Origin of the sequence: Comamonas testosteroni ATCC 11996 (genome assembly GCF_000241525.1) — a bacterium.
GTDB lineage: Bacteria > Pseudomonadota > Gammaproteobacteria > Burkholderiales > Burkholderiaceae_C > Comamonas > Comamonas testosteroni.
Genome location: NZ_AHIL01000032.1, coordinates 57,672 through 114,541 on the forward strand (window position 1 = coordinate 57,672; position 56,870 = coordinate 114,541).

48 protein-coding genes, 2 tRNA genes, 3 pseudogenes and 1 other annotated feature (2 of these 54 cut by a window edge) are annotated in these 56,870 nt (G+C 57.5%); of the genes and pseudogenes, 27 read left to right on the top strand and 26 right to left on the bottom strand.

Going from position 1 to position 56,870, the window contains the following annotated elements:
• The 7 genes from queD to CTATCC11996_RS25540 all read right to left on the bottom strand — a co-directional run.
• Window positions 1-69: the 5' portion of a 6-carboxytetrahydropterin synthase QueD gene (gene queD, locus CTATCC11996_RS13625; protein WP_003077066.1), read on the bottom strand. It extends 396 nt beyond the left edge of the window; only the first 69 of its 465 coding nucleotides appear in the window; the start codon lies at window positions 67-69; its stop codon lies off the left edge, out of view.
• Between the two features lie 18 nt (window positions 70-87).
• Window positions 88-723 (bottom strand): 7-carboxy-7-deazaguanine synthase, encoded by a 636-nt coding sequence (gene queE, locus CTATCC11996_RS13630; protein ID WP_003077068.1) that lies wholly within the window; start codon window positions 721-723, stop codon window positions 88-90.
• Entirely contained in the window at window positions 720-1,424 is a 705-nt protein-coding gene (gene queC / locus CTATCC11996_RS13635; RefSeq protein ID WP_034349204.1) for a 7-cyano-7-deazaguanine synthase QueC, read from the bottom strand. Before queC ends, queE begins: the two co-directional genes overlap by 4 nt.
• A 109-nt stretch (window positions 1,425-1,533) precedes the next feature.
• Window positions 1,534-2,610: a DGQHR domain-containing protein DpdB gene (gene dbpB / locus CTATCC11996_RS25055; RefSeq protein ID WP_003077072.1), complete on the bottom strand. Its 1,077-nt coding sequence runs from the start codon at window positions 2,608-2,610 to the stop codon at window positions 1,534-1,536.
• A complete protein-coding gene (gene dpdA, locus CTATCC11996_RS13640; RefSeq protein ID WP_003077074.1) occupies window positions 2,607-3,905 on the bottom strand; it encodes a tRNA-guanine transglycosylase DpdA in 1,299 nt (432 codons plus the stop codon). The genes dbpB (CTATCC11996_RS25055) and dpdA overlap by 4 nt, the downstream gene beginning before the upstream one ends.
• Window positions 3,902-5,032: a DGQHR domain-containing protein DpdB gene (gene dbpB, locus CTATCC11996_RS13645; protein ID WP_003077076.1), complete on the bottom strand. Its 1,131-nt coding sequence runs from the start codon at window positions 5,030-5,032 to the stop codon at window positions 3,902-3,904. The genes dpdA and dbpB (CTATCC11996_RS13645) overlap by 4 nt, the downstream gene beginning before the upstream one ends.
• Window positions 5,029-5,973: a hypothetical protein gene (locus CTATCC11996_RS25540; RefSeq protein ID WP_138983858.1), complete on the bottom strand. Its 945-nt coding sequence runs from the start codon at window positions 5,971-5,973 to the stop codon at window positions 5,029-5,031. The genes dbpB (CTATCC11996_RS13645) and CTATCC11996_RS25540 overlap by 4 nt, the downstream gene beginning before the upstream one ends.
• Before the next feature lie 230 nt (window positions 5,974-6,203).
• Here CTATCC11996_RS25540 and CTATCC11996_RS25060 point away from each other — a divergent pair.
• Window positions 6,204-6,699, top strand: a pseudogene (locus CTATCC11996_RS25060) (IS3 family transposase); the annotation flags it as partial.
• Window positions 6,433-6,545 (top strand) — a sequence feature (AL1L pseudoknot). Its footprint overlaps the pseudogene before it by 113 nt.
• Window positions 6,700-7,436: 737 nt before the next feature.
• Here CTATCC11996_RS25060 and CTATCC11996_RS26280 read toward each other — a convergent pair.
• From CTATCC11996_RS26280 to CTATCC11996_RS26290, 3 genes are read right to left on the bottom strand one after another with little or no spacing between them, the layout of a single operon-like run.
• Complete coding sequence (locus CTATCC11996_RS26280; protein ID WP_236597867.1) at window positions 7,437-7,877, bottom strand: tyrosine-type recombinase/integrase; 441 nt, start codon at window positions 7,875-7,877, stop codon at window positions 7,437-7,439.
• 51 nt (window positions 7,878-7,928) lie between these two features.
• On the bottom strand, window positions 7,929-8,210 hold the full coding sequence (locus CTATCC11996_RS26285) for a hypothetical protein (protein WP_233506455.1): 282 nt from the start codon (window positions 8,208-8,210) through the stop codon (window positions 7,929-7,931).
• Window positions 8,173-8,487: an Arm DNA-binding domain-containing protein gene (locus CTATCC11996_RS26290; protein ID WP_233506456.1), complete on the bottom strand. Its 315-nt coding sequence runs from the start codon at window positions 8,485-8,487 to the stop codon at window positions 8,173-8,175. The genes CTATCC11996_RS26285 and CTATCC11996_RS26290 overlap by 38 nt, the downstream gene beginning before the upstream one ends.
• Between CTATCC11996_RS26290 and CTATCC11996_RS25825 the strand changes: the two genes are divergently transcribed.
• A complete protein-coding gene (locus tag CTATCC11996_RS25825) occupies window positions 8,422-8,601 on the top strand; it encodes a hypothetical protein (protein ID WP_162097106.1) in 180 nt (59 codons plus the stop codon). The genes CTATCC11996_RS26290 and CTATCC11996_RS25825 overlap by 66 nt on opposite strands.
• Before the next feature lie 116 nt (window positions 8,602-8,717).
• Here the strand turns inward: CTATCC11996_RS25825 and CTATCC11996_RS13660 are convergent, their stop codons facing one another.
• Window positions 8,718-9,599: a peptidylprolyl isomerase gene (locus tag CTATCC11996_RS13660; RefSeq protein ID WP_080569871.1), complete on the bottom strand. Its 882-nt coding sequence runs from the start codon at window positions 9,597-9,599 to the stop codon at window positions 8,718-8,720.
• Window positions 9,600-10,291: 692 nt separating this feature from the next.
• Between CTATCC11996_RS13660 and CTATCC11996_RS13665 the strand changes: the two genes are divergently transcribed.
• A complete protein-coding gene (locus CTATCC11996_RS13665) occupies window positions 10,292-19,867 on the top strand; it encodes an autotransporter-associated beta strand repeat-containing protein (RefSeq protein WP_080569877.1) in 9,576 nt (3,191 codons plus the stop codon).
• A 553-nt stretch (window positions 19,868-20,420) separates the two neighbouring features.
• Here the strand turns inward: CTATCC11996_RS13665 and CTATCC11996_RS13670 are convergent.
• Complete coding sequence (locus CTATCC11996_RS13670; RefSeq protein WP_003077090.1) at window positions 20,421-21,104, bottom strand: Crp/Fnr family transcriptional regulator; 684 nt, start codon at window positions 21,102-21,104, stop codon at window positions 20,421-20,423.
• Between the two features lie 164 nt (window positions 21,105-21,268).
• Here CTATCC11996_RS13670 and CTATCC11996_RS13675 point away from each other — a divergent pair, with 164 nt between their 5' ends.
• Genes CTATCC11996_RS13675 through CTATCC11996_RS13690 form a run of 4 tightly spaced genes read left to right on the top strand, consistent with a single transcriptional unit; the run spans window position 21,269 to window position 24,699 of the window.
• On the top strand, window positions 21,269-22,198 hold the full coding sequence (locus CTATCC11996_RS13675; protein ID WP_238532412.1) for an ABC transporter substrate-binding protein: 930 nt from the start codon (window positions 21,269-21,271) through the stop codon (window positions 22,196-22,198).
• A 12-nt stretch (window positions 22,199-22,210) separates the two neighbouring features.
• The gene (locus tag CTATCC11996_RS13680) at window positions 22,211-23,011 is read left to right on the top strand and encodes an ABC transporter ATP-binding protein (protein WP_003077094.1); all 801 of its coding nucleotides are present in this window, start codon (window positions 22,211-22,213) and stop codon (window positions 23,009-23,011) included.
• Window positions 23,001-23,756, top strand: coding sequence for an ABC transporter permease (locus CTATCC11996_RS13685; RefSeq protein ID WP_003077096.1), 756 nt, complete (start codon window positions 23,001-23,003; stop codon window positions 23,754-23,756). Before CTATCC11996_RS13680 ends, CTATCC11996_RS13685 begins: the two co-directional genes overlap by 11 nt.
• A gap of 43 nt (window positions 23,757-23,799) precedes the next feature.
• Window positions 23,800-24,699 carry a TauD/TfdA dioxygenase family protein gene (locus CTATCC11996_RS13690; protein WP_003077098.1) on the top strand — a complete coding sequence of 300 codons (900 nt, stop codon included), beginning with the start codon at window positions 23,800-23,802 and terminating at the stop codon, window positions 24,697-24,699.
• A gap of 65 nt (window positions 24,700-24,764) precedes the next feature.
• Here the strand turns inward: CTATCC11996_RS13690 and CTATCC11996_RS25945 are convergent, their stop codons facing one another.
• Complete coding sequence (locus CTATCC11996_RS25945; RefSeq protein WP_003077100.1) at window positions 24,765-25,112, bottom strand: hypothetical protein; 348 nt, start codon at window positions 25,110-25,112, stop codon at window positions 24,765-24,767.
• 105 nt (window positions 25,113-25,217) lie between these two features.
• Between CTATCC11996_RS25945 and CTATCC11996_RS25070 the strand changes: the two genes are divergently transcribed.
• Window positions 25,218-25,742 (top strand): SMI1/KNR4 family protein, encoded by a 525-nt coding sequence (locus CTATCC11996_RS25070; protein WP_080569872.1) that lies wholly within the window; start codon window positions 25,218-25,220, stop codon window positions 25,740-25,742.
• A gap of 184 nt (window positions 25,743-25,926) precedes the next feature.
• Here CTATCC11996_RS25070 and CTATCC11996_RS13700 read toward each other — a convergent pair whose 3' ends face one another.
• Window positions 25,927-26,322, bottom strand: coding sequence for a hypothetical protein (locus CTATCC11996_RS13700; RefSeq protein ID WP_172590534.1), 396 nt, complete (start codon window positions 26,320-26,322; stop codon window positions 25,927-25,929).
• A 64-nt stretch (window positions 26,323-26,386) separates the two neighbouring features.
• Here CTATCC11996_RS13700 and CTATCC11996_RS13705 point away from each other — a divergent pair, with 64 nt between their 5' ends.
• From CTATCC11996_RS13705 to CTATCC11996_RS13720, 5 genes and pseudogenes are all read left to right on the top strand, one after another.
• Entirely contained in the window at window positions 26,387-27,343 is a 957-nt protein-coding gene (locus CTATCC11996_RS13705) for an integrase core domain-containing protein (protein ID WP_003077102.1), read from the top strand.
• A 160-nt stretch (window positions 27,344-27,503) separates the two neighbouring features.
• Entirely contained in the window at window positions 27,504-27,959 is a 456-nt protein-coding gene (locus CTATCC11996_RS26295; protein WP_034349171.1) for a DUF5990 family protein, read from the top strand.
• 595 nt (window positions 27,960-28,554) lie between these two features.
• Window positions 28,555-28,647, top strand: a pseudogene (locus CTATCC11996_RS26540) (hypothetical protein); the annotation flags it as partial.
• 254 nt (window positions 28,648-28,901) lie between these two features.
• Window positions 28,902-29,348 carry an NHL repeat-containing protein gene (locus CTATCC11996_RS26300; protein ID WP_003077107.1) on the top strand — a complete coding sequence of 149 codons (447 nt, stop codon included), beginning with the start codon at window positions 28,902-28,904 and terminating at the stop codon, window positions 29,346-29,348.
• A gap of 299 nt (window positions 29,349-29,647) precedes the next feature.
• Window positions 29,648-30,079, top strand: a complete 432-nt coding sequence (locus CTATCC11996_RS13720) for a hypothetical protein (RefSeq protein ID WP_236597864.1) — start codon at window positions 29,648-29,650, stop codon at window positions 30,077-30,079.
• An 837-nt stretch (window positions 30,080-30,916) separates the two neighbouring features.
• Here CTATCC11996_RS13720 and CTATCC11996_RS13725 read toward each other — a convergent pair.
• From CTATCC11996_RS13725 to CTATCC11996_RS13735, 3 genes are all read right to left on the bottom strand, one after another.
• On the bottom strand, window positions 30,917-31,213 hold the full coding sequence (locus CTATCC11996_RS13725) for a hypothetical protein (protein WP_003077110.1): 297 nt from the start codon (window positions 31,211-31,213) through the stop codon (window positions 30,917-30,919).
• Window positions 31,210-32,097 carry an SPFH domain-containing protein gene (locus CTATCC11996_RS13730; RefSeq protein ID WP_236597863.1) on the bottom strand — a complete coding sequence of 296 codons (888 nt, stop codon included), beginning with the start codon at window positions 32,095-32,097 and terminating at the stop codon, window positions 31,210-31,212. Before CTATCC11996_RS13730 ends, CTATCC11996_RS13725 begins: the two co-directional genes overlap by 4 nt.
• Before the next feature lie 234 nt (window positions 32,098-32,331).
• The gene (locus CTATCC11996_RS13735) at window positions 32,332-32,511 is read right to left on the bottom strand and encodes a hypothetical protein (protein ID WP_003077114.1); all 180 of its coding nucleotides are present in this window, start codon (window positions 32,509-32,511) and stop codon (window positions 32,332-32,334) included.
• Window positions 32,512-32,653: 142 nt separating this feature from the next.
• Between CTATCC11996_RS13735 and CTATCC11996_RS13740 the strand changes: the two genes are divergently transcribed.
• The 3 genes from CTATCC11996_RS13740 to CTATCC11996_RS13750 all read left to right on the top strand — a co-directional run bounded on the left by CTATCC11996_RS13740 (window position 32,654) and on the right by CTATCC11996_RS13750 (window position 34,163).
• Window positions 32,654-33,277 carry an FMN-binding negative transcriptional regulator gene (locus tag CTATCC11996_RS13740; RefSeq protein ID WP_003077117.1) on the top strand — a complete coding sequence of 208 codons (624 nt, stop codon included), beginning with the start codon at window positions 32,654-32,656 and terminating at the stop codon, window positions 33,275-33,277.
• A 332-nt stretch (window positions 33,278-33,609) separates the two neighbouring features.
• Window positions 33,610-33,885, top strand: a complete 276-nt coding sequence (locus CTATCC11996_RS13745; protein ID WP_003077118.1) for a DUF1064 domain-containing protein — start codon at window positions 33,610-33,612, stop codon at window positions 33,883-33,885.
• Window positions 33,882-34,163 carry a hypothetical protein gene (locus CTATCC11996_RS13750; protein WP_003077119.1) on the top strand — a complete coding sequence of 94 codons (282 nt, stop codon included), beginning with the start codon at window positions 33,882-33,884 and terminating at the stop codon, window positions 34,161-34,163. The genes CTATCC11996_RS13745 and CTATCC11996_RS13750 overlap by 4 nt, the downstream gene beginning before the upstream one ends.
• 1,064 nt (window positions 34,164-35,227) lie before the next feature.
• Here CTATCC11996_RS13750 and CTATCC11996_RS25550 read toward each other — a convergent pair.
• The 4 genes and pseudogenes from CTATCC11996_RS25550 to CTATCC11996_RS13770 form a co-directional block, all read right to left on the bottom strand.
• Complete coding sequence (locus CTATCC11996_RS25550; protein ID WP_138983859.1) at window positions 35,228-35,623, bottom strand: hypothetical protein; 396 nt, start codon at window positions 35,621-35,623, stop codon at window positions 35,228-35,230.
• 929 nt (window positions 35,624-36,552) lie between these two features.
• A tRNA-Pro gene (locus CTATCC11996_RS13755) sits at window positions 36,553-36,629 on the bottom strand.
• A 154-nt stretch (window positions 36,630-36,783) separates the two neighbouring features.
• Window positions 36,784-37,709: pseudogene (locus CTATCC11996_RS13765) on the bottom strand (IS5 family transposase).
• A 145-nt stretch (window positions 37,710-37,854) separates the two neighbouring features.
• A complete protein-coding gene (locus CTATCC11996_RS13770) occupies window positions 37,855-38,052 on the bottom strand; it encodes a hypothetical protein (protein WP_003077122.1) in 198 nt (65 codons plus the stop codon).
• Window positions 38,053-38,214: 162 nt separating this feature from the next.
• On the opposite strand from CTATCC11996_RS13770, the gene CTATCC11996_RS13775 reads away from it, so the two are divergent.
• From CTATCC11996_RS13775 to CTATCC11996_RS13785, 3 genes are all read left to right on the top strand, one after another.
• Entirely contained in the window at window positions 38,215-38,484 is a 270-nt protein-coding gene (locus CTATCC11996_RS13775) for a hypothetical protein (protein WP_003077123.1), read from the top strand.
• Between the two features lie 282 nt (window positions 38,485-38,766).
• Window positions 38,767-39,945, top strand: a complete 1,179-nt coding sequence (locus CTATCC11996_RS13780; protein WP_003077124.1) for a hypothetical protein — start codon at window positions 38,767-38,769, stop codon at window positions 39,943-39,945.
• Between the two features lie 173 nt (window positions 39,946-40,118).
• A complete protein-coding gene (locus CTATCC11996_RS13785) occupies window positions 40,119-40,673 on the top strand; it encodes a hypothetical protein (RefSeq protein ID WP_003077125.1) in 555 nt (184 codons plus the stop codon).
• 846 nt (window positions 40,674-41,519) lie between these two features.
• On the opposite strand, the gene CTATCC11996_RS13795 is transcribed toward CTATCC11996_RS13785, so the two are convergent.
• The gene (locus CTATCC11996_RS13795; protein ID WP_042437960.1) at window positions 41,520-42,350 is read right to left on the bottom strand and encodes an aminotransferase class IV family protein; all 831 of its coding nucleotides are present in this window, start codon (window positions 42,348-42,350) and stop codon (window positions 41,520-41,522) included.
• Between the two features lie 83 nt (window positions 42,351-42,433).
• Here CTATCC11996_RS13795 and CTATCC11996_RS13800 point away from each other — a divergent pair, with 83 nt between their 5' ends.
• The 4 genes from CTATCC11996_RS13800 to CTATCC11996_RS13815 all read left to right on the top strand — a co-directional run bounded on the left by CTATCC11996_RS13800 (window position 42,434) and on the right by CTATCC11996_RS13815 (window position 44,705).
• Window positions 42,434-42,787, top strand: coding sequence for a MerR family transcriptional regulator (locus CTATCC11996_RS13800; protein ID WP_003077128.1), 354 nt, complete (start codon window positions 42,434-42,436; stop codon window positions 42,785-42,787).
• A 214-nt stretch (window positions 42,788-43,001) separates the two neighbouring features.
• Window positions 43,002-43,298 carry a hypothetical protein gene (locus CTATCC11996_RS13805; RefSeq protein WP_042437934.1) on the top strand — a complete coding sequence of 99 codons (297 nt, stop codon included), beginning with the start codon at window positions 43,002-43,004 and terminating at the stop codon, window positions 43,296-43,298.
• Between the two features lie 350 nt (window positions 43,299-43,648).
• On the top strand, window positions 43,649-44,269 hold the full coding sequence (locus CTATCC11996_RS13810) for a pentapeptide repeat-containing protein (protein WP_003077133.1): 621 nt from the start codon (window positions 43,649-43,651) through the stop codon (window positions 44,267-44,269).
• A 359-nt stretch (window positions 44,270-44,628) separates the two neighbouring features.
• Window positions 44,629-44,705: transfer RNA gene (locus CTATCC11996_RS13815), tRNA-Arg, on the top strand.
• 108 nt (window positions 44,706-44,813) lie between these two features.
• Here the strand turns inward: CTATCC11996_RS13815 and CTATCC11996_RS13820 are convergent.
• Both CTATCC11996_RS13820 and CTATCC11996_RS13825 read right to left on the bottom strand, forming a co-directional pair.
• A complete protein-coding gene (locus CTATCC11996_RS13820; protein WP_034349174.1) occupies window positions 44,814-46,550 on the bottom strand; it encodes a M14 family zinc carboxypeptidase in 1,737 nt (578 codons plus the stop codon).
• 212 nt (window positions 46,551-46,762) lie between these two features.
• A complete protein-coding gene (locus CTATCC11996_RS13825; protein ID WP_003077137.1) occupies window positions 46,763-48,592 on the bottom strand; it encodes a DEAD/DEAH box helicase in 1,830 nt (609 codons plus the stop codon).
• Between the two features lie 264 nt (window positions 48,593-48,856).
• Here CTATCC11996_RS13825 and ettA point away from each other — a divergent pair, with 264 nt between their 5' ends.
• Entirely contained in the window at window positions 48,857-50,518 is a 1,662-nt protein-coding gene (gene ettA, locus CTATCC11996_RS13830) for an energy-dependent translational throttle protein EttA (RefSeq protein ID WP_003063408.1), read from the top strand.
• Between the two features lie 48 nt (window positions 50,519-50,566).
• Window positions 50,567-52,873 (top strand): DUF1631 family protein, encoded by a 2,307-nt coding sequence (locus CTATCC11996_RS13835; protein WP_003077139.1) that lies wholly within the window; start codon window positions 50,567-50,569, stop codon window positions 52,871-52,873.
• On the opposite strand, the gene CTATCC11996_RS13840 is transcribed toward CTATCC11996_RS13835, so the two are convergent.
• Window positions 52,870-53,907, bottom strand: coding sequence for a P1 family peptidase (locus CTATCC11996_RS13840; RefSeq protein WP_003077143.1), 1,038 nt, complete (start codon window positions 53,905-53,907; stop codon window positions 52,870-52,872). The two genes, CTATCC11996_RS13835 and CTATCC11996_RS13840, sit on opposite strands and share 4 nt — an antisense overlap.
• 162 nt (window positions 53,908-54,069) lie before the next feature.
• Between CTATCC11996_RS13840 and CTATCC11996_RS13845 the strand changes: the two genes are divergently transcribed.
• Window positions 54,070-54,906, top strand: a complete 837-nt coding sequence (locus CTATCC11996_RS13845) for a MetQ/NlpA family ABC transporter substrate-binding protein (protein ID WP_003077145.1) — start codon at window positions 54,070-54,072, stop codon at window positions 54,904-54,906.
• Window positions 54,907-55,101: 195 nt separating this feature from the next.
• Window positions 55,102-55,944 carry a MetQ/NlpA family ABC transporter substrate-binding protein gene (locus tag CTATCC11996_RS13850; RefSeq protein ID WP_034349209.1) on the top strand — a complete coding sequence of 281 codons (843 nt, stop codon included), beginning with the start codon at window positions 55,102-55,104 and terminating at the stop codon, window positions 55,942-55,944.
• Window positions 55,945-55,947: 3 nt separating this feature from the next.
• Here CTATCC11996_RS13850 and CTATCC11996_RS13855 read toward each other — a convergent pair whose 3' ends face one another.
• Window positions 55,948-56,870: the 3' portion of a leucine-rich repeat-containing protein kinase family protein gene (locus tag CTATCC11996_RS13855; protein WP_003077149.1), read on the bottom strand. It continues 280 nt past the right edge of the window; the window shows 923 of its 1,203 coding nt (coding positions 281-1,203); its start codon lies off the right edge, out of view; it ends in the stop codon at window positions 55,948-55,950.

The following is a 56,870-nucleotide window of genomic DNA, read 5'->3' on the forward strand; positions in this document are numbered from 1 at the left end:
GCACTGGCTGCTGTGGTCGGGAATTCGATGCCCGGCATCGAATTCCATTTTTCGGGTGATGGTCAACATGGTTGATACCTGTATTTATTAGGGAATTTGCAGCAGTTTGTGGGTCTGTAGTGACAGATTCCAGCGGGGATGGGCCTTGCAGTATTCGATGGCCAACTTCAGGTTGGTAGCCTGCAATGGCCCGTCCATGGCCTGCAAGAAATGGTGCTCGAAGTCCAGCGCGGCGTATGCGTTCAGGCACTGCCCAGGCTGAGGAATGACGACTTTTATCTCATTGCCTTGACGCACCATTAACTCTGAACCCATCTTCGGGCTGACGCAGACCCAGTCCACGCCAGCGGGAACCGGCAGCGTGCCATTGGTTTCGATCGCCACTGTGAAACCGGCGGCATGCAGGGCATCGATCAATGAGACATCAAGTTGCAGTAAAGGCTCGCCGCCGGTGCACACCACGTATTTCTGCTGTGGATAATCCGCTGGCCACAGCGCATTGATGCGCGCGGCCAAGGTTACGGCGTCGGCAAACTTGCCACCCCCATCGCCATCGGTGCCGACAAAATCGGTATCACAGAACTGACACACGGCGCTGGCACGGCCTGTTTCCGTCCCATTCCAGAGGTTGCAACCGGAGAATCTGCAAAACACCGCCGGACGACCGGCATGGTGGCCTTCGCCTTGCAGGGTGTAAAAAATTTCCTTGACGCTATAGGTCATCCTTGCTGGCCCCTGCGGTAGGTCTCATAACCAGTCTGGCGCAATTCGCATGCTGGGCATTTGCCGCAACCGTAGCCCCAAGCGTGACGCTGACTGCGATCACCCAGGTAGCAGGTATGCGACTCCTCCAATATCAGCGAGACCAAATTGTTGCCCCCTAGTTGTTCGGCCAGACGCCAGGTGGCTGCCTTGTCGAGCCACATCAACGGCGTCTCGACCACCATGCGTTGATCCAGTCCAAGGCTGAGGGTGACCTGCAGGGATTTAAGCGTGTCATCACGGCAGTCAGGGTAACCTGAGTAGTCGGTCTCGCACATCCCTCCCACCAGCACCGTTAAGCCACGCCGGTAGGCGAGGGTGGATGCAAAGGTTAAAAATAGTAGGTTGCGGCCTGCTACGAACGTATTGGGTAACCCGCTTTTTTCAAACTCGATGGACTTTGCTTGAGTGAGGGAGGTGTCGCTGATTTGGCCCAGGAGGCTCATATCAAGCATGTGATCCTCACCCAGTTTTTTATCCCAACTGGGGTAGCTTTTGCGTAGTGCTCGAAGAAATGTGCTACGGCATTCTAGTTCGACAGCATGGCGCTGGCCATAGTTGAAGCCAATCGTTTCTACACGTTGATATCGATCGAGAGACCAAGCCAGGCAAGTTGCCGAATCTTGGCCACCAGAAAATAGAACAAGGGCAGAGGTATGCATAGGCTCAGCGGTTAGTGAATCGCATGACTTTTTGATTTCCTTATGGTGAGAGAAAGCACTAGTCGTCGAATTCGGCTGCGGATTTTCTTGGGTTGCGCTGCAGCGGTAATTAGGCGACTCGACGAACATGTCGTAGTTCGCGCTTCAATCGCCGAACGAGGTGATTGGCCAAAATATCGATATCTGTTGGGGTGTTCTGAATTCCATTCCATGGGCGTATATCGTCATCACTCAGATACCACTGCCCGCTGGTCCACGCTGTGTGGCCATTATCTCGAAGTAGTTTTAGACCTGGTATAAAGTCTTCACTGGATGTTGCATTAGCGTGGGTATATAAATGTTCCATCACAAATCCTAAGGCGACCAATCCTGCACCGTGACGGATACGTGAAGTTCTTGGGCTCATTCCAACCCATTCTGAGCTAAAAACCGTTTTTACTGCTTCAAAAAATTCATTAATTAGTTTTACGGAGCGCTCTTCATAGTCTTCATAGCGAATGAAATCACGAATGGCTCCTTGTGCTGTGGAGTTCATGACGAGTCTTTGCATTGCGGCATCACTCAGTACACCTCCTGGATTGGTGTGCTGCCGAATGTCGTGAAAGAGTGCGCCTCCGCGTAGGTGGTTCAATCGCTCGACAACTCGGGCCGAGAATTTTCGGTTCGTAAATCGTTCAGGTAAACCTTCGACCTGTGGAAGCAATTCATAAATAAGAGTTTTTGGTAATGGTCGCGTATTGTTGATCAAAACAAATTGCTGGCGTAATTCGTTGTAGTCTTTGCAAACGAGCGCAGAGACAAAAACCTGAAATTCAGGTTTATCCAGGCCAGTCAGAGCGGATAGTCGCTGCTGTCCGTCAACAACAAAACCGGGTTTATCAGCATCAACTTTTATTGATACCTCAATTAAGCCATCACCCAATTCTCGAATTTTTACCCCTCCGATGAAGGCTATGATGACTGCGTTCGGTAGCAAAGCATCTTCGCGACCAAGGTAGTCGCGAATCTCTTTAATGTGAGATGCCACCTGATGCCGTTGGAAACCTTTTAAGGTCCCACTTTCATCACGGCCTACGCGCTCGATCTCGGAGAATTTCAGAACATCGTGGGGATGTGCCGCAAAGCAAAAAATATCGTGATCAGGAGCTTGCTGAGCTCGTAGTGCTTTGTATTTAAACGTAGTCATTTCGCGTTCGACAAAGTTCGTTGAAGGTGCTGGTGGTAGACACCAAGATTGTGGAATCCGCGGCGCTTATTGCGATTGCTTGCTCTAAAGATGATCACTTCAACGCCTACATTGCTACAGACATCACAACTGCATCGCTTCCAGGGCTGTGCATGAAGTGTTCTAGCAATCTGCTCCCGACTTTTAGCTAACTCTCTATCTCTTTTCTCGGCGTCCAGTTTGTCGTCACCAAGAGTAAGAAAGCGTTGATAGTCCATGACCACGTCCAGAGCATCCTCCGCACTTGCTTGATTCTTGTCATAGGCACGCAGAGTGTTCAGTGCCAGTCGCTCTCGCCTTTGGAGATCTTCTGCACTAAAGATGCCTCGCTTAATGCCTTGCAAAAGCCTTGAGTTTTCAATCGCCTGAGGAATTCGAATAGCAGCGTAGTAATCGAGGCCTCCGTTGGGGGATTCGATGTAGTAGTTGCGCTTGGAATCCTTGAACGCTCTAATTAGCGGAGATGTAGAGTCGAAACTCGTGATGTTATGTCGAACGAACTCATGAATGTGATCGGCTTTTGCGAAACCCAGCAAGTGTATGTTGGTGCTGGGATTAATGGTTTTTCTTAATGTCTGAAGTACTTGATGGATAACGTCTACTTTTAGAGGGACGAGTCCTCCAATCGCTAGGTAGCGATAGCCCATTTTTTCCAGAGTTTTTGCGGATTGAGCCATGCTGTCGGGAGACCAGCCTTGCACAGCTCCCATCGGTTCGAACTCGTTCCCTTCTAGCTGGACAAGTTTGAGAAACTCCTCGGCATTTTTCAGCGTGATGTTGTATCGTTGAATGGTCTTCTCATCCACCGATGTTGAAGGTGGATTGCTGGTATCGCAATCGAAGATGATATGGTCGGGGGAAACGCCATGAGTAAACCCGGCATCCAGGTAAAACTCGACTACTTCCGAGGGCGAGTAAGCAGGCTGCTCATGCTCAACATAGGCAAAGGCACCGCAATCACCCATGAGCATAGATTCCATGTACTCTGGGCGGTCGTAGCGGAGAAATTTGCGCGCTCCGACACGTAACAGTCGTTGCTCTTCAGATGTTGAGTACCGAACCTTTGAAGAGGCTACACCGTTTGCTTGGCGAATAGCGCTCATCGATAGAAGCAAGCCATCATAGGGAGCCGGAGTCATGATTTCATGGGCATACCGATCATCCCAGTAGCGCTCGCGACTCGGTGCACTGCGATCATTTAAAAAATCATATTCAGGATCGACGTAGTCCTGTGTGTCGGAGTAAAGGAATTTCATGTTTTAGTGTGGCCTGCATATGCGCGAACCAGCACGTCCTGTAACTTTTTAATATCTTTCGGGGTACTCTGAATTTCGTTCCATGCGGAGCCTAGAGATTCCCAGTGCCCTTTTGTCCAGCGGCAAATTGGTGCAACTTTTCTGAGTTCGGCTTGAACAACCTTGACATCTTCAGTTGGGCCTGACATGCGTGCATAAATGCGGTCCATCAATACGCCCATTGCTTCAATACCTGCCGAATGCATTAGTCGACTGTTTCGGGGATCTTTACCCCAGGCATCCGGGAAAACGCAGCGTACCGCTGTCCAGTAGGTCTGGAGAATCCGGTACATGCTCTGCGTGTCAGCGGGTTCTTGAGGGCTTCCTTTGTATGGAGCCAACGCTCCCAAAGGGTTGTTGATGCTGTTTTTAATCATGGTGATAACAGCAGAATCTGTTACCACAGCACCACTAGTCGAACTCTTTTCGGAGACTCGTTTTATCAGTCGATAGAAGGGTGATTCTTTGTCGCGATTGAGAAGATTACAAATCTCTGCAGGGAGTTTTCGCAGGCTAAGGTCTCTAGGTAGCAAGACACTGCGAGTTTCTGGCAATAACTCGTTGATCAATCTTGAGGATAGTGGCTTGGCTTTATTTACAAGAATGAACTGCTCGCGCTGGATCTCGAGGCTGTCAGAAACGAATCCAATCACTGGTACTGGAATCGTCTTATTACCAATCTGACTAAGAGCCAATGACCGTTGCTGGCCATCGACGATCCACGCGACGCGTTCCCCTTCCTTGAATAGCGGAATGGTTAGGGTGCCGGATTGTGCTAGGCCAAGATCCCCTGTCGGTTTGGTTCCCCTAGATGCGGAGAACTTCACCACTGGCGAAAGTGCAAGGATGATTGCATTAGGGAACAGTACATCACCTTGCAATAAGTAATCAGCAATTCCCTTGACATGACTGCGAATTTCAGGGCGTTGAAATCCCTTGAGATTGTCAGTCTGGTCGCGCTCCACTCGAGAAATGTCCGCGACACGCATGATGTCTGGTCCACTGATGAAGAACGCATAGACATCCAATTTGTCGCCCTGCTGGGTGTGCAGAGCACGAACAACGATTTCTGAGGTATTGTCTGTCATAGCCTGTTGGACTTCATTTCATCACGCATGCTTCGCCACAAGCCTTTGAAGCGCGATTGTTCGCATTTGACTAAGAGGTCGTCTCGTAGCACGCGCAGGAGGCGACTGCTGCTGCCTTCATTCGCTAGCCAATGTAGACGCAGGAGTGCTTGTATCTCATCGTCAGAGCGCTTTTGCCGTTCTGGCAGCGTTCTCACGACTTGTTTGGACATGGCTGCATTAACGACTACACGTGCCTCATCGAGCCCTAGCGTGTGAGCTTGAAGGGTCTCCACGAAATGCCGCAGAGCCCGCTGTGGAAAGTCATTCCTCGTCCCGGCAAAAGACGTCGACTCTAAACGCTCGTCATAGGGAAGTACAAGGCGTGTGAAGTCGGCGGGCGCTTGGCGGAGCCAAGCCGGGGAAGAAAAAATGCGTAATCGTGTCCGGTCTCGTGGTGCAAGTGTCAATAACTCATCGTCGATCATTGCTAGGTAGGTAGAGGGCATTGCCAAATAGACGATTGCCTGTGGATGACTATCTAGTAGGGATGCAATTGGCAAGGGCTTACCAAGGCTACGGTTGAGTGCACTCCACCAATGCTTGGGGCTCAGCCCTAAACGTTTGAGAGCCGGTAGGACTGTGGCTCCGGATGCGCCTACAGTCAGGTCATATGCTGGAACAGTGTCGTCAGCGGAAACCAAGCCTAGACCGGCGGATAGCACATAGAGTTGGCCATCTAATCCTGCAGCTGCAACTTCGGCTTCACGAAATGCTCGGCCGGCATACAACTGTCGTGCAATGTGGTGAGATGGCGCTGCACTAAGTGCGGTTCTCCATACCTGAGCGATCTCATCAACTGTTCTGTAATGGGATGAGTATTTCGTCAGGGTGACGTCTGCGCTATACAGTTTTCTACCTGTACAATTGGTAATGATGATTGCTTGCTTTGCAGTTTTCATTTCATTGCCTTCATCTTTGTAAAAAACTGCAATCAAATTCGGTCGGGAATTCTACCATTACTGCAAAGATAGGCGGTTTTTTTTGTGTGTAGTTTTGGGGCGAGTCTAGGCCAAAGGCGTAAAGGCTGTGCTCCATTTAGTGAGTCGCCCCGGTTTGTGAGGATGCTCAACTCTCTGATAGGAACAAGTCGAACAAGTTCTCTCCCAAGGTGCGTAAGCGCGCGGTGAAGATGGTGCAGGAGTTCCGTGGAGAGTACCCGTCGCTGTGGACGGTCCTCGATTCCATCGCACCGAAGATTGGATGTGTGCCGCAGACCTGGAACGAGAACGGGCCAACCTTACCGAGGTTGACGCTGGCGTGCAGGAAGGCCTCACTATCAGTGAGGCCCGGCGGATGAAGGCGTTGGCGCGAGAAGTCAAAGAACTACGCCGGGCCAATGAAATATTGAAACTGGTCAGCGCGTTTTCCGCCCAGGCGGAACTCGACCGTCGGTTCAAGTCCTGGAGGACTCGACAAGTACCGCGATGCCTTCGGGATCGAGTCACTCTGCAAGGTCTTGCAGGTCGTCTCGTCGGTATATCGAAGGCATGCGGCACTGCTGCGCAAACTCCACAAGCGCTGAGATGCTGATGCCACAGATTGAACGTGTCTGGCAGGTCAACATGCAGATCTACGGCGCCGACAAGGTGTGGCGGCAACTGGCATGTGAAGGCGTTGTCGTGGCCGGGCACGGTTGAGTGACTGATGCGCAGGCTGAGCCCTAGCCGAGAACAGCCATCATAGGCTGCAGCAATTACTAAACGAATAGCCCGGATGTAAGACAGCAAACCCCTCCAGACCATCATGATGCAGAAACTTGCTCTCCCTGGGCGGTCCATATAGGCGATTCAAATGTGTATAAACTGACCAAATCAGGGAAGTAAACGGGCAACCGCATCGAAGAGTTGGAGATGGGCAGAGAATGCATCGATGATGGGTATAGTTCATCCATCATTCGGTGATGCATGAACTGGGATGGACAGCGGACAAACTAGGCGAATGCGTCTGGAGCGGGTACAAGAATTCAAGTGAGCCTGGAATCGAACCATTCGTTCCAAAGCAGTCCAGCCTTAGTTGAACTTAATCGGGGGAACAACATGGGGAACAATCGCATGGAAATTTTTCATGAAATTGTTATTTCATGAGGTTTATTGAAGATGATTCAATTGACGCCAGCCCATTCAAGACACCGCCACACACTGGAAAGCCTAGTGTGTGGCGGTTTTTCTTTGCACTTTGGTGTGCTGTGGTGTCCATCAAATCGCACCGATTTCGCACCGATCATTTTTTTCTTTCACGATGCGAAAATCAGGCTTGGGCTTCTAGTAGTCGTCCCTGATGAATTTGCCGTAGGTGCGGAAGACCATCTCCACATCCTCATGCCCCAACTGGCTGGCCACGTACGATGGATTGGCGCCGGCCGTCAGCAAGGCCTAGGCATAGGTGTGACGGACTTGGTATAGGTTGCGATACTCCACCTCGGCACGTTTGCAGACTGGTTGCAGAGTGTCTTGCGGATCTGGGCGTCGGTGCTCCATGGCTCGCTTGTCCGAGGGTTGAGCCAGATGCGCTCTCCCTTGAGCTCGGAAATAGGACGCTGGGCGCGCAGCGCAGGGAGTGCCTCGGCGGACAGCTCCACATCACGGATACCGGCGGCCGTCTTGGGCCCCTTGATCACGCCAGCGACCTGATTGAGCTCTATTCGGACAATGGCTCGCTTCCAATCTATGTGGCTCCATTGCAACGCCTGCAGCTCGCCTGGGCGCAGGCCCGTCTCAAACCAGAACTGGAGCATGGGCTGTTCATCGGGGCGGCAGGCTTTGAGGATGGCCTCGCGCTCAGCCGCGCTGAACGGCGTCACCACATAGTCGCTGGCCTTTGCCGTTTGCCGAATGAGCTTGGATAGGGCGATGCGCTAGAAAGGATTGAAGTCGATCAATTCGTCATTCACGGCGTCCTCAAACAAGCTGCGCAGCGGGGTGAGCATGTTCCGGATGGCCTTGCTGGTGCAGTCCATTTCCGAAACCCAGTCACGCAGCAGGCTGGGCAGTACCTTACCAATCTGCAGCCGGTGCCAACGGCGCATGCGCTCGCCTGTAATGGCCTTAGCGTAGCCGTTGTAGGTGGACGGGGACATTTGCCCGTTCTTGACCTGGCGGTCAAAGGTGTCCAGCTGCTTTTGCAGCAGCGTTTCCATGAGCGGGTTCCTTTGTGACGGCGATGCGGCTCTTGGGCTGTTCGGGAAGTAGTCGGCATAGGAGAAGCCGCCTTCGCTTGCGGCGGATTTCGTCACGCAAAGAGGCAGCGCGCTGAATGCTGCTCTTGTTGATGGCACAGGCAGGGAGCAACTCGCGGCACTTCTGACCCTCCCAGGTGAAGGCAATTTGCAGCCTGTCGCCTGAGACGAGATGGCGAATCTTTACGCCGGGCAGTGTTGCTTGGGCAAGGCCGTGTGCAAGGTACTGTTGCAGCACGGCTGCCTCAAGCCCGCCAAGGGCCGTGAATACGACGCCAAGCACCGGCTGCCCGGCATGGGTCATGCCTGGTGCTACCAGTTCACGCCCGCCATCGTGGAGCTGGAGATCTAGGCTTGTGCGGTGGCCGGTGTTTTCGGCGGTCTCTCTTTTTTTGCCAACACTGTGCGGTGAGATGGCCGGAGTGCTTCATCTGGCCATGGGCAGCAAAACGGGGAGTAAAACTGCTGTCAGTTGACCCTTTGCAGCGCTGCCTCCAGAGCAGCGTTGTCAATTTTCACCTCGGAAGAAGGTGCGAGCTTGCTCAGATATTCATTTACAAGCTCCTGCTGACGTTGCTCGCGCAAGGCTGCCTGCAAGGTGGGCTTGACTTCCTCCAAGGTCGCCGGACGTGCAGGTTGGCTGGCGAGGAGCTTGAGCACATGGAAACCGGAAGCAGAGCGCACGGGCTCGCTGATCTGGTTGGGCTGCATGCTGGAAACGATCTCACGAGTCTCCGGCAGAAGCTGGGCCAAGGGCAAATTGCCAACCTCTCCGCCTTTGCTGGCACTTCGAGCATCCTGGGAGTGCTCCTTGGCAAGTGCTGCAAAGTCACCTGCGCGTGATTGCTTTGTCAACTCTGCTGCTTTGCTGCGCACCGTTGCGATCGTCGCTCCATCCGCATCGAGCGCAACGGGCAAGAAAATCTGTGCGACCCGATAGGTTGGAGCAACATTGAGTTGTGATCGGTTGCGTTCATAGGCGGCACGCAGTTCCGCATCGCTGGGAAAGCCTGCAGGCAGCTTGACCAATGACTCCAGGTAGCTGCCGGTGACGATGCGAGCCGTGGTCTCTTTGACGGCTGCATCAATGCGTGACTTGACCTCTGGGCGCTCGGCCCACTTCTTTCGCTGTGCATCGCGCAGCAGTGCTTCGCCGGCAAGGCGTTGGCGTAACCAGTTTTCCAAGCCTTCACGGTTGCTCTTGACTTTGGCACGCTCGCCCTCGGGCATGGCCCGTAATAGTTGCTGTACCTCGGCAGCGGAGATATTGATAGAACCCAGGTTCGCAACGGGTGACTCCGAGTCCTTGGCAGGCGATGGCGCGGCCTGGGCTAGCGTGCTGCAACTCATGAACACTGTCAAAGCCAAGCTTATTGCGCTATGCATACGGTGGCGCGTTGTAGATGTCACAAACTACCTCTTTCTAGGTATACGTTGAATAGGTCATGTATGACACATCGGCACATACATGAAAAAATATGAGCGTTTATGTCAAGGCAGCAAAGCCTTTGGCTTTAAAAAGAAAGTATCGGCGACGCTGTATCCGAAAAAATTACAGCAACCCACACAAGTGCAATGAATTGGATTTGTGTGGATTCAATAATACACAGATCTTCTCACTTTGATTCCTAGCGCGATTCGCTTAAGTCAACGAAAAAAAGCGGCTTCATTTGGCATCGGCGCAGTCTTTGGTAGGAGAGATCAGAGCAGTCCAGCATGACCCCCCCCTGCCTTGTTGCTAGCGAAAAAATGAAAGCAATTTCGCGTTGCCAGAAGGTTTTAAGGTTCACCAATTAACACATCCATTCTGCAGTAATTGATGCCAATCAACTGAGGGTCTTAGCTAAAGAGCGCCTCTTTTAAGTTCTGTTTTTCGTCAATATATTATTGCTATGCATAAATCGGCATCTAGTGAATATTCCAATAATCGATTTCAGTGATTGTTTGTTTTTGTTACATCAATTAAATTGTTTGTCGGACAGCGGTAAGGACGGGGCACCTTAGGACAGCAGCATTGCCCTGAATCACATTAAAGGGTGAACATGAATAAATGCTACCGATCCATCTGGAATCAGTCTTTGGGTGCTTGGGTCGCAGCGCCTGAAATAGCTCACTCGGGCACGGCCTCGGTCAATAGTTCGAGGGCGGTCTCTTTGGTAACAGGTTCATCATGCTTCGGTGGGCGTGCGAGCCCGATTCGGAGAGTGGCGCTTGCTGCTGCTATGTTGTGCGGGGCGGCTCTTAGCCCCGCTGCGTGGGCAACTTGCTCTGTTGCGGGAAGCACGGTCACCTGCACTGGTGTGCCGAGCCTGCCGCTGTTTCTCAACAACTACGCCAGCGCCGCCAACGGCCTGACGGTCAACGTCAACGCCGGCGCGCAGATGAACGCCACCCTGGGCGGTCGGGTGCTGGACCTAACCGGGGTCAACATCACCCTGAACAACTCCGGCACCCTGGACCCTGCGCTGCTGGGGCTGGTGTCGGTGCTCAGCGGCGGCGCGTTCATCGGCACCGGCGCGGCGAGCACGGTCAACGTCCTAAACAACGCCAGCGGCATCATCCGCGGCACCGGCATGGTGCTCGGGCTCAACCTGACCAGCATCGACGGCCTGGGCATCGGCGTGAACAACGCCGCGGCCGGCACCACCAGCATCACCAACAACGGCACCATCACCTCCACAGGCCTGTCGGTGGGCGGCATCAGCCTGGCCGACACCCCGGTGGTTGGCGTGTACGGTGGCTCGACGGTGAACATGACCAACAACGGCAGCGTGCAGGGCCGGGTGGCGTTCGAGACGTCCGCCGCCGGCAACACGTTCACCAACACCGGCAGCATCACCGGCAGCGTGTCGATGGGGGTGAACAGCACCAACACCTTCACCGCCGTGACCGGCTCCAGCGTCAACGTCGGCGATGGCGTGCAGGTCACCGTCGGCCTTGGCGGGCTGATCGGGGTCAACCTGACGTTCGCCCCGACCGGGCAGATCGACGGCGGCGCCGGCGGCACCAACGCCCTGGTGCTGCAGAACACCCTCGGCGCGGGCGGCGGCGCCAGCGGCAGCGGCACGGTGTCCAGTGCCACGTACGTCAACTTCAACAACCTCACCGTCAACAGCGGCACCTGGACCTTGCAGGGGCCGGTGGTCAGCGGCAGCTCGACCCTCAACGGCGGGGTGGTGCAGTTCAACAACAACGCGGCGTTCGGCAGCGGCGTGCTGACCTCAAACGGCGGGATCCTCCAGGCCAGCAGCGCCGGCCTGAGCCTGGGCAACCTGATCACCCTGGGCGCCGGCGGCCTGACGGTGCAGGGCGCCAACGACCTGAGCCTGACCGGCGTGCTGTCCGGCGCCGGCGGCCTGACCAAGGCCGGCGCCGGCCAACTGAGTCTGGGGGCGGCGAACACCTTCACCGGCAACACCACGATCAACGCCGGCAGCGTGCAGGTGGGCAACGATCAGGCGTTCAGCAGCGGCACCGTCACCATTGGCGGCGCGGCGACCCTGACCGCGCCCGGCACCGTCAACCTGGCCAACGCCATCACCCTCAACGGCGCCCTGACCGCCAGCGGCGCCGGGGCGCTGACCCTGAGCGGCGCGCTCACCGGCGCCAGCGGCCTGACCAAGACTGGCAGCGGCAGCCTTACCCTCAGCGGCGTCAACACCGGCTACAGCGGCACCACCACCCTGAGCGCCGGCACGTTGCGGGTCGGCAACAACAACGCCTTGGGCAGCGGCGCCCTGAACGCGGCCGCCGGCACCAGCCTGGACAGCACCGCCAACGTCACCCTGAACAACAACGTCGGCCTGACCGGCAGCCTCACCGTGCTGGGCAGCAACAACCTGACCCTGGGCGGCGTGCTCTCCGGCACGGGCGGCCTCACCAAGAGCGGCGCGGCCAGCCTGACCCTGACCGGCAACAACACCCAGAGCGGCGCGACCGCCCTCAACGCCGGCACATTGTTCGTGGGCAGCAACACCGCCCTGGGCACCGGCGCACTGAACACGGCGGCCGGCACCACGCTGGACGCAACCACCGCAGTGAGCCTGGCCAACGCCGTCAACCTGGCGGCGAACCTGGTCATCGGCGGCACCCAGGGCCTGGCCCTCAACGGCGTGGTCAACGGTGCCGGCGGGCTGGTCAAGAACGGCACCGCCGCCCTGACCCTGGGCGGCAGCAACGGGTTTGCCGGCGGTACCTTGCTCAACGCCGGCACGCTGATCGTCGGCGCCAACACGGCGCTGGGCAGCGGCGGCCTGAGCACGGCGGCGGGCACCACGCTCGACGCCAACACGACGGTGTCGTTGGGCAACGCGGTCACCCTGGGCGGCAACCTGAACATCGGCGGCAGCGCCAACCTGACCCTCGGCGGGGTGGTCGGCGGCAGCGGCGGGCTGACCAAGAACGGCGCCGCCAACCTGATTCTCAACGGCGCCAACACCTTCCTGGCCGGCACCACCCTGAGCGCCGGCACCCTGACCGTCGGCAACGCCGGGGCGCTGGGCAGCGGCGATCTGACGGTCACCGGCGCCGCGACCCTGGACAGCAGCGCCAGCGTGGCCCTGGCCAACAACGTGGTGCTCAACGCCGACCTGAGCATCGGCGGCAGCAACGGGCTGACTCTGGGCGGCGTGGTCAGCGGCGCCAGCCGGCTGATCAAGAACGGCACGGCCAACCTGACCCTCAACGGCAGCAACACCTACAGCGGCGGCACCACCCTCAACGCCGGCAGCCTGACTGTCGGCAACGGGGCGGCATTGGGCAGCGGCGCCCTGACCGTGGGCGGGGCGAGCACCCTCAACAGCAACGGCGCGGTCACCTTGGGCAACGCCATCACCCTCAACGCCAACCTCTCGGCCGGCGGCAGCAACGCGCTCACCCTGGGCGGCGTCATCGACGGTGCCGGCGGGCTGATCAAGACCGGCACCTCCAGCCTGACCCTGACCGGCAACAACACCTACACCGGCTCCACCTCGCTCAACGCCGGCACGCTGATCGTCGGCTCCGCCACCGCGCTGGGCGCCGGCAACCTGAACGCGGCGGCCGGCACCACGCTGGACGCCAGCACGGCCACCAGCCTCACCAACAACGTCAACCTGGGCGGCAACCTGACCGTCGCCGGCAGCAATGCGCTGACCCTCACCGGTACGGTGTCCGGCGTCGGCGGACTGATCAAGAACGGCGCCGCCGACCTGACCCTCAACGGCGCCAACACCTACTTCGGCAACACCGCGCTCAACGCCGGCAAACTGATCGTCGGCAATGCCACGGCCTTGGGCAGCGGCACGCTGAATGCGGCGGCCAACACCACGTTGGACGCCAACACTGCCGTCAGCCTGGGCAACGCCGTGAACCTGGCCGGCGCCCTGAACATCGGCGGCACCGCGGATCTGACCCTGGGCGGCACTGTGAACGGCGCCGGCAGCCTGGTGAAGAACGGCACGGCCAACCTGAACCTCAATGGTGCCAACAGCTACCTAGGCGGGACTACCCTCAATGCCGGCCAGCTCGTGGTCGGCAACGACAACGCGTTGGGGCAGGGCGCCCTGGCAGTGGCAGGTGCCTCGGCCCTCAGCAGCTCCGGCAATGTCACCCTGGCCAATAACGTTACCCTCAACGCCGGCCTCACTGTCGATGGCGCCAACGACCTGACCCTCAACGGTGTGATCAACGGTACTGCTGGTTTGACCAAGAGCGGCAGTGGCAACCTGACCATCAATGGCAACAACGGCTACCAGGGCGGCACCCAGCTCAACGCCGGCCGACTGACCTTGGGTAGTAGTGGCGCCTTGGGCACAGGAACGCTTGCGGTTACGGCCGACGCCACTCTCGCCAACAGCTCGCCGATGGCCCTGGGCAATACCATCGCTCTGAGCAATAGCGCCAATCTGACCGTCGAAACAGCCAACGCACTGATCCTCAGCGGCGATCTTGGTGGCAACGGCAACCTGATCAAGACCGGCGTGGACGATCTCACCCTGGTCGGGGTCAAGACATTTACCGGCAATGTCGATATTCAGGCTGGTTCGCTCACCACACTTGGCAGCGGTGTGTTGGCAAACGTCGGAACCCTCAATGTTGGCTCCAGCGGCCAGTTAAATCTCAATGGCAACGCCAGCCTGGGCAGCCTGACCGGCAGCGGCCAAGTTGATGTTGGTATTGGCAGCGTCCTGAGCCTTGGCAGCAACAACTTCAACAGCACCTTCGTCGGTAGCCTCAATGGTCAGGGTGGGCTGACCAAGGTCGGCAGCGGCACCCTGCATCTCACCGGCAGCAGCGGCCTTACCGGTAGCACCAATGTCAACGCCGGTACGCTGAATCTCACCGGCTCGCTGGCCAGCACCCAGCTCAATGTCAACAGTGGCGCTACCCTCACGGGCACCGGGTCGGCGCTTGGCGTCATCACCATCAACAACGGTGGTCACCTGGCCTTGTCTTCGGGCAATACCTTGTCGGCCGCGTCGCTGACCCTCACCGCCAACAGCAATGTTGACGTGAGCCTCGCCGTGCCATCAACCACGTCGCTGATGAACATCGGCGGCAACCTGACTCTCGGCGGCAAGCTTTATGTCACCGATGCTGGCGGGTTCGGTGTTGGTGTCTACCGCTTGTTCAATTACATCGGAGCGCTGACCGACACCAACATGACCGTGGCCGGCGTCCCTGTGGGCTACGCTCTCGGCGATTTGATGGTGCAGACCCTGGGTAATCAGGTCAACGTGGTGGTGTCGGCACCGAGCTCCAACCTGCGTTTCTGGGACGGTAGCCAGATTATTCCCAATGGCACCGTGGATGGCGGCACTGGCACGTGGAATGCCGGCGGCACCAACTGGACCAATTCCAACGGCACGTTGAACCAGACCTGGGCCGGCGACTTCGCGGTGTTCCAGGGTACTGCCGGTACCGTGTCGGTCAATGGCACGCAACTGTTCACCGGGATGCAGTTCCTCACCGACGGCTACAACGTGGTCAACGGCACGTCTGGGCTACTCACGGCCGTCAACGGCACTGGCGGTACAACGGCGATGCGGGTTGATCCGGGCGTGACCGCCACGGTCGGTGTGAACATCGACGGCAGCGGCATTCTCAACAAACTCGACGCCGGCACCCTGGTGCTCAACGGCGCCAACAGCTACACCGGCGGCACCCAACTGGACGGCGGCACGCTGGTGGTCGGCAGCAACACCGCACTGGGCACTGGCGCGTTGATCGCCAACGCTGGCACGCAACTGGACAGCAACACCGCCGTGACCCTGGCCAACGCGACCACGTTGAACGGTAACCTTACCGTGGTCGGCAGCAACGCACTGACCCTGAACGGTGTGATCGGCGGCACAGGTGGCTTGATCAAGAACGGCGCGGCAAACCTGACGCTGGGCGGCAACAACGCCTTCCTCGGCCCGGTGGCGCTGAATGCCGGTGGGCTGATACTCGCCTCCAACACGGCGCTGGGTTCAGCGACGCTGAACGCCGCCAATGGCACCACCCTGGATGCCAGTACTGCCGTGACGGCCGGCAACGGCATCAACCTCGCCGGCAACCTCGCGATTGTCGGCAGCAATGCGCTGACCCTCGCCGGCAACATCAACGGCGCCGGCAGCCTGACCAAGAATGGCGCGAGCAACCTGACCCTCAACGGCGGCAACGGTTTCCTCGGTGGCGTCACCCTCAATGCCGGTACGCTGACGGTCGGCAGCAACACGGCCCTGGGTCTGGGTAACCTCACCGTCGCCGGAGCCTCGACGCTGGACAGCAACGGCGCACAGAGCCTGGGTAACAACGTGGTGCTCAACGCCAACCTGACCAACGCCGGCAGCAACAACCTGACCCTCGGCGGTGTCGTCAGCGGCACCGGGGCGCTGGTGAAAAACGGCGCGGCCAACCTGACCCTCAACGGCATCAACACCTATTCGGGCGGCACCACGCTGAACGCCGGCACCGTGACCCTCGGCACCTCGGCGGTCCTGGGCTCCGGCGCCGTGACCGTCGCGGGCGCATCGACCCTCGACAACAGTTCGCCGCTGGTGCTGGGCAACGACGTCAACGTCAACGCCAATCTGAGCCTGGCGGGCAGCAACGACCTGACGCTGGGCGGAGTGGTCGCCGGAGCGGGCACGCTGACCAAGAACGGCCTGGCGGATCTGACCCTCACCGGCAACAACACCTTCAGCGGCACCTTCGATGTGCAGGGCGGCAGCCTGACGACCTTGAGCAGCGGCGCACTGGGTAACAACGCCGGCGTCAATCTGGGCACCGGCACCACGCTCAACCTGGGGGCGTCGGCGGGTGTCGGCAGCCTCACCGGCAACGGCACGGCCATCGTCGGCAGCGGCAACACCCTGAGCATCGGCGGCAGCAACCTCAGCAGCACCTTCGCCGGTGTCCTCAGCGGCAACGGCGGGTTGACCAAGCTCGGCAGCGGCACCCTGACTCTGACCGGCCTCAACACCCTCATCGGCGACACCAACGTCAATGCTGGCACGCTGCGGGTCAACGGATCGCTCGACAGCGGCAACGTGCTGGTCAGCAACGGCGGTACGCTCGGCGGCAGCGGCAGCCTGAGCGGCGCGGTCAATGTCGGCAGTGGCGGTCACCTGGCGCTGGCCACCGGCAATGCGTTGTCGGTCGGTTCACTGGTGCTCGACGCTGGCTCCAATCTCGACGTCGGCCTCGGGGCACCGGTGTCCGGCGGCGGCAGTGCGCTGCTGAACGTCGGCGGCAACCTGACCCTCGACGGCACGCTCAATGTCGGTGACATCGGCGGCTTCGGCACGGGTGTGTACCGGATCATCGACTACACCGGCGGCCTCACCGACAACGGCCTGCTGATCGGCACCGTGCCTGGCGGGGTGTCGGCAGGTGACCTGCAACTGCAAACCAACATCGGCAACCAGATCAACCTGCTGGTCACCACACCGGGCGTCACTGTGCAGTTCTGGGACGGCAGCCAATTGGCGCCCAACGGCTTGATCGACGGCGGCAGCGGCACCTGGGGCGGCAGCAACACCAACTGGACCAACGTCGACGGCACGTTGAACCAGACCTGGGCCAACAGCTTCGCGGTGTTCCAGGGCACGGCGGGCACGGTGACCGTCAACGGCACGCAGAACATCACCGGTCTGCAATTCGTCACTGATGGCTACAGCCTGCAGAACGGCACGGCGGGGGCGCTGAATCTGGTCAATGGTTCGTTGGGCAATGCGACGGTGCGGGTCGATCCGGGCGCGACGGCGACGATTGGGGTGGCCCTCAACGGCAGCGGCACGCTGGGCAAGTATGACGCCGGTACGCTCGTGCTCAACGCCGCCAACGGTTACACCGGTGGCACCGCCCTCAATGGCGGCAAACTGGTGGTCGGCAATAACGCGGCCCTCGGCATCGGCGTCCTGACAGCCGCCAATGGAACGGCGCTGGACAGTAACACCTCGGTCAGCTTGGGCAACGATGTGGTGCTCAACGGTGGCTTGACTGTGATGGGCTCCAACGCCTTGACCCTTAATGGCACGGTCAGTGGCAGTGGAAGCTTGACCAAGGCTGGCTCTTCAAATCTGACTCTGAACGGTAATAACGCCTATACCGGGGGAACAATTCTTGCAGGCGGAAGCACCATTGTTGGCAACAACGCAGCTCTTGGCTCTGGTGCCTTGACGGTGAACGGCACTGCAACGTTGGATTCAAACCAAGCGGTCACATTGGCAAACCAGATGGTGCTGAATGCAGGCCTCACAGTTGCAGGCTCCAATGCTTTGACGCTTGACGGAAGTATCTCTGGCTCCGGGAGCTTGACCAAGGATGGCGTTAGCACGCTGACTCTGAATGGAGTAAATACTTATGCTGGCCAAACCACTGTCAATGGTGGGACGCTTGCCCTAGGCGCTGGAGCTAGCTTGGCGCTTAACGGCATTGTGAACTTGGCAAGTGGCACAACGTTCGATCTGTCGGCTGGTAACGGTTCCCAAACCTTCGGCACCTTGGTTGGTAACGGCACCGTCAAACTGGGCGTGAACACGCTGGCTGCAGGCGGGGCGACAGATGGAACCTTTGGTGGCTCCATGACCGGCACTGGTGGCTTTATCAAACAGGGCACTGGCACTGAAACGCTCACAGGCACCAACTCCTATACCGGCGGTACGCTGGTGGCAGCAGGTACCTTGCAGGCAGGCGCTGCCAGCACCTTCAGCAGCACCTCTGCCCACACTGTAGCCAGCGGCGCTGTGCTGGATCTGGCGGGCTACAACCAGACCCTGGCCAGCCTGAACAACAGCGGCACCGTCAAGCTCAGCAGCAACAGTGGTGCAACCCCTGGCACGGTGCTCAAGGTTACCGGCGCCTATGTGGGCAACAACGGCAATCTGGGCCTGTCCACCGTGCTGGGTGCGGACGGCAGCGCCACCGACAAGCTGCTGCTGTCCGGTGCCTCGGCCGTGGCCAGCGGTAGCACCACGGTGCACATCACCAATGCCGGCGGTCTGGGTGCCCAGACTACGGGCAACGGTATCGGGGTCATCGGTACGGAGAACGGAGCCAGCCTGCAGCCGGGCAGCTTCACCCTGGCTGGCGGTCATGTGGATGCCGGTGCCTATGAGTACCGCATGACACAAACCGCCCAGGGGGCAGCCCTGCATTCGACCGCGACCGCAACATCGACCACGGCCTACCGTGCTGAAGTGCCGCTGTTGTCGGCCCTGCCGGCACAGCTGCGCCAGGCCGACATGGCCATGTTGGGCGATCTGCGCAAGCGCATGGGTGATGAAGGCACGCAAGCCACGACCAGCTCCGACACAGGCGCCAGCCGCCGAGTCTGGGGCCGTATTCTGCGCACCGATCCCAAGATCAGCCAGCAAGGCACCGTCAGCCCCGAGAGCAGCGGTCACCTGACCGGCTTCCAGGCAGGTCTGGATCTGTATGCCGACCAGAGCATCAAGGCCGGCATCTATGTGGGCCAGCTTGAAGGCGACATGAGCGTCAAGGGCTTTGCCAGCGGCGTGGATCGCAAATACGTCGGCTTCAACAACCTGCGCACCCGCTACCTGGGTGTGTACGGCACCTGGCAAGATCAGTCTGGCCTGTATGCCGATGCCGTGCTGCAAGGCGCTGACTACCGTAGCGACCTGCGCACCGCCGGCGACACAGCCCAGGCTCGCACCAAGGGCAGCGGCTGGCTGGCTTCTCTGGAAATGGGCAAGGCCTTTGCTGTGACCTCCAACTGGCAGATTGAGCCTCAGGCGCAGATCATCTACCGCAAACTGAGCATCGACGACACAGCGCTGAGCCTGGCCACGGTCAAGAACAAGGCTGACGATGACTGGACCGTGCGTCTGGGCGCCCGCATCAAGGGCAACTTTGCGACCGGCGCCGGTGTGCTGCAGCCCTATGGCCGCATCAACGTCTACAAGGCGAGCAACACCACCGACATCGCCAGCTTTGCGGCGCCAGGCGGCACCACCGACATCAAGGCCAAGGGCGGCTACACCGCGACCGAGATGGCTGCCGGTGCGAGCCTGCAGATCAACCCGCGCACCAGCGTTTATGGTGAGTTGGGCAAGCTGTGGGCCAATGGCGGCGACAGCCGGGTCAAGAGCGGGGTGCAGGCCTCCATTGGCGTGAAGGTGCAGTGGTAGAACTGGCTACCAGCTTGGTGCCCTGACAAGGCAAGCAGGAGCGAAGAAAAGGCTCGCAGTCATCATGCTGCGGGCCTTTTGCTTGTATGACAGGTATAAAGAATAGAGCCCCTCAGGACCTCAGCTTGTTAAAAACGCTGCAAAACGGGCATAGGTCCCTGGACAACAATTGCTCAACATGAGTCTGTCGCGGCACGCAGAAGCGGTCGTTCGAGTCGGTAAACGGCGAGCCGCACAGTCGAGCGGCCGGATCCGAGGATGAAGCGGCTATTCAGGATCGACGGCATTCAACAATTGAAGTTGCCGTTCATACCCTATGAGGCATCGGTTGCTTTTCGCCGAATTGGTTACGCCGGGATGCCATGAACTGAGAGATGTTGACCCGGTGATCTGATACCTATGCGCCAAGTCTACTGTTTGTCCCCATCCTCGTATATCACCGAGCTATGGCGTGCTGCCAGCCCGATTTTCCTTCGGAAGCCCACTCTGCAATTCATGCTGAACTTTCATGAAGAGCACGGGCTTAAATGAAGCCTGCGGATGATGGACTTGCTCAGGGTTGTGTGCCGCAGAAAATTTCAATCCAGCGATAACCTAGGCGAATTTTCTGTTGTGCTTGAAGTTTGCGCAGTTCGACGTTGACTTTTTGGCGAGACGCTCCAACGGCATGCGCGAGATCACCTTGAGAGATGAGAAGCACGACATTGCCGTGAACAGGCTTTCCGTTTTCCGCTGCTATGCGTTGCAATGTCGCCCAGACTCTCGCATTGAGTGTCTCCTCCGCCCTGATAAAGATCATGTCGAACAATTCGTTCACGCGCAGACTTAGTGCACGTGCCACTGCCAAAGATGCCAGAGCATCGCTTGCCAAAACCTCGAGCAAGGGCTGACTTGGCAAGATTAGAAGTTCGACGTCTCCGGCTGCGACAAGGTCTACAGGCACAGGCGCATTTCCCAACACCGAACTAAAACCGCTGATTTCGCCTGGTTCCATCCAGCGCGTAAATTGCTCGGCCCCTCCTGCGGTGTAGCCCACAGAGCGCAGACGTCCTGACAACACAACCAGCACGTGATGTGCAGAGTCACCTCTTTTCTGAACGAGTTGGCCGTCGTGAAACGTTCTCTTGATGCCAATGGCACGAAGCCGCTGCATAGAGGGCTCAGGGAAGTTCGCAAGCCAATCCACGCGGTAACGGTCACCCGATAGACGCCTAGGGAAGTCGAGCTTGGTGTTCATCCGAACATTGTCACCTGAGGCGCAATTCAATTGACTGGTCGATTTTTTAATCCGTTTGCATACCGATTGTCGTAACGCTCTCTCCAACGGAACGGATTCCCATGATTCGAAAAAAATTGATCGCTCTCGCTATAGCTTCTGTATCGGCGCTATCCACTTCGGCTATGGCTCAGTCCACCGTCTTGCGCATACAGGACTATCCAGGCTTGGGCAACTTTCTGGTTCGTGTCGCCAATGCGAATGGACTCTGCGCAAAGCATGCCATCACGTGCGAATTGCGCAGCATTCCGCAGGCCCCGTTAGCGATGCAGACACTGCTGGCGGGAGATCTCGACGTCGCATTTACGCCTCCGGAGGTTCTTGTCCAGGCCGTGAACAAGGGAGCTGCAGTCAAAGTGATTGGCAGCGGAGCTCGCGGGCCCACATTCTTCCTCATGGCGGGAGCTGGCTTGGATACGCCCAATGCGGCCAAAGGATATCCGGCGATCATGCAGGATTTCAAAGGCAAGAAAATCGGTGTTACAGCAAGAGGCAGCGCAGCCGAGTTCCAGTTGGTGAGCCTGCTCAAGGGTGCAGGCATGTCTGCTCAGGACGTCACGATTGTTGCGGTCGGCTCGCCCAACACCGCCTTTCCTGCGATCTCGCAGAAGCAGATTGATGGGCTGATGCTTTTCACACCGATGGATGGCTTTTGCGAAGTGTCGAAGGTATGCCGGATGGTGGTTGATCCTCGCAAGGGGCAAGGTCCCAGTGATGTCCTGGAGACCAACGGAGCCTCGATGCTGCAAGTCGTGCGCGATGAATTTCTTCAGAAGAATTCTAAGGCGATAGAGGGGTATCGAAGGGCCATGATTGAAGCGAGTGAGTTTGCGCAGAACCCCGCAAACTTTGCGGCGCTGCTAAAGATTGCGCAAGACACCTTCAAGATCAATGTTCCGAATGGAGACCAGATTCTTGAGGTCTCGCTGCATAACTCTTTGCCCTCTTTGCAATTTCCTGTAGACCCCAAGGCCCTCCAGGATACAGCGAGGTATATGCAACGTACAGGCCAGATCAGCAAGGTGGTGGACACCTCTACGCTGCTGGTGCAGTGAGCGGAGGCGGATATGCCCATTCCCAACGCTCTTGCCTCCAGAGGGCCTGCGGTTGCCGTAGATGGCCTGCATTTGAGCTTCGGCGGCAACAAGCCGGTTCTGGCGGACATCTCTCTGAATATTGCCGAAGGCGAATTTGTCTCTCTCGTTGGCCCAAGTGGCTGCGGCAAGACAACCTTGCTAAATCTGTGTGCGGGCCTGCTCGAACACACGGGTTCCGGATTCATCAAAGTGATGGGTAGCCCTCCACGATGCGGTAATCCCCAAATCGGCTACATGCTCGCGCGCGATAGCCTCTTGCCGTGGTGCTCCGCCTTGGATAACGCCGCCTTTGGCGCGAAGATCAGAGGGCAAACCAAGGATCAAAGCATTGAACGTGCACGAAAAATGCTCGCCGAGGTAGGGCTTGCAGAGCATGCCAATGCGTTGCCGAAAGCGCTTTCACACGGCATGCGTCAGCGTACTGCGCTCGCACGGACATTTGCATTGGATGCACCGCTGCTCTTGATGGATGAACCATTTGGAGCACTTGATGCGCAAACCAAGTTGCAGCTTCAAGATTTGCTTCTGCGTCTCTGTCATCAGCACCGACAAACGGCTTTGTTCGTAACTCACGATTTGGCAGAGGCTGTCGCCGTTTCCGATCGCGTGATCGTGATGTCGTCCCAGCCAGGACGCATCATTGCAGACGTGCCGATTGACCTACCGCGACCTCGTTCAATTCGTGAATTGCAAAAGTCGCCACGTTTCCACGAACTCTTTGCGACTCTGTGGTCGCAGCTTGAATCGGGATGGGTACACCATGAAGGCTAATCGACTGCAATGGGTGCTCTGGCACATCGTTTTCATAGCCTTAATGCTGGGATTTGCCGAGATCGCCGCTTCGCGCAAATGGGTTGATCCGACATTTTTTGGACAACCACGTGGAGTACTTGCCTACCTTTGGGAAAACGTAAGAACAGCAAAGTTTTGGAGCGACCTAGGCTGGACTCTGACAGCTGTAGCAGCGTCTTTTGTGCTGGGCAGCCTAGCTGCATTCGCCGTTGGACTCATTTTTGTTCGTTGGCCTGCGATAGAGAAGTTCGCCGACCCCTACTTCAACGCGCTCAATGTGATGCCACGCATTGCTCTGGCACCGCTGTTCATTCTGTGGTTCGGCCTTGGAATAGGTAGCAAGATTGCCGTTGGCTGCTCGCTTACCTTCTTCATCGTTCTCTCTGCGACTGTGGCCGGCATCCGCGGGGTAAGCCAAGACCACTTGACGCTATGCAAGACGTTGGGGGCGAAAGCCGGCACAACGTTCTTCGAGGTCACTTTGCCTGGTGCGGTCCCCGTGATCTTTTCAGGCCTCAGGCTTGGGTTGATCTATGCCCTGCTCGGAGTTGTCGGTACCGAAATCATCGCAAGCGAAAAGGGCCTGGGCCAAACCTTGGCCTATCTCGGCTCCACCTTCGATATCAATGGCGTTATGGCTCTCCTGCTGGTACTCGCATTGCTAGGGGTTGGCATCGTGCGCTTCATGACCTGGCTTGAAAAACGCCTGCTGCACTGGCAATAAGCAGTTCCCTTACTACCCCTGCTATCCCTGAAAGGCATTGAACATGGCTAATACCACACCCATGGAGTTGATCGATATTGCTAGCCGCTACAAGCACATACAGCCGGTCCCCAGAATGCCGAACTTCGCGGCTTGGATCGAAGGCGTTGACCTCAGGAAGCCTCTGACTGATGAAGTTAAGGCTGAACTTCGCCAGGCGTTGTTCGACTTTGAGGTCATCTTCTTTAAGCCGCAAACAATCACACCAGAGCAACACATCGCATTGGGACAGGTATTTGGACCGATCTCAAACGGCTCCTATTTCGACCGCAACGCGAATGTTCCCGAGATGGAAATGATCGTGTCCGACCGCGACCGACCGCCTGCCATCGACAACTGGCATACAGACATCAGCTGGAAACTCAACCCCCCATTGGGAACAGCGATACAGATCACAGTGACTCCTCCAGCAGGAGGAAACACTTGCTGGAGCAGCACCAGCAAAGCCTATGAATGGCTATCGCCCGGCATGCAACAGTACTTGGAGCGGTTGAGTGCCGTGCACACCTGGGAGCAATCAGGCTTTCGTGAATACCTTGGAAAAAAGGGAGATGAAGCGCTCATCGCTGCAATCCAGGCGGGCAAGCCTGTCACACATCCTGTGGTTCGAGTGAATCCTGACTCTGGCCGTAAATGCATATTCGTGAATGCCGACTTCACCCGAAACATCATTGGAGTCGACCGCCATGAAGCTCGTGGAGTCCTTCACTTTCTGCTTGGCTGGCTACAGAGACCAGAGTTCATGGTGCATCACCAGTGGGAAGCTGGCGGCATTGCGATATGGGATAACCGGAGCACGCAGCACTACGCTGTCGCGGATTATTGGCCCCATCACCGGGTAAACCAACGAGTCACCTTCGATACACCGTCTTCATTGATGGGCTCCCAGGCTCAAGCGGCCTGAACTAGTCAGCACAGGCATCCGAAAAAGTCTTCCGTGCGCTCGATGCCCTCAGCAATGGCGTCTTGCTAGCTGATGCCCTGCAGGCGTTCCACGGGTACTCCAGTGATTTCCAGCTTAATGCGCGCCGCCTTCTTCGGCATGAGCAGACAAGGCGTGTATTTGACTCCGGAGGCTTTGTCGCAGCCGTCTTGACGGATTGGGGCGCAATCCTTCGGGCTGGTGGCAATCCCTGCCTCCAGGCCATCCAGTGAGCAGTGTGCCCCTTCCCTGTCCATGTCTGGCTCAAGTCTTGGAAATTGGAGCTTCTGGCCGCAGTCAGCGCAATGGATGCGGATCTCGAGGTTGAAGCTAGTGATCGCGCCGCCTAGCTTATCCTCCAGGCGCGCAACACCAACTGATGTCGCGAAGTTCATGTGAGCACATGTCATGCGAATCAAGAATAGTGAGACGGGTGTTGCTAATAATGGGGAACCGCCATGTAGGCGGTGGCTCAATGTGGCGTGGTGAGGATTTTTAGTATGAAGATACAAAAAGAAGACTTGGTAAAATGGGAAACAGATGAGCCGGGTTTAATTGTTGATCCACTCTTTATAAAGAAGAGAATTGCTGATGTAGAAAAGGCGTTGTTGATTCGCTTGCCAGATGAGTATTTGGATTTTATTCATCTGGTCGGCGATCAAGCATGTAGCCCACTGGATGAATTAGATAATTTTATAGCAATATATAATAAAATAACTAGGGTGGCTGTTATGGCTACCTTGTCTTCTACAGATAGAGTTGTGACTGCAACCAAATTATTGCAGGAGTCAGTTTATGATCATCGCTCATTGCTACCTAATGGATTAATTGCAATTGGTTCAGAATATGATGATGATGGTGATGCATATATTGTTTATGATGTGAGGCATGAATCTCCTACCTACAGGAATTTATTTCATTGGCGATACTATGTAGACAACTTAATTGTGGGTGATGGATTGGGATTGTTGGCTCTATCATTAAGAGATTTTTTACATAAACCGGCATTGGGAAGTGAGCTCTGATTTATTGGGCTTTTTTGCATAAATAGGCCCCTGATTCGGATAGCCTCGGGCGATGAGTCATTGTTCGTCATCCAAGCCCCTCTAAAGCAGCATCAACTGTGCGTAATAGAACGCTGCATTCACGGAACGCGGCTCTTTGATCATCCGTCAATGCCTGAAATGATCGAATACTTATCGCAGTCTTTCAGGTATTCGCTGAGTGCACCAGCGCCAGAGCCAAGAACATCAACTTGCAAAGGCTGTGTTTTTTGCAGCTGACATTACCAATATTGGTGTCTGTACAGGTTTTTGATTCGATTCGGCTATTCGTCGCTTCTATCGAATTATTTTCCAACTTCTCTGCATGTTGTGCGCGGCCTTTGCCCGGGCCGGGATGCCATGCCGCTTTTTCTGCTTTGTCTTGCATATTGGTGGCTTCCAGAATGAGAAAAGCCCGCAGCGGCGGGCTGGTGCAGAGTGGTTGCTCAGTTTGTGGTGATTGGACAGAATGCCTGCTATCAACGATAGAAGGGGCCATGTCGGCAGCTACTGCCGCTCCTGAATACTGCTTTCTTTGGATCGACTGGTGGCCGATCTGCATGTCTAAGATGTATGGTCCCAGGAAGTCATGGTGCATTCTTTAGCCTGGAACAGGAGAAAGCACTATGGCAATCCGCCTGCATGGCAGCGCCCGCACGACGCCGCGTATCCGCGCAGAACTCCAGCTAGCCACCGGATCCCATCGGTCTTTGGCCAAGCTCTATGGCCTCAACCCCAAGACCGTGGCCAAGTGGCGTGCGCGCACATCTGTTCTCGATGAGCCCATGGGTCCTCGGGACAGAGCAAGCCAGCATCTTTCTCAAGAGCAAGAACACCTGGCAATTGCATTACGCAAGCAAGGGCATCTGTCGCTGGACGATCTCATGGGGCAGCTCCTGGAGACGGCACCCAAGCTCAGCCGCAGCGCCTTGCATCGATGCCTGCAGCGTCACGGAATCAGTCGACAGCCAGCAATGCAGGTGCCGCGAAGGCACGGAAAGTTTGAAGAAACGACGCTGGGCTTCGTGCACATCGACAGTGCCGAAATGAAGATCTCCAGCGGCAGACAGCACATGTTTGTTGCCATAGACCGCGTCACAAAGTTCACGCATGTTGCGTTCTTTGACAGGGCCACGAAAGCCAACGCAGCGCAGTTCCTTCGGCAGGTGCTCGTGGTCTTCCCGTACCGCATACATACGACGGACAACGGCATGGCCTTCACAGGGCAAGAACGCTTCAGAGGCGGCGTCACCGACACATGCATCGGTCACATCTTCGAGCGCATCTGCAAGTTCAATGGAATCGAGAAACGACATACCAAGCCGTACCACCCTTGGACTAACGGCATGGTCGAGCGCATGAACCGGACCATCAAGGAATCCACGATCAAAGCGTATGAGTACGAGGGCCTGGAGCAGCTACGGGAGCATGTCCAGGCATTTGTTCAAAGCTACAACTTCGGCAAGCACTTGAAAGCGCTCAGGTGGAAGACACCATTCCGTGCGATGTGCGAGGCGTGGGAAAAAGATCCAAGTCGCTTTAGACTGCATCCGCACCATCTCACTGTGGGACTGAACATCTAAGACGGAGTGAATTTCCTTGGCGTCTGCCGTGGGAACCGTGCTCCAGCACCTGTAGATCGCTTTGACGCCGTTGCCCGAAGGGGGAAACAGGCTTCATATTCTTTCCAGCGGATAGCTTTCGGTGACCGCTGAAATCCAGTGTTAGCAACAGGGTACTCTCATGAGCAAAGCAAACTCCGCACAGTCCGTTCGTATACGAATACTGGTGGTGAATACTCCGCCTGATGTTCGGTTTGCAGTGCAATGCGGTAGATCGGACTTGCTCGATCCAATGGATGGTCGGCACGAGCCTCTTCGGTTCGAGTTTTCGCTTCGTCTGGGTTTGCCCCTCTCGACGGGCGCAGTCAACTTCTTGGGGGAGTTCGCGCAGGGCCCGTCTTCTGACCGCTTCGTCTATCTCAATTCCGGCACCCTTGCGGGCCAGCCTGGCTCGCCCTGGACACGTCGTGCCAAGCTGAAGCTTGCGTCTATTCCCCCGACAGTCCTTGACACTGCTCTCTCCTCTGGAGGTGTCATTCAGGCCTGCGTTCAGGGGACGATGGGAGATGGCGGTCCGGTCTGTGCATCGTTGAAACCGCAGGCCGTCGTCTGGGGCGTTGTGCACGATGTTGCTTAACCTTCGGAATCAATCTGTACGTGCATGTTCTCTCCCTGAGTGAGAGAAGCCCGCTCAGCGGTGGGCCTCGGTTGAAATGGTGAGGTGCTCTGCGGTGGTTAGACCAGTCACTGGGGAGTCTGCGATGGCTTTCTGTTAATCCCTCTGAGGCTTCTTTTAAAGGTATTTCGTGGCCACTTTGCCCGATCCGCTGCGCGCTCCTGGGTTGTGAGCTGCTGGCTGACATCGACCGACTCATGGGCTACCTGCAACGCATGCCAGAGAATACGCAGCGCAGGGGCGGGTGGAGGAAGAATCGCGATGCGCAAGTGGTCAGTGATGTTGAGCTTGGTGTTTGGGCTGGTCGCTGTAGGCTGGGCTCTATGGCGGACTGGCGGCGGCGACGCGCGCGGCGAGTTCGATGCGCAGGCAGCTCACTCAACCATACAGATTCGTGCCTTGGAGGTGTTAAACGACAAAGTCAGCCCATCTCAGGCTTTGCCATATGCCCAAGGGTGGCTGTGGGTGCTGCAGCAGTACGGCGGCGATCGGGTATCGCGGCGCGAGCTGGACGGCAGCTGGGTTACTGTAGTCGGCGCGGGTGTGCGTGAGAGTGATGGAGGCCAAGCATCTCGATGCGAATGTTCAATCGCCCGACGGCATCGCCTTTGCACCTGACGACACTCTGTATGTGGCTGACACAGGCAATCACGTTATCCGTGCAGTGGACTTGGCGGCCGGACGCACTCGCCGCGTAGCTGGTGATGGTAGAGAAGGCAAAACCCAGTCGCTGGCCAAGCCGGAGTCGTTGCTACGTACGCCAGATGGTGCCTTATGGTTCATTGCTGGCTTGCACCGCTCAAGCAAGGTCTATCGTCTGGAACCCGGAACCGGGCAGCTTGATGTGGCTTACGACCCAAGGAGGCAAGCTCTCAATGGGGTGGCAATGAAGGGGGCGGCTACATGGCAGACCTGGCCGCAGATGAACAAGGGCGTATCTACGTTGCTGACAACGCGAATATGCGCCTGCTTCGTCTGGATGCGTGGAATGGCCCGCCTGCCAATCCACGCACGCCTGCGGCAGCTGTGCTGGCCGGCAATGGCACATTGGGCGTTCTGCAAACTGACCGCCCATCCACAAACAGCTCGCTCGGATATATCACCAGCTTGGCGTTGGGCCCGGAAAGCCAAGTCTATGTGTACGAGGCCGCTGTTGAGAGGCACTTGGCCAGGCTTGACGCCGGTACGGGCCGCTTTGTGACCGTGTTACCACCCGAGACCTGGGTTAGGCAGCCTGAGCAAGCGCCTATGCGCTTGCATCTGCGGCAGGCGCGTCTGCGCGTGGGTAACGAAGGAGTGCTGTATCTTGCAGATCGCCTGAACCACCGAGTGCCATTGTTGACACCGTGAATGAGCGCAGGAACACGATCCTGAAGGATCCAGGGACCGCGTGTAATACAGCGTAGCCAGTCACAGCTAGCGTCATAGCCGGCGTATGTGGCCCAGCACCCGCAGATCGCGTTGCTAGCTTTCGGTCATACGGTAAATGATCATGCTCTTGAACATCGGGACTCCATAAGTGAAGAACCCGCTGAGTGCGGGTTCGGTGGTTTTCTTGCTGCACTGCAATATTTCGGGATGCAGGCAGGCACAAAATTGACTTCGGATAACAAATTTGGTTATCGGAAATGCTGTTTGTGTGTCATGTCATGAAAACAAAAGCCATTGCGTTCCTACTGGCGTCCATCTGTTTTGCCACCCTGTCTGACAAAGCGAGTGCGAAAGACACCAGCTCAATTGCCAAAGATGTGCAGAAGGCTGCTGCCGATACGTTGCAGGTCTATAAGAAGGACGGCATATCAGGCTTGACCGGGGCCGTCTCCGACTGCTGGAGAGAGCCTCGTGACTTCTGTCTCTATCTGGACTTCGCGTCACATCGCCTTGCGGTCAACGCAACGTACACAGGAATTACGCTGGACGAATATTTCTACACTTCTTCCGTTTCTCAGCGAGGGCGCACTTGGCTCGCTCCAAACGGTCGTGGACAACTGGCGAATGACCAGTATTTGTATGCAGTCGATCAAGTGATGAACCGCACATTGGTCGCGCATCGGGACAAGATGTTCAAAGGCAGTCCCTGATCCCTTGCTGCCTGTCAAAGCCTTTCCTTGAGGCAATGTAAGGGCTTGTCATCCAAGCACCCATGCTTACATGTCCGTGCAGGCGAGCCCATCGCGCAGTGTCTTTACGGGAAGATGGCTCATCAGCCTGTGCTGGAGTGCCTGCCAGCCAGGCCAGTACCGTGCAGATGCCAACGATCAGGGTCAGGCGTTCGACAATCGTTTTCATGCTTTCCTTCGAGGCGCCTAACTAGATAGAAGGCGCGAGCAGTTTTCAGAATTGAGGTGAGCGCACTCACATGGGTCATGCATCGGGCGTGAGGGCCGTCGACTAGGCAGAAGAGGCCGAAGCCGGTGAGGGCCCATTGCGCAGCGATCAGCAGTTTTGTCGCCAGGGTGTGTTGGGTGATGAATGCATGGAATCTGTGGGTAAAGAAAAAGCCCGCGAGCACTTGCTGCGGGCTTGAACAAGGAGCCGGTGCCCTTTCGGGCATGCCTGGGAATGGTCAGAAAGGGAGGGGGAGGGGATCCCGGGCCCGGCGTAACAGGTAGATGGCGTCGAATTCTGCATGGTGGAGCTTGGGCCATCAAGTCGCGTTTCGCCTACACCAAAGGGGGAGCTCCATCTGGTGCGACCACTGTCACCACGGTGCGGAAGCCGCGCCGTGCTCCTAATCGACGGCAGCCCAGGCAAGATCCTGATTGAGTAGTCCCCGTTTAGCCTTGCGGGGGAGGGCGCATGCATACAGCATGCTGGTTAGCTGCTTATATTTTTCATTTCCAAGTTGGGAACCTATCCTCGATCGGCGGAAAAAAAAGCGCCTCATGCGAGGCGCTTTTGCTGAGCCAGCAATAGGATCAGTGCTGCTGCTTGAAATCCAAGCCCTTCTTTACCGCATCTCGCATGCGCTGGTCCCGATCGTCGCCAGAAACAGGCTTGCTGAGGCGGTCTTCAATTTTTGCCTCGGACTCAGGGAATGAAGGAAGCTCCGAGCGAGTTGCAGTACCTTTGGGCAGGTATGCAGGCTGTGCCTGGAAGTACACAAACAAGGTCACTACCGTTGCCAGAAGGATCCAAACCTTCTTCAGTCTCCAGCTCAAGCCAAGACCTATTGCCGCGATCACGAAAGGCAGAAGGTTAAAGAGCAGGGTCATTTGCCAATGCTCACCATGGGAACCGCATCACCCAATGTTGTAGTGGGTAATTGACCATTCCATTTTTCGATCCAGGCACGATCATTTTCCAGCTTGCGCAATTGAAGAACGCGACTGTCTACGGATTGGGCCAGCACCGATTGAGACATGGCTTCCGTTTCCGCCTTTTCCTTGTCAATCGCTCGCTGCAGGCGGGCTTCTTGCAGTTCACGTTCTAACTGCGCCTTGGAAATCGCCAACTGAGCCTCTTCTTTTTGGATCGCTTCGCGGCGCTCTGCGGCTGACTCCTGAGCATCGGTGATGATTTTTGGGTACTTCAGATTGGTAATGCCCACAAAGCGAACAGAGAATGGGGTCAACGACTCAATGGCCTTGCCAAGTTGTACCCGCAAATCTGAGTTGATCTTTTCATTACTCGAAGCAATTTCACTGATGGAGAGCTTGCTCAGGTATTCGCGTACCTCGGCTTGAATGATTTGGCTGGCATATGTGCGATACACCTGCTCGTTTGCAATGGTGGAAATATCTCCCGCCACCTCTGTTGGCGCTACAGCATTGAACAGCTCAGCCGTTTTCTTTGGATTAATGCTTAAAGTTGCACGGATGGTGACTTCCAGATTCAGCTTATCTTCAGGTATGAAGATGTTCATGCTCTCCTGATAGGCCTTGTCTGATACATCCAGCAAAACCAAGCGATCACAGTATGCCCAGCACTGACCCAAGCGAAATTTGGAGGTGGGGATCAAGCTTTCCTGATAGCCATCTTTGGTCATGATCTTGCCAACATGTGCAGGCGGAACCTCCACTTTTTGACCGCATGCTCCTAATACAAAGGCAGCAGCTACCGCTGCCAAACTGGTCTTTTGCTTCTTCAGTAATTTCAAATCGAGCCGCCTCCTTCGCAGCTATAAAGGTGAGATTGAAACAAACTGCAGCGCTGTATGCAAGGTTCTATTTTGAAACCCCGGATGTGTCCAAATGGCCCGCTTGGCCCTGCGGGGAAAGGCATGCGCATGCCGCATGCTGGCTAAAAGCTCGAATTTCAAAATCTCCGGGCACAAAAAAAGGCCACCTCAAGGGTGGCTGGTAAAAGAAAAACCGCTCAGGTCGGGCATGGGTTAATCGATGAAGCCGAGGTCGCGCAGCGCTTCCGTCTCCTGGGTGTACTCGGCATCCTCGATCAGCAGCACACCGTCAGGCCCATACACATTGCGCTGGGGCGCGCCTATGGCTTGCTCTATGCGTTCGACTTTGTAGCCGTGCCGCTCCCATATCTCGGTGGTGTTGATGCGTGTCATGGACTCACTTTACTCAAACTGAAGCCCTGCAAGCAAGGCTTTGGTTTTAACAACTGCTGCCACTCAGACTGGCGCAGAGGCGACTTTCGGATGCCTGTGAATGCTTGACACTGATCGCTGCACTTGATGAAAGCCACATCGTATGTACATACAGCCGCTTTTTGCCATTTCTGAAATCAGTGAGTTGCAGCAGGTCATGCATGACTACCCGCTCGCGACATTGATTGCGGAAGGTGCTGGCGAGGTGGAGATCAATCTGCTGCCACTGCTGTTGATGAAGGCGGGTTCGTTGGGACGGCTCAAAGGGCATGTGAGCAAGAGTCATCACTTGTTTTCAAAGGGTCACAGCATCAAGACAGTGACTGCGATCTTCCAAAGCCCGAATGCCTATATCTCGCCCAGGTGGTATATCAACGGGCAGCGAAGCGGGCGAAATGCCCCGAGCTGGAACTACATGGCTGTTCAAGCGCAGGGCCGCATTCGATTTATCGATGATGCGTTGTGGATGCGTGAGCACCTGGATGCCTTAACTCATTCCCAAGAGGCGTTGAGGGAAGAAGCTTGGTCACCAACTCAAGCGGATCCCGAGTTCTTGGGGGCTGTGGCGGCGCGGCTCATCGGCTTTGAGGTGGACATAGAAAACCTATCTGGCAAGAGATTTTTGTCACAACAGCGCACAGCCGCTGATCGGGACAGTCTGATTCAGCACTTGGCTCAGGATCGAGGACCTGGCGCAGCTGCGGTCTCCAGACTTATCAAGCCTTAGCAAGTGCCATGAGCAGGCAAACCGCAACGCCCTGAATCAAGGCGCTCTGATTTGTGCCCTGACGTTGCTCTGGGGCTGGCGCTGTTTGCGTAGATGCGTGCATGTGGCATGCGTCATCTGGTGTAAGAGGGCGGGGGACTTCTCAAGCCATCGGCCAGTGCTGACTTTCGTACGGGTTCCATGCTTGTCTGTGCGTGGCAGTTGCTGGACCGGGGCATCCGGCTTATTCATCTCGCATGTGTTCTTCTGCGCAGTGCGCGTCTGCCTGGTTAGGATGCTTTCGCGGGCATCGAATCAGCCGTGCTCTGCTCTCACGCGTTGCACTTCTTTCCGTGAGCCTTCGCCGCTGGGTCCAACTGTGCCAGCTGAAGGCCTTGGGTCTGATCGCTGACCTGCACTGCCAAGGGGCCTACGTGCTGGTGAAGTCGGTCAAGTTCCAAGGCTTCAATTGCACGAAGCCTGTCATTCGCTATGACGAAGATTTCTTCTACGTGGAGAAAGACGTGGAGGTCATCGAGGACATGAAGGGCGTGCTGACCACTGAATTCACGCTCAAGCGCCATCTGATGAAGGCGCTGCTGGGCCTGGAAGTGAGGGTCGTCAAGTGATCCAGGCGTCGAGCCCCGCATTCTTTGGCAAGGTCGTCCCCCTGGCTGGCCAGCGCAAGCCGCCCACCACATCAGGCATCGCAAGGCTGGAGTGGGCAACCTATGACCGAGAGATGGGCGGACGCTACCTGATCAAGCGCTGGATGGAAAACCGTTGCTGCAATCCGGTGCAGTTGGGCCGCAGCACCGTCTGCATGGTCGACAGCTACGGCAACCTGGTGGTTGTAGAGAACAGGGGGGCGCATGGCGCTGAAGCGCATCTACATCGGCTTGCCTGAGTTCAACTACCCGGCATTTCATGCCGCAGCTGCGGTGTTGCGTGCTCAAGGCCATCACGTTGAGAACCTTGCTGAGAACCCACAGCAGGCTGTGGCACATGGCAGGGCCTTATGCGTAGTCTCTTCGCCAGATAACGGTTTGCGACTACCTCTAAATACTGTCTGGCTGGCGCAGCTCGCGCGGCGCTCGTATCGAGCATGAGCTGGCGCGGTATCTCGACCTGGTGGTGCAGGACTTTAAGGATAAGGAGTGCACTGACGCTGAACCGCTTGAACGCCGCATGTGTGCAATCAAAAAGATGGGAGAGCTGGATGCGCCAAACGCAACCATCCAGCGGTTGCTGGGGCGTTAAATGGCACGATCGTGGAAAAAGGCTTGGCTAATAGGAGAGGGCCGCTGGCTAGCTAAAACGCTGCAAGCCCCTGCTTGTCATCGCCCCACGATGAAGAGACGGTACAGCGATTCACTGCACCATGAGATGAATGATAAACGCAATTGAGAATCGTTTGCAAGTAATTGAGAGTAACGCAAGACTTAAGAAGGAGAGGGGCTGATGCGCAGAGACGTGAATTTGAATGTGCCCCAAGAGCTACAGCGGGTTGAGGAGTCGCTGGAGAAGTACGGCCCGCTGGGCTCAGGACCGCTGGAAGAAGCAGCGATGCGCCAACGCCGAAGGGAGGTATCAGCCGTTATCGCAGAGAGGTCGTGATGAAGAGCAATTTATTCCGGACGGGAGCGCGAGACAGGTCCAACTGGCGCTGTAAGCATGTGCTCATGCAGTTTCGTCGCGTGTTGTTTGATATCCATGTACTACAAAGAACCACCCTTTGGCAGCAGGAATGCTCCTTCGGCTTAAGTGCCGCTTGGGAGTACAGCCGTATCTAGGACGTCAGGCAGCTCTGACTGACTAAGTGGTATTGCTTCGCGAAACTGAGGAGTTAGCCTTGGTTGCCAGTTGCCAGTTGCCAGTTGCCAGTTGCCAGTTGCCAGTTGCCAGTCGGAGGCGTGACCAAACAAAAAGCCCGCTAGGCTTGCCTGCGGGCTTTGTTCTAAGTTGACCGGGTTAGTTCTTGCTAAATTTCATTTCATCTTGTCCGCGAGTCCCGGTAATAGTGCCGTCGGGCTGCAGCTGCAATTTGACATTCGTGTCTTTGCAGCCAGTGAGAACTTCAGAATGACGAGCTGTAAAACGCATTTCTTTGTGTGACACGCTTTTGACTTCAATAGGGGCTGCTGTCCCTACACAAGGGTCCAACTTGCGCTGAACCAGCGTTTGCCACGTTCCACCAGTTTCGGTGATGACCACGTCTGCTTGTAGTGGTCGACCTTCCTTGTTCTCCCATGTCACGATCCATCTGCCCAAGAATGGATTCTCACTTTGCGCAAGCGCTGGTGAGATGCAGTTCAACACGCTTAACCAGGCAAGAATGGTTGGTGCAGGTCGGATACTTGTTTTCATCTGACGCTCCATGGGTTGGTAGAACGTCAATATCGAATATGAAGCTGAGATGTGCAGTACCTTGTTTTAGTCAAAGGTGATCTGAAGCGCTCGAATTTTTGCCATCTGGCTGTCATATTTCAAAGGCAAGATGCACATCGCTGGGTTCTGGTTGTAGCACCGAAAGATGGCTTAACCCCTGGCGCCAATTCTTAAGCCCTGGCCTAAACAGCCAGGGCTTTTCGTTTGCCTCCTGCCAGTCGAACGCTGGTTCTGCCTCGACAGCTTTTTTATTCCCAGTTCGCGGCCACCGAGCATGTTCGACGATCATGCAGATTGCTGAAGGGGCATATCACTCGGTGGCGGCACCTATGTCTGTGACAAAACAGAAAGGGCCTACTAGGTAGGCCCTTCACTCACTGAAACTTTCCGATAGAAGAGGGTGTAAATGAACTTCAGTCGTGATCTCTCTCTGGATGGAGCTTCTGGTGAGTGAGTCAATTCTGATCTTCTCGCGTAAAAGGTTGGTAGGTGTTATCCCTTGGATTTCTGTAGAAATTCCGTTTCAGCAATGGCGGAAAACATATCGACTCTAAGACCTTCAAGCTTTAGCTGCCCGTGCTGGAAGGAAGGTGAGTGCCCTCGCTGCAGACCAGGGTCTGATATATCGGGAAAACAGTAAGAGAGATTCAATTGTGAACATCGCAGGCTTCGTACTCTTAGCGGCTGTCGCGGGTTCCTCCGTGGCATGAACCATGAATCGTCATGCCTTGATTGCGGAGGCTGTTCGGGTGTTGCCGTCTGAGATGCCCACGACTAGGCAGAGGAGGGCGGGTATGGATTCAGTCAATCCAAGCCACAAATGGATGTGGGCGCGTTCAAGCCTCGTGAGGCCGTGAAGTGCAGACAGACAAAAGGGGTTAGACCTTTTGATCTAACCCCTTGTCATTTGGTCGGAGCGGCGGGATTCGAACTCGCGACCCTCTGCTCCCAAAGCAGATGCGCTACCAGGCTGCGCTACGCTCCGAAGGCTGCTAATGTAGCTTGAAATTGGGCTCGGAATTCTGAAATTCACGTTCGGTTCGACACAAATAGCTCCCTGCTACATGCTGCTGAGGCCCTGCATTGGCGCTGTTGCATAAATCTGATTGAAGCTGAGTTGCCCCTGACCCCAGACGCAGCTATGCCACGGTGACCGTCTGAGGGCGGCCCAGCTCTGTGAATCGATTGAGAATGGCAGCACGGATATGCAGCTCATTGATCTGGCGCTCAAAGGTTCTGGACATGACCCGCTCGCCCAGTCGTTTGATGCAGTTCATCTTGCTCTGCACCAGGTTTCGCCGGTGATAGCCACTCCACACTTTCCATATCCTTCGACCCAAACGTTTGCATACGGCGAGCGCCGCATTGCGATACGCGAAGGCATCGCCTTTGCGTATCCGGGCGTTCTTTCTCGGAGGAATGATGGGGACTGCGCCCCGTTGAATCACGCCTCATGCACGGGCTGTGTGTCATAGGCCCCACCACCGGTCAAACTGAGCACGGCTTCGTTGAGAGGGACTTGCTCCAGTAGGTCCGCGACGACAACCGCATCACTTACTTCATTGCTCGTTACGCAAATTGCCCGTATTTGCAATGTCTGCGCATCAATGCCGATGTGCAGCTTGCGCCATTGACGACGGCGTTCAGCGCCGTGCTTTTTGCATTTCCACTCGCCTTCACCCAAGAACTTGATACCCGTCGAGTCCACGAGCAAATGCAGCCCTGCTTGGTTGGAGTGATATGGAACTTGGACCTGCAAGCTACGCTGGCGGCGGCAAACTGTGCTGAAGTCCGGCGTGGGCCAATGCAGTCCTGACAAATGCAAAAGGGACTCCACCATGCCCATGGCTTGGCGCAGTGCCAAGCCGAACAGATTCTTCATAGTCAGGCAAAACTGAATGGCTGCATGCGAGAACTTCGGGCTTCGTCCGCGTTTGCCGCTGGCCGCAGCAAACCATTGCATGCGCTTGTCGAGCCAGATGGTCAACGAGCCTCGTGACTTCAAGGCTGCGTTGTAGCTGGGCCAGTTGGTGGTGCGGTAACGAGGTTTGCTGAACTGGCTCATGACGCAAGCCTACGGCCTGCGGCACAGCGATTTATGCAACAACGCCGTGGCCAATGATCAGTACTTGCAAACTGTCGATCAAATGATGGTCCGCGCATTGGTAATACAGCGGGACAAGATGGTTGACGACCGACCTTGAGATTCGTCAGGGCCTTTCTTTGAGGCACTGCACGGTTTTCTCATCCAGCCACTCCGCATGCATGCCCGGGCAGGCGAACTCATCGCGCAGGCTTTGAGTAACGGTTTGGGGTTCATCGGCTTGGGCATCAGGCGCAGACAACCATGCTGCGAGAAGCAGGGCGCCAACGATGACAAGTAGGGAATCAACAATCGTCTTCAGCATGAGGATCTCGTTTCATGTGGTCGACGACCATGTGAGCCGAATGATTGAGGTTGAGGGCACTTTGCGCCGCGTGGTCAGTGGGGTGTTTGAGATGGTGAAGGGGTACCTTGCCCCGAGACCTGTCTATTTCTCTGACCTTGATGATGGGCAGACGTTATTGAGGTGGGTGACCAGCAACTGCGCGCGTGGCCCCGTGAGCTGCGCATCATCGGCCTGCGCACCAGCGGGAATGCCCAGCAGTTTGGCTCGCTGCAGTTACAGCACGATGTGGGGATGCTGGCACAAGACCAGGCGCTGCAGCAGGTGGCGGTGCGCCGGGAGCAGGCGGCGCGGATTAAGCAGCTTGAGGATGAGTGTGCGGCTTTGCGAAGGCAGGCGGCGAATGCAGAGCAACCTGCAGCTCAGAACGATTTGCAGGCGAGTCTGCTGTAGGGCGGTTTACCAGCCTTTGCGGTCGTAGCGCTCGGCGCGCATCCCGGACCATCAAATGGTCACTATCATGGCTACGGTTAATTCTTGATTATCCGAGCGACAACAGCGTTTGATTTGTTGTCTCAAGCTCAATTGGCGTCCGCAGAAGAACCGCACCTTAAGGGTTTCGGTCGGTAAACCACCCTGTGGTGGGCTTGGATCTCAAGGCGGGATGCCTGGTGGGGCGGCGACCAGCGTGCTGCCTGTCTCTCGGTCTTTCTTCAATTTTTGAGTCTCGCATACATGGCATTCATGATGGAAGATGTCCCCGAATCGGGGCCCACCTCTCTGGCGAAGGAGCATTGGATGCTCGTCGAGTGGGTCAAGGCGTCTCGGGTCGGGGTCGTCGAGTACCTCCGCCACCGGATGATGGATCCAGTCCTGCTCGCGGCGCTTTACTACATCGAGGGCTTCGGCATGGGTGATGGCAAACTCTTCGCTCTCGTGCGCGGCGATGCTATCTATGTGGCTTATGTTCGCTGGGGCAATGCGCTGTGGGTTGGAAGCCCTTCTGTGGGCCACGTTCAGGAGGTCAGCTTTCCGGAATCCACGCCGATGAGTCGTGGGGCGATCGAGGGCCTGTTCACCGATGCACTTGGTGACTACTTCGAGGCCCACTCCGTCATGAACCGATACACATGGGAAGACCCCGGAGGGGTGACTTTCGACTGGAGCGCCACCCGGTGGGTGGTCCGACCTAGGAAATATTCGCTGCTGTATTGGCGCAGCAAGTTCGCCAAGAGGTGGGGCGGGTTCCGGGCGCGCCTGTGGCCGCAGATCTGGACTTTCATCAGCAGCCCGCTGGTTGCGGCGCTATCGCTCACAGCATTGGACTGGACGGGCAACCGCTGGCCCATGGTCTTGGTCGGTGTGTGGCTGGTTTTGCGATTGTCGCAGTACGAGGCGCATTGGCGCCTTGGAGACTGGATGATCGGTCGAAAGAAGTTCCGCGACCCCTTGGAGATCTTCCGTATCTTAGGTCGCCTACAGGAGTCTCCACCACTGACAGCCCTGACAGTTCGCGTCGAGCCGGTGGAGGGTGATGCGATGGCACGGCTCGTCCGCGTCTTCAATCGGAGCTGGGTGCCGGTGACATTCGTCTCTATCTCCGCCGACGCGCTAGCCGATCTCCTCGCGCCGGGGCTGATCGCGCAGATGCGCAGGGAGGCCGGTCAGGGCGGAATCGACATGAAGGAGGTGGAGCGCATGTTTCCGTCGATGACAAAGAGGTGGCTCTGGCCGTTGCAATCGTTCGAGCGTCGCTACCATCTGTTGGACGGGTTTCCTTCCTCAACTCGACCCAGCCGGATAAAAGCCACTGTCAGCACTTCTCGCCTCGTGTCGGGGGAGCCTAGCCGCGGACTGGCATTCTTCCTCCTCGAAGTCGAAGATGCAGAGCCTTCAGCATCGCCCGGCCCGTGAAGAGAAGGTACTGGAATGTGGGTGGGCTTGTGTCGGGCCTTCGCGCGACATGGTTGCGGACCATAAAAGTGGGGCCGTACCGGGCATGACAATGCCCAAACTTTCCATGGACTCAGACGGTCAGTCTGGAGCAGACCCGCATTCAAGCCGGTGGCGAGGCGATCCGCGCCTTTGTGGCGACGCTCAACGCCGAGACTTCCAAGGTGGAGCTGTACAAGGCGCGCGCCCAGGGTGAGGCCATCAAGCAGGATGCCTACCGATCCCAGGTGCAGGCCTACAGCGCCTTTGCCAGCGCCCAGGCCGAGCGCGCTCGGGTGGCGATTGCCCAGACCCAGGCCAAGATTGCCGCCAAGGGCCTGGAGTGGGATGGCTGGAAGGCGCGCCTGTCGGCCGAGGTGGCCAAGATGGATGCAGCGGCCAAGCAGTCGGCCATCCTGGTGGACGGCTACAAGGTAAGCGCCAGTGCCATCGAGGCCAAGGCTGCGAGCTTCATGCGCCGTTGGGAGGCGGACATCAAGCAGTACGAGGCCGGCAGCAATATCAGTCTGCAGACGGCCAAGCTCAATGCCGATGTGGCAATCCAGAGCAATGCCGTGCGCCTGGAGGCGGCCAAGATTGGCCTCGCGACTTCGGCGCAGCGCGTGGCCAGCGCCTGGAGCATGGTATCTGCGTCGGCCGGTATCTCTGGCGGCGTCAGCTGGGGCTATAGCGGCTCGCTGGATCAGTGAGGAGGGGCTGGGAACGACCCAATGCCGTAGTTCGCTGCCGCCCTTTGCGGCCATACTATTTCTGATGAGACAGACGTACATAGCCCAGTCAACTCATTGATCATCGGGCATATGCAGCCGCGTTTGTGAGCACCAGAACGCCCCACGTTAGTCCAACTAGCGTGGCAAGGATAATGAGTGCAATCACTACTGATGTCCGAGTATTCGCAATCGCCGCATATCCCGCCATGCACAAACAAAAGGCAGCAGGGACTAGCCCGATGCCCATGGCGCCAACCATCGAGAACGCAAGAAGTCCGCAGCCGTAGATCAGTACAAGCAGCCATCGCGTCAGGGACCATGCGATCGGAAGCTTGGACAAACCTGGCGATTCATTCGCGTTTAACGCAGGCATCCTTCCCCGATGGAGGATCATGCTGCGCAACCCAATCGCGGCAAGCAAAGCGGCCAATGCCCCCCGATTACAAACACTGGCCATTGTTGGAATGCAATGTGACTTACTGCCGTCTCATCGAGACTTCGACCTTCAAAGACCAATTCGAACAGATTCATTCCAAATATTGCGACTACCAATATGAATACACCGGATGCGCGTCGAAACCAGTAACGAGGCGGGCGTGGACCGCGACTTGTCGTATGCATGATTCAGCAGAAGGGGGAGAAATAGTCCTGAAATTTGCGCTCGTCCCGTGCGACGGTACTCGTTGGCTGCTACGTCTCCTCACATTTGAATAGCACTTGGACTTCGGGTCAAATCTAGATGGCTGCTTTCGGCCGACCTGCGACTGCCGCTGACCGACCCGTTGCAGTCGTTCGCTTACTGCTTGGCAATGACAGCTTCCAGAATCAAACCGCTGTCAACGGTTCTGATTCAAAAGCGCGATGCAACAATGTCAGGAAATCAGGTGCTGACGGCAGATTGACAGAGCCAATGTGGCGCACTTCGACAGCTGGCGTCCACGAATTCATGACCGCTGCTCCCTGAAGCGTAGTCAACGAGTCAATAGTGATGTGCTGAAAACGCTGCGGTACACCCAACCGCTCCAGTTGGCGCATCACGATGGCCATCGTCGTTCCACGCAGCATTTTTGCCTTCGGCCACACAACGCTCTTGCCATCCCAGAAGACCAGATTCCAGATGCTCGCCTCACTCAGCCGCCCTTGGTTGTCGATGAACGCAGCGTCATCAAACCCATGTTCAACGGCCTTGCGCTGAAACCATGTTTTTGCAATTTCCCCAACATGCTTGATTTCGGGCACGACTCTCTCGTAGTTCACGATATCCAGCGCCAACGGCCCCTGAGGGCCATCGGATGGTGGCGACGTTCGCACCAGCATGTGCAGCGGCGCATCATTGCCGGGAGGCGTGAATTCCCCCGCAGACGAATAGACGGTTGCAGTCAAGGAAAAGTCGCCGTCGTTTCTCGTCTTCAGTGCAGACGCCAGATAGCTTTTGACCGCCTCATCGCACAAGGCACAGCCGAACATGGGCAGTGAAGCTGCATGCAAGCGCTGAAGATGAACATCCAAGCCCCGCACTTTACCGCCTCTTACTTGCAGGGCGGTGAAGTGGGCATAGCCTGCGAAAGCCAATGGACCCAATGCCTCCGCAGTTGCAGGACGCCCATTGCGCTGCACGGTCGCGTCATTGGAGGGTGGGTTGCTAATATCTGCCATCTTGAACTCCGTTGCTGGTGAAGCTCGGAGGTTAAACTTTGACAGCGCTGTCAAGGTCAAGGTGTTTTTGAAAAGAGGATCGAATGCGGATTGGAGAGCTGGCTCGACGAAGCGGTGTCAGTGAGCGCATGTTGCGCTACTACGAGCAGCAAGGACTCCTGCGACCTGCCCGCACCGATGCGCACTATCGAGAGTATGGAGACGTAGAGCTTTTGGCCGTGATGCGTATTCGCCAGCTCAATGAATCTGGGTTGAAATTGAATGCAATCCGCATTTTGTTGCCCTGCATGGTTGATGGCCCTGCCACCTTTGAGCCTTGCGACGAAATCCGCTCCGTTCTCACCGAAGAACTGGCGCAGTTGGAGAAAAAGCTTCGCGATCTGAAAGAGAGCCGGAATATTGTGGCTAGCTACCTAGCATCGTTGAGCTTGCCTTAACTCTAAAGTGGAGGCCTCGAAAGATGTGGAGCACTGCGACCTCCGCTTTGTAGACTGCACCATACGTCAGCAGATAGGACGATCCGGTCTTCTTCCTGTGTGAGAGGCGACGCTTAGCAGCGCAAATCCAGCGACCGCAATTGGCCGTTAGCGGCTATTTCCAGCACCCCTCTAGGGTTCGACCGCCGAGCTAGCCCCCGGAACACTCCGGGGCATGAAAAAAGCTCTCGCATCAATGCTGGCGCTGCAGGGCATTCACCAGCATCTGAGTGCCGAGCAAAAACAGGACATTGCCATCGCGGCCGTGCAAACCACGCCAGGAGCCGCATCAGCGGGCGCAGCGCGACTGGGCGGACTTCCTCTCAGTGATTGGGCAGTGGTGGCAACCATCGCCGATGTGGCGCTGCAGGCGGCCTATCTGATCTGGAAATGGCACCGTGATTACATGCATGAGCAGGCTCGCCAGGAACTGCGTGATAAGGCCAAGGCTGCCGTAGGGGGCACGCCATGAGCAAGATCCCATCGCAGCTGCGCACCAGCATCGGCGCCTTGCTGGTGTTGACCGGCTGCGATGCCCACGACAAGGCAGAGGAGAGTGGCTGAAAGCATAGACCTCCAAATCTAAAAGCCGACGCAACGAAATCATTTTGCAGTCTCTTCACTTGCTAAAACCGGAACACATGCCGGAACAGTTCCCGGAATGTCTTCAAAAGTTATAGCATTGCATCTTTGGTGCTCCGAACCGGAGTCGAGCCGGCACGCCTTGCGGCGGGGGATTTTGAGCCCCCGTCAGATCAACATTTTTGTAGCCCATTTCGCCACAGAAGAGACAATTTGCTAAATAGCAAAGGAGCAAAACGATTGGCTGAACGCAAATATGGGGAGTCTGCACCCGCAACCGATACCACACTTGCCGGCGTGGACTGGTACGAAAAGGAGCTTCGTGATCAGCGCCATGAACGCACGCTATTCTTGGATCTCGATATCAGCGAGTCGCACAGCCAGGGCATGGTGTTCGAGGATTGCACCTTTCGGCGCGCGCGCTTCAACGCCTCAAAACACCAGGATTGCGCCTTTGTGAACTGCACTTTCATTGGCTGCGATTTCTTCGACAGTAGCTTCAAAGACTGCAAGCTGGTCGGCAGCATGTTCGATAGCTGCAAGTTTGGCCATATGCAGGTGCAGGGTGGTGACTGGGCATTTGTGGGCCTGCCAGGTGCCGATCTGCGCAGCGCTGCCTTTACAGGAACACGCCTCCGAGAAGCGGACCTGACCGGTGCTCGCTGTCAGGGTGGGTCTCTGCGCGACATAGACTTGTCTGGTGCTTGGCTCCATAGTGCCGATTTGAGTGGCTGTGACCTGCGCGGCAGCGATCTGAGCGCAGTAGAGCCTGAGAACGTACAGCTGAAGGGGGCGATCATTACTATTGATCAAGCGGTTGCCCTGGCAGAAGCCCTGGGTGCGGACGTACGCGCTTCCTGACGTGACGGCGCTGGATCAACTACGGATCTAGGGTAAGCCGAGCACCTCGTGAGGTTTGCGCCAATCCTATGGTGCGACTGCCTGTGAATCGTGCCAAAGTCCTATCTTGCGCGCCGCTGCCTCTTGCTCAGCCAACTCGTATTGCCCCCAGTTCGCCACATCGGGCTGTTAGGGGGGCGCCGTCTGAGGCCCCGACAACAAGGCAGATGAGGACTGAGGCGAGCATGGGGCAAAGGCGAAGAGGGCCGCCATCCAGTGCATAATAACGACCGGTCATATCAAACGAGAAATGACCGATGCGGAGCGCTCCGCAAATCTAGGTTGAGGCTAGATCCAGAAAACCTAGTGGAATCAAGCATCTGCCCGTAGCTCAGTTGGATAGAGCAACAGCCTTCTAAGCTGTGGGTCACAGGTTCGATCCCTGTCGGGCAGGCCAAGTGAAAAAAAGCCCATTCATGCAATTGCATGAATGGGCTTTTTGTTTCTGCATCAGCAGTGTGCCGCAGAGTGTTTCTAAGACTCTGCGATCTTGTCCCCTATATTTTCATTCCATCTCTTCTTCGAAAACGACCGATGGTGCAGCGACGACGCGTGCAATGTCCGTGGGTGCCGTAATCAGACTTTTGCTTACATAGCTGAAGGGGGTATCAGGCTCGAGGGCTGCAGTTGCCAAATGCGCTTTTGCCTGATTGAGAGTGATGTAGTAGCTGCCCATGGGGGCTTCAATGGCTCCACGCGTCAGGACAGGGGTGTTGCTGCCGGTACGCGATGGGGTGTAGTTTTCTGCCAGCATCTGGCCAGATTCTGCAATCTGCATGACTTGCACTCCCTGCAGGCGCAAACGGTCGACGGCTCGTCCTGAGTCAGCCGACAGCCAGTAACCGCATGGGCGCGGACGGCTTTGTTCGGGCTTTATGTTCAGTGATGAATTCCAGTCCACACGGGCTTCGATTTCCTGTCCGGATTCGGCCTGCAGCATCCGGATGGTGCGCTGCTCAGGTGTTTGTTTGGACTGGATGGTCAGGGTGTTGCGGCAAGCGAGAGCGGAAATATCGCGGGACACAAAGGATTCGACTTGCTTGAGGTTTTTTGATTTCTCGGCCGTGGCTCGCAGTGCTGCAGTTGCCGCAGTGACCAGGCTGTGCACTCGGCGCTGAATGTGCAGGCGCCCCAGATCGGAGCCGCGGCTAGATATCAGCACAGCGACAGAGTTTTTGAGACTGCTGGTGTTGGCAAGAGTGTCGGCAGTCAAACCGGCCATGGACATTGATTTGTCATCAGGCTGAGCACTGGGCTGAAAAAACCATTCATTGCTGAGCTCTGCCTGCTTGAGAGCGTTGCGTATGGGTTGGCTGAACCACTCTCGCGCAGCCTTGTTGACAAATTCGTGTGCATTGGCCGTGGCAGCGGGTTGCAGCAGTACGTCGTAGCGTTGCACGGCCTGAAATTTCTGCAGCAACATGCCAGCTGCTGCAAATTCACGTAGATCAATCACCGCCGCCGGACGGTAGTTGCGGGTCAGGCGGGCGAGGGCCTGTGCTTCCGGAGTGCTCAACAGCAGATGATCGTGAACGAGGTCTGTGCCGTCTGCTGTGACGTGGCTGGCCGTGCCTGCCGCATCAGGATTGGCTCGGGGTACGATGATGATGTTGGTCTGCTGCAGCAAGGGCGCCAGCAGGCCGCCTTGGCTCAGTTCGCGTGCAACGACCAGCAGGGCCTCAGTGCTGGCTGGTTCGTCGCCACGCTGGCCGCCGACCAAGAGCACGGTGGGTTTGCCGCTGCTGTTGATGGCTGTTGCCTGGGTGCTTTGGCCCTGAGTCGCAATAAGCGCTTGAATCGGAAGTCCTCTTTGAGAGGTGCCGATAGTGACGGTGGACAGTTGCAAGCCGTTGCCGGCCTTGCTGCTCACTGATTGCAGCCATGCAGAAATTTCTGTCTGCGTGCTGAACTGCTGTCGCCCGCTACTCAGACCCGGTGTGTCATAAAGAGTGGTGGGATCGGCAAAGAGAGACTCGATGGCCGGGTTATAGGGCAGGGCTGTCAGCTGTGGCGTAGGAGCCACCGCCTGGCTGATCACCGAAGGAGCGGCCGGAGAACTTGTTGCGGAGGGTGCTGGGGCTGCTGCAGGGCCTGACATGCCAGCCCAGGGTGGCAGTTGCACATTGGCACAGGCCGTCAACAGCACTGCCGAGCCCACTGTCGTCAGCTTGAGCATGCTTTGGGTCCAGACGGACCGCGTGCGCTTGGCATGAGAGAAAACAGGCTTGGTAAGAAATGTCATAAGTTCAACGCAGATAAAAACAACATGCCAAGAGCGAAAGCTCAAGCTTCGCACATCTGGAACCCATATTAGGTCGGCTGGCTTGCTGTCGGCTGTCAGCGCGCAGCGATGCTGCAGCTGGAAAAAACAGAAGGGCTGCAATATTGGAAATTGCAGCCCTTCAGGAGGTTGGGTTGAAGGTGACTCACACCTTCAACCATAGACGCCGTGGATTAGCGGCCGTAACCGCCACCAAAGCCTCCGCGGTTACCACCGCGATTGCCTCCGCCAAAGCCACCACGACCGCCGCCAAAGCCGCCACGGCGACCACGGTCAGCCATGCTGTCCACGCTGGTGCGCATTGGATCAGGTTGGCCACCACCGTTGCTGCCGCGCGCGCCGTTGTGGCGGGCGTGGCCTTGCTGCGTACCCAGGTGCGCATCGGCACGGGGGGGCTGGTCGTCGTAGCGGTTGCCGCGCTCACGATCCCCGAACTGGCGGGCGCCGCCGCGTTTTGGGGCCCGCTGTTGATCGCTGTTGCCCTGGGGGCGTGGAGTACGGTCGCTCTGGCCGAAGGAATTGCTGCGTTCGGTGCCGCGATCTGAGTTGCGTTCGCCGCGTTCCACAGCCTGCTGGCCTTGGCCGCGCTGGTTGTTGACGCGGTTGTTGCTGCGGGGCTTGTGCTGTCGTGCGGGGCGTTGCTGTGCTTCACCCTCTGCTTCGCCTTGCTGGGCATCTGCTGAAGCAGGGCGACGGCCACCGCGGCCGCCGGTGGGCGTCTTGTTGGAGCGGATGCGCTCCATCATTTCCTGGCGGGCCGCCTTGGCAGCTGCCTGCATCACATCGCGGCTGGGAGGCTTGCCAGCGCCACCCCACAGGGTCTGTCGGCCCATGGCGATGGGCTCGGCAATTTCGCCTTCTTCAGGGCCAAAGCCTTCGATGGGCTGAACCGGAATCTCCTGCTTGGTAAAGCGTTCGATATCCATCATGAAGCCTTCTTCGTCCATGCAGACCAGACTGACTGCGTTGCCTTCGCGGCCGGCACGGCCGGTACGGCCGATACGGTGTACATAGTCTTCCGAGATATTGGGGATCTCGTAGTTCACCACGTTGGGCAGTTCGTCAATGTCGATGCCGCGTGCCGCGATATCTGTTGCCACCAGCGCGCGCAGCTCGCCTGTCTTGAAGCCTTCCAGGGCCTGGGTGCGGGCGCTCTGGCTCTTGTTGCCGTGCAAAGCCATGGCGGAAACGCCGTTCTTGGTCAGATACTCGGCCACATTGTTGGCGCCAAACTTGGTGCGTGTGAACACCAGCACCTGACTCCAGTTGTTTTCCTGGATGATGTGCAGCAGCACCTGCTTTTTCTTGCCGCGCCCCACGGGGTGGATGACCTGCTTGATACGCTGCACGGTGGTGTTGCGCGGCGTGACCTGGATGGATTGGGGGTTGCGCAGCAGACCATTGGCCAGCTCGCGAATTTCATCGCTGAAGGTGGCAGAGAACAGAAGGCTTTGCTTATCCTTGGGCACCAAGGCCAGAACCTTCTTGACGTCATGGATGAAGCCCATGTCCAGCATGCGGTCGGCCTCGTCCAGGATCAGCATCTCGACGGTGGACAGATCCATGAAGCCCTGACCGGCCAGGTCCAGCAGACGGCCAGGTGTGGCCACCAGGACGTCGACGCCTTTTTCGATGCGGGCGATCTGTGGCTTCATACCGACACCGCCAAAAATCACGGTGGAGGTAATGTCCAGATATTTGGCGTAGCTGCGCAGGTTTTCTTCCACCTGGGCCGCCAGTTCGCGGGTAGGGGTCAGCACCAGCGTGCGGATGCCCTTGCCGCCAAACTTGTTCTTGGGCGCTGTGCCGTTTGCCAGGCGCTGCAGCATGGGCAGCGTGAAGGCGGCTGTCTTGCCGGTGCCGGTCTGAGCGCCAGCCAGCAGGTCGTGCCCGGCAAGAACCAGAGGAATTGCCTGTGCCTGAATGGGAGTCGGGTTTTCATAACCCTGTTCTTGTACGGCCTTCAGAATGGCTGGTGCCAGATTCAGTTCTTCAAATGTCATTGTGATCAATTGCGCCAATCCTGGGCGCGGGGTATCAGCCTGTCATGGCACCCGTGGGGTGCCTGGCCAGTTGTAGGCAGATATAGTTTGCGTGTTGGGAGCTTGGAAACGCTTCCTTTGTCCCCAGCTGAAGTGCTGCTGCAGCAGGCAACTGGACGCCTGTTGCGAGGGGTATTGTCGCATGCACCGATAATCATGGTTTGATTGCCGTGTAAAGCGGCACACTTTTTTGCATAAATCCAAGTAACTCAAAGCAATTCGGACATGGCTCAATACGTTTTTTCGATGAATCAGCTGACCAAGACGGTGCCGCCCAAGCGCCAGATCTTGAAAGGCATTTCCCTGAGTTTCTTCCCCGGCGCCAAGATCGGCGTGCTGGGTCTGAACGGCTCGGGCAAGTCTTCGCTGTTGAAGATCATGGCCGGTGTGGACAAGGAGTATGAGGGCGAAGCCATCCCAATGCAGGGCCTGTCCATCGGCTACCTGCCCCAGGAGCCTCAGCTCAATCCCGAGCACACCGTGCGCCAGGCTGTGGAAGAAGCCATGGCCGAGGTGAACAATGCCAAGGCCCGCCTGGAAGAGGTTTACGCAGCTTACGCAGAAGAGGATGCGGACTTTGACGCCCTGGCTGCCGAGCAAGGTGAGCTGGAAGCCATCATCGCTGCTGCGGGCACGGACTCCGAGCATCAGCTGGAAATCGCCGCGGATGCACTGCGCCTGCCGGCATGGGACGCTATCGTGGGTCAGCTCTCCGGTGGTGAGAAGCGCCGCGTTGCCCTGTGCAAGCTGCTGCTGTCCAAGCCTGACATGCTGCTGCTGGACGAGCCGACCAACCACTTGGACGCCGAGTCCGTGGACTGGCTGGAGCAGTTCCTCCACCGCTTCAGCGGCACCGTGGTGGCCATTACCCACGATCGCTACTTCCTGGACAATGCTGCGGAATGGATTCTGGAACTGGACCGTGGCCACGGTATCCCTTACAAGGGTAACTACTCCGATTGGCTGATCCAGAAGGGTAACCGCCTGGAAGCCGAGCAAAAGGGCGAAGAAGCCCGTGCCAAGGCCTTGAAGAAGGAACTGGAGTGGGTGCGCCAGAATGCCAAGGGCCGTCAGGCCAAGTCCAAGGCCCGTATTGCGCGCTTTGAAGAGCTGAGCGATTACGAATACCAGCAGCGCAATGAAACACAGGAAATTTTCATTCCTGTGGCCGAGCGACTGGGCTCCAAGGTCATCGAGTTCACCAATGTCTCCAAGTCCTTTGGCGACCGCATGCTGATCGACAACCTTTCGATGAACATTCCCGCTGGTGCCATCGTCGGCATCATCGGACCAAATGGTGCCGGTAAGTCGACTCTGTTCAAGCTGATCGCGGGTAAGGAGCAGCCTGATTCAGGTACGGTGGACATCGGCCAGACTGTGAAGATGGCCTTTGTGGACCAGCACCGTGATGAACTGGCCAATGAAAAGACCGTGTGGGAAGACATCTCCGGCGGTTTGGACATGATCACCGTGGGCAAGTTCACGATGGCGTCGCGCGCTTACGCGGGCCGCTTCAACTTCAACGGCCAAGACCAGCAAAAGAAGGTCGGCAACCTCTCTGGTGGTGAGCGCGGTCGCCTGCACCTGGCCAAGACGCTGATTCAAGGCGGCAACGTGCTGCTGTTGGACGAGCCCTCCAATGACTTGGACGTGGAAACCCTGCGTGCGCTGGAAGACGCGCTGCTGGAATATGCCGGTACCGTGATGGTCATCTCGCATGACCGCTGGTTCCTGGACCGTATTGCCACCCATATCCTGGCCGCCGAAGGCGATTCCCAGTGGGTATTCTTTGACGGCAACTACCAGGAGTACGAAGCCGATAAGAAGAAACGACTGGGTGAAGAAGGTGCTGCGCCCAAGCGTATGCGTTACAAGGCGTTGAAGTAAGCATCAAAATGTCTCCGGCATCAGCTGGAGCGGGTATTCTTAGGGGCTATGAGCCTCGCACATGCATCCGTTTCCGTGCTGCGCACCTGCCTTGTCCAGGTGGTGCGTGGCGCTGATGCATTCGCGCTGCGATTGTTGCAGCGCACCGAATATGCGTTGGAGCAATCGCTCTCGACGGGTTTCCACTCTGCAAGGCGCGATGTGCTCGGCGCTGCGCTGCATAACCTGCAGCAGCACCGGGCTTCGGTGATCAGCAGCTTCCCGCAGAACTTGCTGGAGGCGCTGGTACTGTCAGCGCGCCAACCTTTTTCCTTTTCTGCACAGACGCTGGATACCGTCACTGGTCGGCTTTTGCCATTGGCGGCCATGGCCGAGTCGGCCAGCCGTCAACTAAAGGCCGAGCACAAGCTGGTGCAGATGGTCGAGCCCCAGGTCGAGCTTGCGCTGGCCGATCTGGATGCGTTGATGAGCGGCGCTCAGGGACTTGAATCCGCTCGGCCAGAGTGCAATCCGCTGCGGCTGGAGAACTATGTACGCGCTTTGAGCCAGTCGTTGACGGCTGTTCAGCCCGCCACGGAAGTGGCCGATTGCTGGCATGAATTCATGTCGCAGCAGCTGGGCTCGATTCTGGCTTCTGAATATTCCCGTGCTGCCAATTTGCTGCGCCAGCATGGCGTGCAGCCTGCCCGCTATGGCGCGGACGGCGACACCCGGCCTCAATGCCTGCTGACCTTGCGGCTATTGCAGGAGTTGGCCTCAGATCTGCGCTGGATTGATGATTCGCGCTGCACCGTGCCCCAGTCGCTGACGGACTCCATGCTGGCGGGTTGGCCGGCGACAGAGCCGGCCTCTATCGCGCCTGTGCAAGATTCTGGGCTGGAGCCGGGCTGGACTTCGTATTCGGCCAATGCGCTGCAGACTTCGCAGCAACCCTGGGGACACAGTGCTCTGAGGGGATTGCACGCACCACAGCCCAGCCAGGCTCCCAGTGCTCTGATTCAGATCCGCACGCTGCAGCGCATGATGAGCCATATGACCAGCGACGGCCGCCTGCTGCCGCCGGTGCAGCGGGTCTTGTTGCGGCTTGAACCCATGTTGAGCCAGTTGGTGGTGCAAGACGGTGTTTTCTTTGAAGATCGCTTGCACCCCGCACGGCAGTTGCTGGACGAGCTGACGGCTCGTAGCCTCTGGTTTGCTAGCGAATCTGCTCTGGGATTTGCCCACTTCATCACCGTGGCAGAGGCTGCGGCGAACCAGTTGGCCAGTGCTGGGCAGGCAAATGCCAATGTATTTGCCCGAGTACTGCAATTTGTGCGCGAGCAGTGGCCGCCGGAAGGTCGTATGAGCCGCATTGCGGCTCTGAACCCGCATACCGAAGTCGAGCATTCCACGCGGCAAGGGCTGATGAGCTCGGCGCTGGGGCTGGGGCTGGTCGATCATCAGATTGCGGGCGCCATCGAGCAGATCAAGCCCGATGCCCTGCAACTGGCGCAGATGATTCGCAGTTTGCCCAGTGCCAAGGGTGTGCCTGAAGATATTCTGGATTTTGTGACCGGCCCTTGGGCCGGTGTGATTGCCCAGGCACAGCAGCGGGCTGAACCAGGGCAGGAGCGCGACCCGGGTGGCTATCTGGCGCTGGTGCCCAGCCTGCTTTGGAGCGTGTCGCCTCAAGCCGCTCAGGATGTGACGCGGCTGGTGGCCATGGCGCCCAAGTTGCAGCGCCGTCTGGCGCGAGGCTTGCGCAGCGTGGGCCGCACGGATGTCGAAATCGCCGCACTGGCGGCCCGGTTGGGAAGCCTTCAGCAGCGGGTACTGGATGCGGCCGAGGCCGCGGGACAGTCTGGCTCCGACGAGTTTGCCAGGGCGGATGTGCTCGGTGAGCTGCCCAGCGTGCTGACGGGTCTGGATGGTGCCTTAGAAACCGTGCGCGCAGGGCTGGATATCACCTTGCCGGTACTGACCGACAGAGTCGAAGATGTGCCTGTGGTGACGGTAGCGCGAGAAACGCAAACCCAGGCGGCACACTATTCTTCCGGACCTGCCTTCAATACAAAGCAGCAGAAGACGGTCGGTGCCGCCGTGCTCGAGGCTGAAGCCGTGGCTTCCAGCCCGATGCCCGTGCAAGCCGCCATGGGCCAGGGCAGACCTGCGGATGTTGCCGAATGGCCTTTGGGCACTTGGGTGGAGTTGTGCAATGAGCGCCAGCAACTGCGTACCAAGTTGACCTGGGTCAGTCCGCAGCAAAGCCTGTTTCTGTTTACGGCCGAAGACGGGAGCACCCAGTCCATGACGCGGCGCATGCGGGACAAGTTGCTGACGCAGGGACAGCTGCGGCGCCTCGAGGCGATTGCCTAACTTCTTGCCTGTAGATCCTGATAACTGGGCAGTGTCGTCTGCCCTTCGATCTGTACCGATTGAGCCAGCAAAACAGCGCGAGCGGTGGCTACAGCCACAGCTTCGGCGGCCAATGTGCTCAGCGTCATCATTCCCAGCGACTTGCCGCTGCACGCAGTGCCCAGGGCGAACAGGCTGTCGCCGTCGCTCATGGTATGCACGGGGTTGATGGCGCGTGCCAGGCCGTCATGGGCTACCACGGCCAGGCGGTGGGCCTGGGCCTTGGTGATGACGGCGTCGGTCGCCACGACGCCAATCGTGGTGTTGCTGCCGGCCAGAATCGGCCTGGGCTCCTCGCCCGCCAGCAAGGCATCGCGGGTGCCGAGCAATTGCAGGCCGTCTGCCGTGCGTGCCCCGGCCAGCAACTCGCCATTGAAGGGATTGAATACATCGCCCAGCGCATTGCAGGCAATGATGGCTCCCACGGTGACGCCATCGACGGTAAAGCTGGCCGTGCCTATGCCGCCCTTCATGGCACGTTCATGGCCGAAGACTTTGCCCACCACGGCGCCGCTGCCTGCGCCCACGCTGCCCTCTGCGGGTCGCTTGGTGCCGGAGTCCGGCCCCGCATTGCGGCTGGCTGCATAGCCGGCTGCGGCATCGGGGCGTATGCGCATATCGCCCATCATCACGTCAAACAGCACGGCGGCGGGCACCAGCGGAATGCGGCCCACGCCGATATTCAGGCCCGCGCCTTGTTCTTCCAGCCAGCGCACGGTCCCTGTGGCTGCGTCCAGCCCCCAGGCGCTGCCCCCTGCCAGCATGATGCCGTGGACCTCCTGCACCAGATTGCTGGGGTGCAGCAAATCGGTCTCGCGCGTGCCAGGGGCAGCGCCGCGCACATCCACACCGCCCACGGCACCCTGAGGGCACAGCACGGCGGTGCAGCCCGTGGGACGACGCGAGTCGCTGAAATGGCCGACGGAAATGCCCTGCACACGGCCGATATGGCCTTCGTGTGCGAGCAGATCATCAACGGTTGAAAAAGCGCTCATGCCGGTACTCCTTGCATCTCTTATGTGTTTTTGTAAATAAACAGATGGTTTTTTATTCTTTAGGGTTTGCCCGTGTAAGGTTCATACTTACTCACATTGTTGCAGTCCGGTAAACAAATGAGAACCGTGCTGCTCACGCGCATCAAATTCAAGGAGTGATCCATGCCCGCCCATTTTTCCTTTGCCGCCAGCCGCCGTGCCGTTCTGGCTACTGCCGCAGTCGCATTGCTGGCGACTGCCGGTGTGCCTGCTCTGGCCCAGGATCCAGCCAAGAAGAACCTGCTGATCGGTGCCACAGCCGGCTCCAACTATGACCTGCTGCAAAAAGGCATAGTGCCTCAGCTGCAGAAAAAGGGCTACCAGGTCAAGTTGATCGAGTTCAATGATTATGTTCAGCCCAATCTGGCGCTGTCCGATGGCTCGCTGGATGCCAATTTCTTCCAGCACCGTGCCTATTTCGATCAGTTCACCACGGACCGCAAGCTGGCGCTGACTGCGATTGCTCAGGGCCCGGTGGCACCCATGGGCGTGTACAGCAAAAAGCACAAGTCTCTGGCCGATATCAAGAGCGGCGCCAAGGTGGCTCTGCCCAATGACCCCAGCAACCTGGCCCGTGCACTGCTGGTGTTGCAGCAGGCCGGTCTCGTCAAGGTCAAGGAAGGAGTGAACCCGGCTCGTATCTCCGAGCTGGATCTGGCCGCCAACCCTCACAAGCTCAAGTTTGTGGCGCTGGAGGCAGCCCAGTTGCCCCGCGTGCTGGAAGACGCTGACTATGTGGTGGTGAATGGCAACTTTGCCGTTTCCTCGGGTCTGAAGCTGAGCGAAGCCGTGGTGCTGGAAAAGACTCCCGATCTGTACCTGAACGTGGTGGCCGTGAAGACCGGCAACGAAAACAGCCAGTGGGCCAAGGATCTGTCCGCAGCCTACCGCTCGCCCGAGTTCAAGGCCGTGGTGGACAGTCAGTTCCCCGGCTACTCCAAGCCTGCTTTCCTGAAGTGATCAGGCTGGACTGAAGACGCCAAGGGCCGCGATGCGGCCCTTTTTTATGGCTGGTTATAGATGAAAAGCAAATAAGAGCATGGGTTTTTATTGGTTGGAATTTGCTCTCCGGGTCTGGATACTGCAAAGGCCTCTGCATGGATGCAGAGTCAGACCTTTGATATCAAAACACAGTACATCAACGAGGAGCAAAGCATGACCACTCTTTTTTCCGCAGCGCACCACCGCCGCCGCCTTTTGGCCACAAGCTTGCTGGCGGGAGCCGCTCTGGCCATGGGCGCCCTGCCAGCCGCGGCTCAGGACGCCGGCAAAAAGCAACTGGTCATCGGCGGCACGGCCGGCTCCAACATCGACCAACTGCAGTACGGCATTGTTCCCATCCTGCAGAAGAAGGGCTACAAGGTGCGCCTGGTGGAGTTCAACGACTATGTCCAGCCCAATCTGGCCCTGGCCGATGGCTCGCTCGATGCCAATTTCTTCCAGCACGAGGTCTATTTCAATCAGTTCAAGGGCGACCGCAAGCTGGATCTGACGGCCCTGGTGCAGGGGCCGATCGCGCCCATGGGCGTCTACAGCAAGCAGCGCAAGAGCCTGGCCGAGCTGAAGGAGGGAGATCGCATTGCCCTGCCCAATGACGCCAGCAATCTGGCACGGGGTATTCTGCTGCTGCAGCAGGCCGGACTGGTCAAGCTCAAGGAGGGCGTGAACCCGTTGCGCGTGTCCGAGCTGGATCTGGCCTCCAATCCCAAGAAGATCAAGCTCGTGCCCCTGGATGCGGCTCATCTGCCGCGTGCGCTGGATGATGCGCAGTACGCCATCATCAACGGCAACTTTGCGATTTCCTCGGGCCTGAAGCTGTCGGATTCGGTGTTGCTGGAAAAGACGCCCGAGCATTATCTGAACATCGTGGCTGTCAAGACCAAGGACAAGGATGCGCAATGGGCCAAGGACTTGGCTGCTGCCTACAAGTCCGCCGAGTTCAAGGGCGTGGTGGACAGCAAGTTTGCGGGTTATGCCAAGCCCGCATTCTTGCAGTAAGGCTCAACCGACAAGGGCCTGAACTTCATGCTCCAGATGGCGCAGCGCACGCAGCTCGATCTGCTGCAGCTGCGCTTTCTGCGTTTCGAGCAGGCCCTGCAGAAGCGCGGCGGCGCCAAAGTCGCTGAGCACGGCCTGCCCGGTCTGCAGATTGCACAGGATATTGTGGGCGTACAGATCTCCATGAAGCAGACCACGGCCGTGCAGATGGGTGATGGCAGAGCGTATGCCTTGCAGGAGCTGCTGGGCCTGGTCGGCTTGCAGGCGAAGTTCGGGGTCATAGACATCACGTGTGCAGCTGTCGAAGCTTGGCGGCCCGGCTAGCGGCTGCATGGCTGAATCCAGCAGGGGCAGGGCCGTGGCCATTTGCCCGTCAGGAGCGCCCAGAACCTGCGCCAGCGGCGTCAGCAGATGAGGGTGCTGTCCTGCCGCAATGCCTGCTGCCAGTTCGGATTGCGGCGTACCGTCGCTGGTCCGGGCGGCCTTGAAAACCTTGAGTGCCAGCTCCTGTCCATTGAGGCTGGCGCGGTAGATATGGCCGCTGGCGCCTTCACCCAGCTTGCTGGCAATCTGCAAATTTTGATAGAAAATGGGCTCAACCCCATGCTCTGAAAGCGTATCCAGCTCCTGTTTTTGAGTCATTGGATTACCTGCCAGCGCCAGCCATGCCAGTTGGGGAAGCCGGAAGATGACTTCAGGAGCATCATCGAAACGGTTGCTTGCAATGCGCAGCAACTCCAGCGCCTGGCAATGCTCCAGGCTCTGGGGCAGCTGCCTCAGCTGGTTGCATGACAGCATGAGCTTTTGCAGACGCGTGCACCGGCCCATGGATTCGGGCAACTGGTGCACGTGGTTGTCCGTGAGAATCAGCCAGCGCAGGCGCGCCGGCAGGCTGTCCTCGGGCACATGCGCGATACGGCAGGCCT

Bases quoted from the DNA above. Each gene is read 5' to 3' on its own strand.
- CTATCC11996_RS13670 (WP_003077090.1), bottom strand. From the start codon at position 21,104: ATGAACACCAAGCTCGACTTCCCTAGGCGTCTATCGGGTGACCGTTAC.
- CTATCC11996_RS13780 (WP_003077124.1), top strand. From the start codon at position 38,767: ATGGCATTCATGATGGAAGATGTCCCCGAATCGGGGCCCACCTCTCTG.
- CTATCC11996_RS13675 (WP_238532412.1), top strand. From the start codon at position 21,269: ATGGCTCAGTCCACCGTCTTGCGCATACAGGACTATCCAGGCTTGGGC.
- CTATCC11996_RS13660 (WP_080569871.1), bottom strand. From the start codon at position 9,599: ATGAGTTGCAGCACGCTAGCCCAGGCCGCGCCATCGCCTGCCAAGGAC.
- CTATCC11996_RS13680 (WP_003077094.1), top strand. From the start codon at position 22,211: ATGCCCATTCCCAACGCTCTTGCCTCCAGAGGGCCTGCGGTTGCCGTA.
- queE (WP_003077068.1), bottom strand. From the start codon at position 723: ATGACCTATAGCGTCAAGGAAATTTTTTACACCCTGCAAGGCGAAGGC.
- CTATCC11996_RS13740 (WP_003077117.1), top strand. From the start codon at position 32,654: ATGTACATACAGCCGCTTTTTGCCATTTCTGAAATCAGTGAGTTGCAG.
- queC (WP_034349204.1), bottom strand. From the start codon at position 1,424: ATGCATACCTCTGCCCTTGTTCTATTTTCTGGTGGCCAAGATTCGGCA.
- CTATCC11996_RS26285 (WP_233506455.1), bottom strand. From the start codon at position 8,210: ATGGAAACGCTGCTGCAAAAGCAGCTGGACACCTTTGACCGCCAGGTC.
- CTATCC11996_RS26295 (WP_034349171.1), top strand. From the start codon at position 27,504: ATGAGCAAAGCAAACTCCGCACAGTCCGTTCGTATACGAATACTGGTG.
- CTATCC11996_RS13805 (WP_042437934.1), top strand. From the start codon at position 43,002: ATGAAAAAAGCTCTCGCATCAATGCTGGCGCTGCAGGGCATTCACCAG.
- CTATCC11996_RS13725 (WP_003077110.1), bottom strand. From the start codon at position 31,213: ATGACCCTGCTCTTTAACCTTCTGCCTTTCGTGATCGCGGCAATAGGT.
- CTATCC11996_RS13820 (WP_034349174.1), bottom strand. From the start codon at position 46,550: ATGACATTTCTTACCAAGCCTGTTTTCTCTCATGCCAAGCGCACGCGG.
- CTATCC11996_RS13665 (WP_080569877.1), top strand. From the start codon at position 10,292: ATGAATAAATGCTACCGATCCATCTGGAATCAGTCTTTGGGTGCTTGG.
- CTATCC11996_RS13685 (WP_003077096.1), top strand. From the start codon at position 23,001: ATGAAGGCTAATCGACTGCAATGGGTGCTCTGGCACATCGTTTTCATA.
- CTATCC11996_RS13850 (WP_034349209.1), top strand. From the start codon at position 55,102: ATGACCACTCTTTTTTCCGCAGCGCACCACCGCCGCCGCCTTTTGGCC.
- CTATCC11996_RS25540 (WP_138983858.1), bottom strand. From the start codon at position 5,973: ATGAAAACTGCAAAGCAAGCAATCATCATTACCAATTGTACAGGTAGA.
- CTATCC11996_RS25070 (WP_080569872.1), top strand. From the start codon at position 25,218: ATGAAGATACAAAAAGAAGACTTGGTAAAATGGGAAACAGATGAGCCG.
- CTATCC11996_RS26300 (WP_003077107.1), top strand. From the start codon at position 28,902: ATGGCAGACCTGGCCGCAGATGAACAAGGGCGTATCTACGTTGCTGAC.
- CTATCC11996_RS25550 (WP_138983859.1), bottom strand. From the start codon at position 35,623: ATGAAAACAAGTATCCGACCTGCACCAACCATTCTTGCCTGGTTAAGC.
- CTATCC11996_RS13720 (WP_236597864.1), top strand. From the start codon at position 29,648: ATGAAAACAAAAGCCATTGCGTTCCTACTGGCGTCCATCTGTTTTGCC.
- CTATCC11996_RS13795 (WP_042437960.1), bottom strand. From the start codon at position 42,350: ATGGCAGATATTAGCAACCCACCCTCCAATGACGCGACCGTGCAGCGC.
- ettA (WP_003063408.1), top strand. From the start codon at position 48,857: ATGGCTCAATACGTTTTTTCGATGAATCAGCTGACCAAGACGGTGCCG.
- CTATCC11996_RS13845 (WP_003077145.1), top strand. From the start codon at position 54,070: ATGCCCGCCCATTTTTCCTTTGCCGCCAGCCGCCGTGCCGTTCTGGCT.
- CTATCC11996_RS13690 (WP_003077098.1), top strand. From the start codon at position 23,800: ATGGCTAATACCACACCCATGGAGTTGATCGATATTGCTAGCCGCTAC.
- CTATCC11996_RS13770 (WP_003077122.1), bottom strand. From the start codon at position 38,052: ATGCTGAAGACGATTGTTGATTCCCTACTTGTCATCGTTGGCGCCCTG.
- CTATCC11996_RS13835 (WP_003077139.1), top strand. From the start codon at position 50,567: ATGAGCCTCGCACATGCATCCGTTTCCGTGCTGCGCACCTGCCTTGTC.
- CTATCC11996_RS13840 (WP_003077143.1), bottom strand. From the start codon at position 53,907: ATGAGCGCTTTTTCAACCGTTGATGATCTGCTCGCACACGAAGGCCAT.
- CTATCC11996_RS13800 (WP_003077128.1), top strand. From the start codon at position 42,434: ATGCGGATTGGAGAGCTGGCTCGACGAAGCGGTGTCAGTGAGCGCATG.
- CTATCC11996_RS13700 (WP_172590534.1), bottom strand. From the start codon at position 26,322: ATGCAGATCGGCCACCAGTCGATCCAAAGAAAGCAGTATTCAGGAGCG.
- dbpB (WP_003077076.1), bottom strand. From the start codon at position 5,032: ATGACAGACAATACCTCAGAAATCGTTGTTCGTGCTCTGCACACCCAG.
- dpdA (WP_003077074.1), bottom strand. From the start codon at position 3,905: ATGAAATTCCTTTACTCCGACACACAGGACTACGTCGATCCTGAATAT.
- CTATCC11996_RS13825 (WP_003077137.1), bottom strand. From the start codon at position 48,592: ATGACATTTGAAGAACTGAATCTGGCACCAGCCATTCTGAAGGCCGTA.
- CTATCC11996_RS25825 (WP_162097106.1), top strand. From the start codon at position 8,422: ATGGCGAATCTTTACGCCGGGCAGTGTTGCTTGGGCAAGGCCGTGTGC.
- CTATCC11996_RS13705 (WP_003077102.1), top strand. From the start codon at position 26,387: ATGGCAATCCGCCTGCATGGCAGCGCCCGCACGACGCCGCGTATCCGC.
- CTATCC11996_RS13735 (WP_003077114.1), bottom strand. From the start codon at position 32,511: ATGACACGCATCAACACCACCGAGATATGGGAGCGGCACGGCTACAAA.
- dbpB (WP_003077072.1), bottom strand. From the start codon at position 2,610: ATGACTACGTTTAAATACAAAGCACTACGAGCTCAGCAAGCTCCTGAT.
- CTATCC11996_RS25945 (WP_003077100.1), bottom strand. From the start codon at position 25,112: ATGAACTTCGCGACATCAGTTGGTGTTGCGCGCCTGGAGGATAAGCTA.